At 66.0% G+C, this 57,671-nt stretch carries 45 protein-coding genes, 2 tRNA genes and 1 riboswitch (2 of these 48 cut by a window edge); of the genes, 29 read left to right on the top strand and 18 right to left on the bottom strand.

What is annotated here, in order from left to right; all coding sequences use genetic code 11:
* Positions 1-490: the final stretch of a Holliday junction branch migration DNA helicase RuvB gene (gene ruvB / locus DYI37_RS11250; protein WP_116683311.1), read on the top strand. The gene continues 557 nt to the left of window position 1, outside the view; only the last 490 of its 1,047 coding nucleotides appear in the window; its start codon lies beyond the left edge, outside the window; the stop codon is at positions 488-490.
* Between the two features lie 28 nt (positions 491-518).
* On the opposite strand, the gene DYI37_RS11245 is transcribed toward ruvB, so the two are convergent.
* The 4 genes from DYI37_RS11245 to thiB form a co-directional block, all read right to left on the bottom strand.
* Positions 519-2,036 carry a M48 family metalloprotease gene (locus DYI37_RS11245; RefSeq protein ID WP_116683310.1) on the bottom strand — a complete coding sequence of 506 codons (1,518 nt, stop codon included), beginning with the start codon at positions 2,034-2,036 and terminating at the stop codon, positions 519-521.
* Positions 2,037-2,292: 256 nt separating this feature from the next.
* Complete coding sequence (locus tag DYI37_RS11240) at positions 2,293-3,042, bottom strand: thiamine ABC transporter ATP-binding protein (RefSeq protein WP_116683309.1); 750 nt, start codon at positions 3,040-3,042, stop codon at positions 2,293-2,295.
* A complete protein-coding gene (thiP, locus tag DYI37_RS11235; protein WP_116683515.1) occupies positions 3,039-4,757 on the bottom strand; it encodes a thiamine/thiamine pyrophosphate ABC transporter permease in 1,719 nt (572 codons plus the stop codon). The genes DYI37_RS11240 and thiP overlap by 4 nt, the downstream gene beginning before the upstream one ends.
* A gap of 22 nt (positions 4,758-4,779) precedes the next feature.
* Positions 4,780-5,781: a thiamine ABC transporter substrate binding subunit gene (thiB, locus tag DYI37_RS11230; protein WP_116683514.1), complete on the bottom strand. Its 1,002-nt coding sequence runs from the start codon at positions 5,779-5,781 to the stop codon at positions 4,780-4,782.
* A gap of 78 nt (positions 5,782-5,859) precedes the next feature.
* A riboswitch (TPP riboswitch) is annotated at positions 5,860-5,971 on the bottom strand.
* A gap of 122 nt (positions 5,972-6,093) precedes the next feature.
* On the opposite strand from thiB, the gene DYI37_RS11225 reads away from it, so the two are divergent.
* Positions 6,094-6,735 carry a thiamine diphosphokinase gene (locus DYI37_RS11225; RefSeq protein WP_116683513.1) on the top strand — a complete coding sequence of 214 codons (642 nt, stop codon included), beginning with the start codon at positions 6,094-6,096 and terminating at the stop codon, positions 6,733-6,735.
* Positions 6,736-6,880: 145 nt separating this feature from the next.
* Positions 6,881-6,957: transfer RNA gene (locus DYI37_RS11220), tRNA-Arg, on the top strand.
* A 13-nt stretch (positions 6,958-6,970) separates the two neighbouring features.
* On the opposite strand, the gene DYI37_RS11215 is transcribed toward DYI37_RS11220, so the two are convergent.
* Positions 6,971-7,774 carry a class I SAM-dependent methyltransferase gene (locus tag DYI37_RS11215; RefSeq protein WP_116683308.1) on the bottom strand — a complete coding sequence of 268 codons (804 nt, stop codon included), beginning with the start codon at positions 7,772-7,774 and terminating at the stop codon, positions 6,971-6,973.
* 387 nt (positions 7,775-8,161) lie between these two features.
* On the opposite strand from DYI37_RS11215, the gene DYI37_RS11210 reads away from it, so the two are divergent.
* Positions 8,162-8,500, top strand: a complete 339-nt coding sequence (locus DYI37_RS11210; protein ID WP_116683307.1) for a hypothetical protein — start codon at positions 8,162-8,164, stop codon at positions 8,498-8,500.
* Positions 8,501-9,097: 597 nt separating this feature from the next.
* Here the strand turns inward: DYI37_RS11210 and DYI37_RS11205 are convergent.
* From DYI37_RS11205 to DYI37_RS11180, 6 genes are all read right to left on the bottom strand, one after another.
* Complete coding sequence (locus DYI37_RS11205) at positions 9,098-9,862, bottom strand: hypothetical protein (RefSeq protein ID WP_116683306.1); 765 nt, start codon at positions 9,860-9,862, stop codon at positions 9,098-9,100.
* A gap of 200 nt (positions 9,863-10,062) precedes the next feature.
* Complete coding sequence (locus DYI37_RS11200; RefSeq protein ID WP_116683305.1) at positions 10,063-11,412, bottom strand: porin; 1,350 nt, start codon at positions 11,410-11,412, stop codon at positions 10,063-10,065.
* Positions 11,413-11,849: 437 nt separating this feature from the next.
* On the bottom strand, positions 11,850-12,341 hold the full coding sequence (locus DYI37_RS11195) for a DUF3429 domain-containing protein (RefSeq protein WP_158555153.1): 492 nt from the start codon (positions 12,339-12,341) through the stop codon (positions 11,850-11,852).
* Between the two features lie 62 nt (positions 12,342-12,403).
* Positions 12,404-13,273, bottom strand: coding sequence for a TIGR02186 family protein (locus DYI37_RS11190; RefSeq protein WP_245413874.1), 870 nt, complete (start codon positions 13,271-13,273; stop codon positions 12,404-12,406).
* On the bottom strand, positions 13,270-14,148 hold the full coding sequence (locus DYI37_RS11185; RefSeq protein WP_425365044.1) for a sulfite exporter TauE/SafE family protein: 879 nt from the start codon (positions 14,146-14,148) through the stop codon (positions 13,270-13,272). Before DYI37_RS11185 ends, DYI37_RS11190 begins: the two co-directional genes overlap by 4 nt.
* 193 nt (positions 14,149-14,341) lie before the next feature.
* Positions 14,342-18,217 (bottom strand): peptidoglycan-binding protein, encoded by a 3,876-nt coding sequence (locus DYI37_RS11180; protein ID WP_147307911.1) that lies wholly within the window; start codon positions 18,215-18,217, stop codon positions 14,342-14,344.
* A 310-nt stretch (positions 18,218-18,527) separates the two neighbouring features.
* Between DYI37_RS11180 and DYI37_RS11175 the strand changes: the two genes are divergently transcribed.
* From DYI37_RS11175 to DYI37_RS11160, 4 genes are all read left to right on the top strand, one after another.
* Positions 18,528-18,998, top strand: a complete 471-nt coding sequence (locus DYI37_RS11175) for a MerR family transcriptional regulator (protein ID WP_116683302.1) — start codon at positions 18,528-18,530, stop codon at positions 18,996-18,998.
* A 193-nt stretch (positions 18,999-19,191) separates the two neighbouring features.
* A complete protein-coding gene (locus DYI37_RS11170; RefSeq protein WP_116683301.1) occupies positions 19,192-20,400 on the top strand; it encodes an acetyl-CoA C-acetyltransferase in 1,209 nt (402 codons plus the stop codon).
* Between the two features lie 11 nt (positions 20,401-20,411).
* Complete coding sequence (locus DYI37_RS11165) at positions 20,412-22,610, top strand: 3-hydroxyacyl-CoA dehydrogenase NAD-binding domain-containing protein (RefSeq protein WP_116683300.1); 2,199 nt, start codon at positions 20,412-20,414, stop codon at positions 22,608-22,610.
* Positions 22,611-23,105: 495 nt separating this feature from the next.
* Positions 23,106-24,290, top strand: coding sequence for an SH3 domain-containing protein (locus tag DYI37_RS11160; protein WP_116683299.1), 1,185 nt, complete (start codon positions 23,106-23,108; stop codon positions 24,288-24,290).
* 201 nt (positions 24,291-24,491) lie between these two features.
* Here DYI37_RS11160 and DYI37_RS11155 read toward each other — a convergent pair whose 3' ends face one another.
* Complete coding sequence (locus DYI37_RS11155) at positions 24,492-25,535, bottom strand: YihY/virulence factor BrkB family protein (RefSeq protein WP_116683298.1); 1,044 nt, start codon at positions 25,533-25,535, stop codon at positions 24,492-24,494.
* A gap of 384 nt (positions 25,536-25,919) precedes the next feature.
* Here DYI37_RS11155 and DYI37_RS11150 point away from each other — a divergent pair, with 384 nt between their 5' ends.
* The 10 genes from DYI37_RS11150 to DYI37_RS11105 all read left to right on the top strand — a co-directional run bounded on the left by DYI37_RS11150 (position 25,920) and on the right by DYI37_RS11105 (position 41,174).
* Positions 25,920-28,190 (top strand): acyl-CoA dehydrogenase, encoded by a 2,271-nt coding sequence (locus DYI37_RS11150; protein ID WP_116683297.1) that lies wholly within the window; start codon positions 25,920-25,922, stop codon positions 28,188-28,190.
* A complete protein-coding gene (locus DYI37_RS11145; RefSeq protein ID WP_116683296.1) occupies positions 28,190-29,473 on the top strand; it encodes an acetyl-CoA C-acetyltransferase in 1,284 nt (427 codons plus the stop codon). The genes DYI37_RS11150 and DYI37_RS11145 overlap by 1 nt, the downstream gene beginning before the upstream one ends.
* 128 nt (positions 29,474-29,601) lie before the next feature.
* Positions 29,602-31,701: a 3-hydroxyacyl-CoA dehydrogenase NAD-binding domain-containing protein gene (locus DYI37_RS11140; RefSeq protein ID WP_199520139.1), complete on the top strand. Its 2,100-nt coding sequence runs from the start codon at positions 29,602-29,604 to the stop codon at positions 31,699-31,701.
* 7 nt (positions 31,702-31,708) lie between these two features.
* Entirely contained in the window at positions 31,709-32,092 is a 384-nt protein-coding gene (locus DYI37_RS11135; protein WP_116683294.1) for a RidA family protein, read from the top strand.
* Positions 32,093-32,267: 175 nt separating this feature from the next.
* A complete protein-coding gene (locus DYI37_RS11130; RefSeq protein WP_116683510.1) occupies positions 32,268-33,902 on the top strand; it encodes a long-chain-fatty-acid--CoA ligase in 1,635 nt (544 codons plus the stop codon).
* 102 nt (positions 33,903-34,004) lie between these two features.
* Entirely contained in the window at positions 34,005-37,316 is a 3,312-nt protein-coding gene (locus tag DYI37_RS11125) for a helicase-related protein (RefSeq protein ID WP_116683293.1), read from the top strand.
* The gene (locus DYI37_RS11120; protein WP_116683292.1) at positions 37,306-37,782 is read left to right on the top strand and encodes an RNA-binding S4 domain-containing protein; all 477 of its coding nucleotides are present in this window, start codon (positions 37,306-37,308) and stop codon (positions 37,780-37,782) included. Before DYI37_RS11125 ends, DYI37_RS11120 begins: the two co-directional genes overlap by 11 nt.
* A gap of 192 nt (positions 37,783-37,974) precedes the next feature.
* On the top strand, positions 37,975-38,313 hold the full coding sequence (fdxA, locus tag DYI37_RS11115) for a ferredoxin FdxA (protein ID WP_116683291.1): 339 nt from the start codon (positions 37,975-37,977) through the stop codon (positions 38,311-38,313).
* Positions 38,314-38,700: 387 nt separating this feature from the next.
* On the top strand, positions 38,701-40,236 hold the full coding sequence (locus tag DYI37_RS11110) for a cryptochrome/photolyase family protein (RefSeq protein WP_116683290.1): 1,536 nt from the start codon (positions 38,701-38,703) through the stop codon (positions 40,234-40,236).
* A 53-nt stretch (positions 40,237-40,289) separates the two neighbouring features.
* Positions 40,290-41,174, top strand: a complete 885-nt coding sequence (locus tag DYI37_RS11105) for an alpha/beta fold hydrolase (RefSeq protein ID WP_116683289.1) — start codon at positions 40,290-40,292, stop codon at positions 41,172-41,174.
* Between the two features lie 12 nt (positions 41,175-41,186).
* On the opposite strand, the gene DYI37_RS11100 is transcribed toward DYI37_RS11105, so the two are convergent.
* The gene (locus DYI37_RS11100) at positions 41,187-41,717 is read right to left on the bottom strand and encodes a DUF1499 domain-containing protein (RefSeq protein ID WP_158555152.1); all 531 of its coding nucleotides are present in this window, start codon (positions 41,715-41,717) and stop codon (positions 41,187-41,189) included.
* Between the two features lie 221 nt (positions 41,718-41,938).
* Here DYI37_RS11100 and DYI37_RS11095 point away from each other — a divergent pair, with 221 nt between their 5' ends.
* Together DYI37_RS11095 and DYI37_RS11090 are read left to right on the top strand one after the other, a co-directional pair.
* Positions 41,939-42,490, top strand: coding sequence for a superoxide dismutase family protein (locus DYI37_RS11095; RefSeq protein ID WP_116683287.1), 552 nt, complete (start codon positions 41,939-41,941; stop codon positions 42,488-42,490).
* 108 nt (positions 42,491-42,598) lie between these two features.
* The gene (locus tag DYI37_RS11090; RefSeq protein ID WP_116683286.1) at positions 42,599-43,624 is read left to right on the top strand and encodes a mechanosensitive ion channel family protein; all 1,026 of its coding nucleotides are present in this window, start codon (positions 42,599-42,601) and stop codon (positions 43,622-43,624) included.
* A 103-nt stretch (positions 43,625-43,727) separates the two neighbouring features.
* Here DYI37_RS11090 and DYI37_RS20000 read toward each other — a convergent pair whose 3' ends face one another.
* A complete protein-coding gene (locus tag DYI37_RS20000; RefSeq protein WP_158555151.1) occupies positions 43,728-43,871 on the bottom strand; it encodes a hypothetical protein in 144 nt (47 codons plus the stop codon).
* Positions 43,872-44,729: 858 nt separating this feature from the next.
* Between DYI37_RS20000 and DYI37_RS11075 the strand changes: the two genes are divergently transcribed.
* The 4 genes from DYI37_RS11075 to DYI37_RS11060 all read left to right on the top strand — a co-directional run bounded on the left by DYI37_RS11075 (position 44,730) and on the right by DYI37_RS11060 (position 48,540).
* Positions 44,730-45,935: a pyridoxal phosphate-dependent aminotransferase gene (locus DYI37_RS11075; protein WP_116683283.1), complete on the top strand. Its 1,206-nt coding sequence runs from the start codon at positions 44,730-44,732 to the stop codon at positions 45,933-45,935.
* A gap of 210 nt (positions 45,936-46,145) precedes the next feature.
* A complete protein-coding gene (locus DYI37_RS11070; RefSeq protein WP_116683282.1) occupies positions 46,146-47,447 on the top strand; it encodes an RsmB/NOP family class I SAM-dependent RNA methyltransferase in 1,302 nt (433 codons plus the stop codon).
* Entirely contained in the window at positions 47,447-47,896 is a 450-nt protein-coding gene (locus DYI37_RS11065) for a TspO/MBR family protein (protein ID WP_116683281.1), read from the top strand. Before DYI37_RS11070 ends, DYI37_RS11065 begins: the two co-directional genes overlap by 1 nt.
* Positions 47,893-48,540, top strand: a complete 648-nt coding sequence (locus tag DYI37_RS11060) for a 5'-methylthioadenosine/S-adenosylhomocysteine nucleosidase (protein WP_116683280.1) — start codon at positions 47,893-47,895, stop codon at positions 48,538-48,540. The genes DYI37_RS11065 and DYI37_RS11060 overlap by 4 nt, the downstream gene beginning before the upstream one ends.
* Before the next feature lie 182 nt (positions 48,541-48,722).
* On the opposite strand, the gene DYI37_RS11055 is transcribed toward DYI37_RS11060, so the two are convergent.
* Complete coding sequence (locus tag DYI37_RS11055; protein WP_116683279.1) at positions 48,723-49,376, bottom strand: hypothetical protein; 654 nt, start codon at positions 49,374-49,376, stop codon at positions 48,723-48,725.
* 104 nt (positions 49,377-49,480) lie between these two features.
* Between DYI37_RS11055 and guaA the strand changes: the two genes are divergently transcribed.
* Positions 49,481-51,037, top strand: a complete 1,557-nt coding sequence (guaA, locus tag DYI37_RS11050) for a glutamine-hydrolyzing GMP synthase (protein WP_116683278.1) — start codon at positions 49,481-49,483, stop codon at positions 51,035-51,037.
* Positions 51,038-51,048: 11 nt separating this feature from the next.
* Here the strand turns inward: guaA and DYI37_RS11045 are convergent, their stop codons facing one another.
* From DYI37_RS11045 to purD, 3 genes are all read right to left on the bottom strand, one after another.
* A complete protein-coding gene (locus tag DYI37_RS11045) occupies positions 51,049-51,885 on the bottom strand; it encodes a mechanosensitive ion channel family protein (protein ID WP_116683277.1) in 837 nt (278 codons plus the stop codon).
* Between the two features lies 1 nt (position 51,886).
* Positions 51,887-53,059, bottom strand: coding sequence for a hypothetical protein (locus tag DYI37_RS11040; RefSeq protein ID WP_116683276.1), 1,173 nt, complete (start codon positions 53,057-53,059; stop codon positions 51,887-51,889).
* A 264-nt stretch (positions 53,060-53,323) separates the two neighbouring features.
* Positions 53,324-54,595: a phosphoribosylamine--glycine ligase gene (purD, locus tag DYI37_RS11035; protein WP_116683509.1), complete on the bottom strand. Its 1,272-nt coding sequence runs from the start codon at positions 54,593-54,595 to the stop codon at positions 53,324-53,326.
* A gap of 280 nt (positions 54,596-54,875) precedes the next feature.
* Between purD and ubiA the strand changes: the two genes are divergently transcribed.
* The 4 genes from ubiA to DYI37_RS11015 all read left to right on the top strand — a co-directional run.
* Entirely contained in the window at positions 54,876-55,868 is a 993-nt protein-coding gene (gene ubiA, locus DYI37_RS11030) for a 4-hydroxybenzoate octaprenyltransferase (protein WP_116683275.1), read from the top strand.
* A gap of 541 nt (positions 55,869-56,409) precedes the next feature.
* A tRNA-Gln gene (locus DYI37_RS11025) sits at positions 56,410-56,483 on the top strand.
* 402 nt (positions 56,484-56,885) lie between these two features.
* Positions 56,886-57,404, top strand: coding sequence for an RNA polymerase sigma factor (locus DYI37_RS11020; RefSeq protein ID WP_116683274.1), 519 nt, complete (start codon positions 56,886-56,888; stop codon positions 57,402-57,404).
* Between the two features lie 88 nt (positions 57,405-57,492).
* Positions 57,493-57,671: the 5' end (the start) of a FecR family protein gene (locus tag DYI37_RS11015; RefSeq protein WP_158555150.1), read on the top strand. Its footprint extends 757 nt past the window's final position; 179 of the gene's 936 nt are visible here — the first part of the coding sequence; its start codon is at positions 57,493-57,495; its stop codon lies beyond the right edge, outside the window.

Raw genomic sequence — 57,671 nt, 5'->3', positions numbered from 1 at the left:
ACTCGAACATATCGTGACGCGCGGGGCCCGGCTGATGGGGCTGTCGATGGACGAGGCGGGGGCGAAGGAGATCGCGCGACGCTCCCGCGGCACGCCGCGCATCGCCGGCCGGCTGCTTCGCCGGGTGCGCGATTTCGCCGAATTCGCCGAGGCCGGCACGGTGACGCGCAAGATCGCCGACGAGGCCCTCTCGCGCCTCGAGGTGGACAGCCTCGGCCTCGACCAGCTCGACCGGCGCTATCTCGATCTGATCGCCCTGAATTTCGGCGGCGGCCCGGTGGGGATCGAGACCATCGCCGCGGCCCTCTCCGAGCCGCGCGACGCGATCGAGGACATCGTCGAGCCCTATCTCCTGCAGCAGGGCTTCATCCAGCGCACGCCGCGCGGCCGGCTCCTGACCCAGACCGCCTTCCGCCATCTCGGCCTTGCCGTTCCGGCCGGCTATCAGGGCGTCCAGTCGAGCCTGTTCGAAGCGGACGAGGAGGATTGAGCGCAGGCGTCGCCGGCGCGCGTCACGGCTATTCGGCGACGATCTTGTAGCGCTCGCCGGCCCGCGTCTCGCCGCCCGCATCGATGCCGTTGAGGAGACGGAACAGGCCATCCGGACGATCGACGCCGACCATGCGCCGTGAAAGGCTCGCGACCGTGTCCCCGGCCGAGGCCTGGACGATGCGGATACGCAGCGGCTTCAGCGAATTGCGCTCGGCCGCGCTCAGCATGTGGAAGCTCGAGGCGACGGATCCTGCGATGGAGGCGACGCGCGAGGCGTTGACTGCGGGAACTGCGGTGAGGAAGCGGTAGACCTGATTGCCGACGCGAACGACCGTGACGTCGAAGGCGTAGTCGCCGCCCGCCGCCCGGGCCGAGACGGCTTCGAGGCCGCCCAGCTGCCGGCGCTGGATCGTCGACTTGTCGAGACCGCCGACCCAGCCGCTGGCGATGTAGTCCTCGAGGCGCGCCGAGGGCGACAGCGCCACGCCGTCGAACCGGATCGCCACGTCGTCGGGTCCCGTCGCCAGCACCGCCTCGGAGGTGTTGTCGATGACGAAGCCTTCGGGCACCATGAAGGCGATCCCGAGGCCCGGATGGAAGAACTGCCGGCCGCGCACATAGCCTTCCGACGCCGAATCCCCGAAAAGCATGCCGTCGATGCCGGCGAGATAGCGGTCGCGGTCGGTGGTCCCGACGCCCGGCGCGCCCTGTTCGCTCGCATGGTTCCGGGCAAGCTGGATGCGCTGGGGCGCCGACGGATGGGAGGCGAGGAAGTCGAGCCCCGGATTCTGCACCTGGAAGGCGTTGCGGAAATTCGTATAGGCGTCCATCGCCGACAGGAACCGGCTGGCCGCGTAGGGGTCGAAGCCGGCACGGCCGATATGGGCGATGCCGAGGGCATCGGCCTGAAGCTCCTGCTGGCGCGAGAACTGGGCGACGCTCAGCCGGTTACGGGCGAGCGCCATGCGTCCGGCCTGATCGCTGGCGAGGACCTCCGAGACGACGCGGCTCGCGATCTCGGCCTCGCGCTCGCGCTGCTGGCGCTCGATGCCGTGATTGGCGGCCACATGGCCCATTTCGTGGCCGATGACCGCCGCGACCTCGGCCGAATCGTTGGCGAGAGCCAGGAGGCCCCGGGTGATGTAGACATAGCCGCCGGGCAGGGCGAAGGCGTTCACATTGGGGGAATTGAGAACGGTGATGTTGTAGGCGCGGGTCGGATCGGAACTCGCCGCCTGGAGCTTGCCCACGACGCCGGCGAGCATCCGCTCGACCTTCGGATCGGAATAGGCGCCGCCATATGCGGCCAGGATCTTCGGATGCTGGGAGCGGCCGATGCGCGACTGGGGGTCCTGCGCCTGCGCGGTCTCGAAGGTGACCGGCGGACGGGATGCCGTGTAACCGGTTTTCAGGTCGCTTTCCGACAGGCCGAGGCCGTCCTCGATCGTCGTGCAGGAAGCGGAGGCGAGCAGAAGACCGGCCGAGACGAACAGACCCAACCGGCGTGCAATTCCCTTACCAGCGCTGGACGCTTTCACAACCATGCTCTTTCAATCGTGCCCCAAACTCTCGCCGTATCGCCCGGTCACCCGGTCGTCGATCGCTGCCACAGGATAAGCGTCGGCGGTTGTCCCCCATAGAGTGAACGCGCAACAGGACGTTCGAGAATCCGCACCGTCCCCACGACACGGACCGGTTCACCGCTAGGTTCGAAATGAGGTTTCAATGGGGCGTCGGACGCCTCCCGGCGCCCGCTCGAGCCCCGGTATCCGGTGCGTGGCGCTCCGCCGGCAACCGTTCTTAACCAATGTTGCGACCCGTCCGCCAGGCGCCGAGATAGCGGGCGACCTCTTCAGGCGCATCGGCACCCAGCATCCGCTCCACTGGTCCGATCTCGCCGATCCGCCCCTCGTCGAGAAAGGCGATCCGGTCGGCGAAGGCCCGCGCATCTTCCGGATGATGGGTCACCATAAGGATCGTCAGCGGCGTTTGCGTGAAGCTGCGGCGCAGCCGGTCGAGGGTCTCCAGCATTTCGAGCCTGAGGGCCGGCCCGAGCGAGGCGAACGGCTCGTCGAGGCACAGGAGCGGGCGCCGACGCAGAAAGGCCCGGGCGAGGGCCACCCGCTGGCGCTCACCGCCGGACAATTCGTGCGGCCGCCGCTCGCCCTTGCCGGCGAGCCCGACCGCTTCGAGGCCCTCGGTCACCGCCTGCCGCTCCTCGCGCGTCATCCGGCGGTTCGGCGCGATCCCGAGCGCGACGTTCTGCGCCGCCGTCAGATCGGGGAACAGATTGTTGTCCTGGAAGACGATCGACAGGGGCCGCGCGGCCGGCAGCGTTCGGGTGACGTCCTCGCCCGAGACGAGGATGCGCCCGCGATCGAGCGGAAGAAACCCCGCGACCATGTCGAGAAGGGTGGACTTGCCGGCCCCGCTCGGGCCGATCAGCGCCAGCCACTCGCCGGCTGCAACGCTGAGATCGATCGAGACCGACCACCCGGCTCGGGCAAAGCCCGCACCGTCGAGGAGGAGGGCTGGCGGGGTGTCGCTCATGATCGGGCCCCTAGACTGCTGGAGCGCTCGGCGAACCAGATGAGGGCGAGGCAGACCACGCCGAGAATGAGGGCGAGGCCCGCCGCATCCTCCGTGCGGTAGCTGCCCATGCGCTGATAGAGAAGATAGGGCAGGGTCGTGAACTCCCGATTGCCGAAGAGGGCGATGGCGCCGAGATCGCCGAGCGAGATCGCGACCGATAGCGCGAAGGCGAGGCCCATGGGGCGTCTGAGGGCCGGCCAGTCGAGAAGGCGGAACCGCGACAGGCCGGACATGCCGAGACTGTCGGCGAGCTTCTCGCTGCGCAGATGCGCGTCCTGGAGCGCAGGTCCGAGGATGCGGACCGCGAAGGGCACGGCCATCGCCATATTGGTCAGCACGACGACATAGGGCGCGGCGGCGAAGACATTGGTTACCTGCCGCAGACCGAGGAACCAGCCCGCCCCTAGGACGACCGGGGGCACGACGAGGACGAGGCTCGCCGTGATCTCCAGTCCGCGCCGCGGAATCGCGCTCGCGATCACCGCCCGGCGCTCGGCGCTCGCCAAAGCCTCGACGCCGAGAAGGATCGCGACGGAGAGGAAGATCGCGAGCGTTCCGGACGACAGCGAGACCCAGAGGCTCGTGACGAGTGCGTCGAGAACGGCGGGTTCCGTGAGGAGACGGACGAGATCGGCCTTGAGGCCCGCTACCAGAATGGCGACGAAGGGCGAGAGGATGAAGAGGAGGCCGGCGAAAAGAACCGCAAGATCGAACAGGCTGCGCCAGCGGCTCGGCGTGTCATGGCGCCGGGCGGTGCCGCCGAGGCCGAAATCGCCGGCTTCCGCGCTGCCGAGGCGCGTTGCGAGCGTCAGCACGAGGGCCGTCAGGGCGATCTGCAGAAGAGAGAGCGCGACCGCGCGGCCTGGATCGAACTCGTAGCGCAGGGTCTGGTAGATTGCGACTTCCAGCGTCGTCGCGCCCGGCCCGCCGCCGAGGACGAGGACGATGGTGAAGCTCGTCGCGCACAGCATGAAGACGAGGCTGGCGGCTGCCGGCAGGGCCCGCCGGATCGCCGGCCATTCGACGAGCCGGAAGGTGGTGAGGGGCGAGAAGGACAATTGCCCTGCGAGCCGCCAGCTTTCTCTCGGTACGGCGTCGAGGGCCGCGATCATCAGGCGCGCGGCAAGCGGGATGTTGAAGAAGGCATGGGCGAGGAGGATGCCTTCGAGGCCGTAGATCGAGAAGCGCGGCAGGCCGAGCGCCGCGCCGAGATCCGAGACGACGCCGTTGCGGCCCCAGACCGTGATGATCGCGAGCGCCCCGACGAGGACGGGAAGCGCCTGGGGCAGGAGGAAGATGCGCAGGACGCTCGTGCGTCCGCGAAAGCGGGCGCGGTGGAGGGCGGCTGCGAGCGGAATGGCGGCGAGGACCGAGATGAGTGTCGAGAGCGCGGCCTGTTCGAGCGTAAAGAACACGACGCCGCGAAGATAGCCGTCGCCGAGGATCGAGGCGACGGGAAGCTCGGCCCCGGTGCCGGCGAGGAGCAGCACGAACCCGCCCGCGACGAAGCCCGCAAGAGCCAAGGCCGCAAGAAGCCCCAGGGACAGGCGCCAGAGCCGGTCCGTGTCCGCCCCGAGCCGCAGCCCGCCGCCGGCATGCGTCTTAGCCCCGTCGCCGACCGATGTGGCGGAAGCGGCTGCGCGGATCCCGTCGCCGCCCTTGCGAGACCTCATGCCCATGTCGAGGCCGGGCGCGTCAGCGGCCGAGCGCTTCGAGCCATTCCTGCGTCCAGGCCTGGCGGTTCTTGGCGACGATCTCGGGGTCGATATAGATCGGGTTCTTCACCTCGATCAGGTCGTCGAAGGCGGGCGGCAGATCGATCCCCTCGATGACCGGATAGGCCCAGTTGCCGGTGGGGATGATCGACTGGAACTCCGGCGTCAGGATGAAGGCCAGGAACTGGCGGGCGAGATCGGGATTGTCGGAGCCCGCGAGCATGCCCGCGACCTCGATCTGCAGATAGAGACCTTCGGAAAAGTCGGCGGCACGGTAACGCTCGCTCTCCTCCTCGATCCGGTGATAGGCCTCGGAGGTGGAATAGCTCATGACGAGCGGCACCTCGCCGGAGGTGAAGAGACCATAGGCCTCGGACCAGCCGGGCGTCACGGTGAGGATGCGTTCCGCCAGTTCCTCCCATTTGGCCTTCGCGTCCTCGCCATAGACCGCCTTCATCCAGAGAAGGAAGCCGAGGCCGGGCGTGGAGGTGCGCGGGTCCTCGATGGCGATTGTCTGTTCGCGGTCGCCGGAGACGAGTTCGGCGAGGCTCTTCGGCCAGTTCTCTGCTGCCTCGGTGTCCACCATGACCGCGAGATAGGAATAGTCGAAGGGAACGAAGACGGGATCGGAATAGTCGATCGGCAAGGCGAGGGGGCTGAGATCGGTGCCGCTCTCGGCAAAGAGACCGGTGGCCTTCGCCTCGGGGACGAGATCGGTGGTGAGACCGATCACGATGTCGGCGGGGGAGGAGGCCCCTTCGAGCTTCAGCCGGTTGAGGATCGCGACGCCGTCCGCCAGCCCCTCGAAGCGCAGATCGCATTCGCAGCGGGCCTCAAACGCCTCTTCGATCTTCGGGCCCGGGCCCCATTCGGGCACGAAGCTCTCATAGGTATAGACCGTGAGGACGGGCTTGCCTGCATCCTGCGCGAGCGCTTCGCCACTGATCGCGAGGATACCGGTCAAGGTGAAGAGACCGGTCAGGGAGAGGGGGCCGGGAAGGGGGCTGGCGAGCGTCAAGTCGTTGTCTTTCGTTCGCGTCGGAAAGCGAAGGACGTGGTGCGACCGCCAAGCCCTCATTCCCTCCGCCGGCATGATCCGGATCAGGTTCGACGGGTCGGCCAAGGCCTCTCAGCCGATGAGGTTTCGCGCATCGGCGCCCCGTGTGAGCGTGTCCCCCAATCTAGACGGTTTGCCAGCGATTGGAACCGCCGGGATGCGATCGAAATGCGGGCGAGCGACATGCGGATGGCAAGGGACTTGGTCTTTCCGCCTCGCCGCCCCATTCTTCGCCCTATGAGCCAGTTCGCAGTTCTCCTTGCCGGCCCCATCGAGGCCAGCGCGCGCCTTCGGGCACGCCTTGCCTCATGCCGCGTCATTGCCGCCGATGCGGGCATTCGCCACGCGCGCGCGCTCGGCCTCGAGCCGGAACTCTGGCTAGGCGATTTCGATTCGGTGGACGAGCCGCCGGAGGAGACGGATGCGGCGGAGATCCGATCCTTTCCGGCGGGCAAGGACAAGACGGACGGCCAACTCGCGATTGAGGCCGCGATCGAGCGCGGCGCGACCTCGATCCTCCTCGTCGGTGCCCTCGGCGGTCCGCGCAGCGACCACGCCTTCAGCCATTACGTACTCGCGCTCGCGCTTGCGGAAGAGGGCCATGCGGTCGAGTTCGACGACGGGCGCGAGCGGGCATGGCCGCTCGGTCGAGGCGAGACGCGAGAAGTGGCGCTGGAGCCCGGAACCCAATTCTCGATCCTGAGGTTCTCCGACGTCACGGGGCTCACCATCGAAGGCGCGGTCTATCCTCTCGACGGCGTCGATCTTCCCTTCACCTCGATCCTGACCCAGTCGAACGAGGCCGACGGCCCGATCCGCGTCCGCATCGAGACGGGCCGCGCGATCCTTCTCGCCCAGGCCGACCCCTCCGCCCATTGAGGCCGACGCCCGCGCGGCTCATGGCGGGCACCCGCCATTGGGGACCTCACGATCGCCATCCCCGCGCCACCCCCCGCGCAAAGCCACCGGTCCCCGCACCAAAACGGTTTCGCTCGCCACCAAACTCCCCTATAAGAACCCCGACGGTCCCGTAGCTCAGCAGGATAGAGCATCAGATTCCTAATCTGAGGGTCACAGGTTCGAATCCTGTCGGGATCACCAGTTCTGCGAAGGCTCAGAGGCGCTCGAAAATCGTATTGATGTATTGGCCATCAACGATTTGGTCAGAGACCCGGAACCCTGTGGCTTGGGCTAGGACCTCGGGTGATCGTCCGAGAAGAAAAAGGGTATGAAAGCGCGTGAAGGCGTATTCATATCGGTAGCACGGTGAGGAGTGCGCCATCTTCCCACCTGGTTTCAGGAGATCGTGGAACTCGCGAAACTGCGCGAGTGGATCGCGGAAGTGCTCGATCACGTTGTTCGAGAAGATACCGTCGAAGCGGGCCGAGATCTGATCACGGCTGTTGACGACGAATTGACTGCTGACGTCGGCGCTCGGTTCGTAGCCCCAGACGTCGTATCCGCGGTCTCTTAGTGAACTGACAGTCGAACTCCATGCTCCTCCGCATCCCCAGTCGAGAAAGAGCCCGCCGGATTGCGGCCGAAGAGATTCGAACGTCCGGGTTTCGTTCTCGATCGAGTCGCTTTCCGAATAACGCGAGTAGAGAAGTTCGTAGTCGAGGGAGACGAAGGCCTCGTCGAGATCGAGATATTTCTGTGGGCCGAAGACGCAGTCGCAGTTCGGGCATTGATAGCGCTCGAGTTCGCCGCCCCCGAACATGCATTCGGAGGTCAGGACTTCGTAGTCTCTTCGAGATCCTTCGAACCCGCAGATGATGCACTGAAGCGATCGGGTCTGAAGAGCGATCGAATAGGACCTGTCGAGCGCTTTCCAGAACGACCTGATCGAGTATGTCTCGGCGATCTTCTGCTGCCGTTCCAGCAGTGCGAGACGCTGCTCCAGATCTCCGTTCGACATATGGTTTCCATCCGGTCAAGGGCCTATCTCGTCGTGAGCAGGCATCGTTCTATCCGTAAAGCCAGCCCGCTTCTCTGGATCGACCAGATCGCGACGTCAGCTGACGCCCTCAATTCTAGCCTCCGGATTCGAGCTTGTCGCGTCGGATCGGGTGCGCCGTGTCAGCTGGCGATCTCGCTGTTGAAGTCACGCATCTGGAGCGGAACCCGAATGGCACCGGATCGATGCGCGGGTCTCATTGCAGACGTTTCTGGTTTACCAGTCGATGCCGCTTTCCGAGATCCGGTCCGGGGGCTGGCTATCAAGGACGAGCAGCGATTATCGAAGCCCGCGCCCAATCGGTGAGCTCGCGGAACGGGCCAATCTCCGACAACGGGAGGTATCGCCATGGAAGCACTGAGACGCAAGGGCGTGCGGGCGCGGTTGGTTCTCGTGCTTGGGTTGACCGGCTTCGCGATCACGGGTGCCGGTGTGGCCGCGAATGCGCAGACGGGTGAGACGGCTCGGGGGTTGGCGGATCTTCTCGAATCCGCGCCGGTCGCGCCTTCCCGGCAGGGCGAGGCGCCGGAGGACCCACCGAGTGTCCGGCCGAGCCTGCCACCGGGTGCGGATATCCTCGTTCTGGGCGGCGGCGAGCTCGATCCGGGCAGTTCGGGCGTTCTGGAAGCGCTGGAGCGGTTGCGGACGGTGACCGAGCGCATCGATGCCCTCAAAAATGCGCGGTGAGCGCTGCTGACGTCTCGTCTGAGTGAGAAGCACATCATCAGCCTTCCTGGATTATGGGAGGCTGATCATATCGACTCTGCCGTGATTGCGGGGCCAAACGTAAGCTACACCACGCCCTGAGACACGGTCGCCTTTGCCGGGTATGCCATGCACATCGGAAGCGGTTTTGAGTGGTCCCTTGAGTCTCGTCTCGCATCCGTGACGGGAGAACCGCTGTTCGCGTCAGGGCATCCAGGCGAAGCGTGGGACCGGCTTTCGGAGAATTTGATGCGGCAGCATGAAACGGGAGCTTCGGAGCCACCTTGGAAACGGGAACGCGCGGCACTCGGCCGGCCGTTCATTCCTCGGTCAGGCTCAGGACGGGCTGGCCGAGAGGCCGGTCGCAAACCCGCCGATCACCTGCCGTTCCGATGCTCACCTGTCGTTCACAGCGACGTGGCAGGGCCCGGCAGGGCTGTTCGAAAACCGAAGGCCGCGTCCCGTCGAGCCGAGCCGGTGCGGGCGGGAGAGGGGAGCCTGAGGCCCTACCACTCGGGAGGGTTCGAGCCCGATCCCTCACCAATTCGATGCCGCCACCGTTTGCCGTGGTCGGCCGTCTCAGTCCCCGCGCAGGCGAATGGCTTGGCTCACCCAGGCCTGCTCGGCGATACGGCCCTTCTTGCAGGACAATGCGTGTTCGACCCAGTCGCACTGCTCGCGGGTCCAGCCTGCGATCTGATCGAAATGGAAGATGCCGAGATCGTAGAGAAGGCGCTCGAGCGCCGGGCCGATGCCGTCGATGGCGGCGAGCGAATCGGGATAGGCGCCCTCGCGCGGCGCCTTGAGGCGAGGCGGCTCCTGGCCGACGGCCATCGACCCCGAAAGTTGCGCATCGCTCAGTTGCGCCTGCGGAGAGCTTTGCGAAGGCGTCGGAGCGGGCTGGGATGCCGTATACTCGTCCGCCGACGCCTCGAGCTTCGATGATTTCGTCCGGCGGATCACGTCGACGCTGATCGTGCTGCCGCCGAAGCTCGCGAACCGGGCTTTCGTCGAGGGAGCCTTGGTTTTTCCCGGCTTGCCTGCAGACGGCGTCCAGGAGGAATGTTTGGCCTTGATCTGGGCGCGCTCGGCCGCTTTCTCGTCCTCGGTCTTGGACAGGCGGCGATAATCCACGGTGCGGAAATCGCGGCGATAGGCCTGCGCCTTGTGCTTCTCCTCCAGCGGATCCTCGCTGCGCTGATAGGACGGATCGATCGCCTTCGACTTCAGGCTGTTCATCAGCCTCTGGTCGGCGACGGGACCGGGATCCCAGTCGTTCGAGGCCGGCGAGGCGCCGATCCGCTTCGGCTTCCCGGGCTTCTTGTCGTCTTCGGAGGGAGGCATGATCGGTCCTTGCTGCTCTCGAACGTGGATGGCGCTCCAAGGAACATAGCGGGCGGGTCAAAGGACGGCAATCGAGCCTGCGGACCGTTTCAGGCATCGCCGGGCATGGCTTGGCCGCCGGCCGGGATGGCAACTGGCCTCCAAACGCGAAAAGGGCCCGGCCGAAGCCGAGCCCTTTCCGATCGAATTGAACGTTCCGATTAGAAGGAACGAACGAACTGGACGAAACCAGCGGTCTGGTCGATCGAGTCGCCACGGACGACATTGCTGCCGTTGAGGTCGAGGTTCACGTAGGAGACTTCGGCGAGCATGTCGAAGTTGTTCGTGATCTCGTAGCCGACGTTGCCGACGAACTTGTAGTAGTCGCCGCCGCCGTCGGACACGAGAGCCGTGCCCAGCTGGTTGAACTGGAAGTTCTCGAAGGCTTCGCCGTAGATACCAGCGACCGAGAGGCCGAGCTTGCCGAAGCGCTGAGCGTAACCGGCGCCAACCTGCCATTCCGAAGCGACGTCGCCGAGGAACGGGTTGATGCTGTTGTTGCCGAGGGTCTGAGCGTTGTCGAACAGGCCGACCGTGGAGTAGGTCGACGGATCGAACGCGTAGGAACCTTCGACGCGCAGCTCGGACTCAGGAGCGATCAGATCCTTGAGCGAGACGTTCGCCTTGAGGACGAAAGCGTCCGGGTCGTTCGAGGAGAGAACGCCGAGGGTCGAGGAAGCGGCGGTCGCTGCGGTGGTCGCGAAGACCGGCGTGTCGATACCGGCGTCGAAGCGGCCATTGCCGTTCAGGTCGATGAAGCCGGTGCGGGCCGTCGAAGCGGCGACGCCACGGGTGAAGGCCGGATCGTTGAGCGGGCCATTGCCCGAACCGACGGACTCTTCGTAGACACCGTAGAGGTTGAAGCCGCCGAAGCCGCCCGAATAGCCGAGCTTGGCGACGACGTTCGGAGCGAAGTCACCGCTGCCGTCTTCTTCGAGGCCGACCGTGGCCGAGAGGCCAGCTGCCGCGAAGGTGTAGGACACGCGGTTGGTCTGGATGTCGCCGATCGGGAGATCCGTGTCGGTGAGCAGGCCGTCGTCTTCGGTGAAGAGCGAGTCGAGGTAACCCATGGTCAGGCCGCCGAGCTGAATGAAGCCCTGGTCCATGCCGTACTGACGGTCGTTCGAATAGGCGGCGGTCAGGCTGTTGGTGGCCTGGACGCGAGCCTTTGCACGCAGGGTGCCGAGCTCGGTCTCTTCGCGGGCGTCGAAGTCGAGGCGGACGCGAACCTGCGTACCGGCCTGGTAGTCGTCGCCTTCGCTGTTGCGAAGGAAGTTGACGCCAGCGTCGTTCTCGACAGCACCGGCAACGGCGTACTTGAAGCGGACATAGCCGCCGACGCGCAGGCACGTCTCGGTGCCCGGGATGTAGTAGAAGCCTTCACCGTAGACGTCGCAGACGCGGACGTAGTCGGTGGGCTCTGCCATGGGAACGATAACGTCCGCAGCGCGGGCGCCGGTGACTGCGACGAGAGCCGCAGCGGAGCCGAGAAGAAGGCTCTTAATGTTCATGTCCTGACCTCCAGTCATATGTCTATGGGTTGGGGCATCGTTCGAGGTCCCCCTCACTTGCCCGTCCCTTTCGAAAGCCAGCGCGATTTGTCCCCGCGGTCTTTCTGAGGATGAACATATCGACCGGTGCGTTCGGCGCAATTACAGAAATGCCACACTACCGGCCAACCGGCAGGACGGTCACACCCGTGTTGCGCCGAGAACACGTTTTCGGCAACGAAGTGTTAAGCACGAGTTTGCGCGGAAATGTGCTTAGGTTTTGAAATAAAAGAGCTTTTGTCTGAACAGGGTCGTCCTGGCCGGCCGGGCGCATTCGCGAGGCTCAACCGCCTCCGCCTTGCTGGAAGGGCGCTCAAATGGCCCCGGAGATCAGGTTCGCGAAAGTTGAGGTCGCTCTTCGGCCCGGAGGCGCGCGCGTGACGCATCGTCGGGCCGGGTCAGAACGTGCGAACGAAGACCGCGATCTGGCACAGAACGACGACGAGGGTCAGCACGAGCCGCAGTCGTGCGAACCATGAGGGCAGCTTGCCCCGGCGCGCGGAATTGAGGTCCCAACCGCCCTGGAGGGCGAAGCAGACCGCGAACCCGGCGAAGGCGTAGGGGGCAGGGACGAGGACGAGCAGCCAGCCGGCGATCGAGGGCAGGACCGAAAGGATCAGTTCGTGCCTCTGGTGCGCGGCTGGACGAAGACCGACACCCCAGCGGATGCCGCCGAGAAAGGCGAGGATCGAGGCCGAATAGGCGCTGAAGGCGAGGGAGACCGTGTCGAAGCCGATGGTCTGGCGGCCGCCATAGGCCAGAAGCGCCGACAGGAGAACGAAGGGCACCAGACCGCCGAGCCCGAGCGTCCATGCGGTTTTCGCCGGAGCGTGGACCGGGGAGGTTGCGGATGGACCGGGCTTTTCGTCGGGCGTGTTCGTCTCTTGCATGGAGCGATAGTTCGGCCGCCCATCCCGCATTTCAAGGCCGCGGCATGGTGTCGGCAGACCGATCAGTCGCGCTTGAAGATGACGCGCCCGAGCCAGCCCGTGACGATCGCGAGGGCGACGGCGAAAACGCCGTAGAGAAAGGCATAGCGGGTGGCGAACTGATCGACCTGCGCCTGGAAGCCGACCTTTCTGACTGTGAGGATCTGGCGCTGCTGGCCGACGACGGCGCCTTCGCGGAAGAGATAGGCCCGCACGACATGCTCGCCGGTGGCAAGATCCGGCGGCAGGACGAGTTCGGCGCGAAACAGCGTCGATTCCGCCGCCTGATACCGGACGCTTCCTACCGCCTGGACGTAGAGGTCGTCTCCGGTCTTGATCTGCCGCAAGGCCTTGTCGAAGCGCGTGCGGTCGGCTTCGGTCATCTCGGTCTCGCCCAGCGTCGGCGTCGAGCCGTCGATGCGCAGATTGTCGATGCCGAGTTGCAGCCGTCTGAGGGTCGCGGCCGAGGTGATGTCGCGCAGTTCCCGGGTGCTTGCGACGGAATAGGTGTTGGGCGCGTCGCGGATGGTTTCCTGGGCGCGGTTCAGCCAGATGCCGAAGAAGCGCTCCTTCTCGCGCACCACCACCGGCGCGCGCGGGCCGAACAGCGCCACCACGATATCGTAGCGTTGCTGGCGCAGGATACGCATGTCCGCGTTCCCGATCGCGCCGAAGACCGTGAGGGTCGCGCCGTTGAAGTCGGAGGTGATGCCGATCCGGTTGGTGGAGAGCCCGATCTCGAAACTCTCCTGGGCGGTGCTCGCTCCGGTCTGGCCGGTCTGCGCGCGCGCGCCCATGCCGGCGACGAGGGCGACGAGGACGAAGCCCGCGATCGTGGCGAGGACCCGGCGCCAGATGGCGGGTGCGGATCGTGCGGACGGGGCCGGGCTCATTCCACTTCACCCGTCGGGCTCGCCAGCGAATAGAGCGCATCCGGCTCGACCACGAGTTCGAGACCGAGACGCACGCCGACGGCGAGAACGAGGATGGCGAGGAGGGCGCGCAACTGGTCGCCGCGAAGCTTGCGCCCTGCCGATACGCCGAACTGCGCTCCGATGACGCCGCCGATCATCAGAAGGAAGGCGAGCACCACATCGATCGTCTGGTTCGTCCAGGCCTGGAGAACGGTGGTGACGGCCGCCGTGAACATGATCTGGAAGAGGGAGGTGCCGATGACGACATTGGTCGGCACGCGCAGGAGATAGATCATGGCCGGGACCATGATGAACCCGCCGCCCACGCCCATGATGGCGGCGAGAATGCCGATGAAGAAGCCGAGCGCCAGAACCGGAATCACCGAGACGTAGAGGCGCGAGGCCGGAAACCGCATCTTCAGCGGAAGTCCGTGGACCCAGTTGTGGGTGCCGGGACGGCGCAGGCTCGCGGGCGCGCCGCCGGAGCGCCGGCTGGCGATGAGGGACCGGATGCTCTCGTTGAGCATCAGCCCCCCGGTCGTTCCAAGAAGCACCACGTAGAGGAGCGAGACGGCCAGATCGAGCTGGCCGAGGGTTCGCAAGAGCCCGAAGAGCCAGACCCCGATGAGCGATCCCCCCGTGCCTCCGATGAGCAGCATGGTTCCGAGCTTCAGGTCGATCGTTCGCCGTTTGTAGTGCGCGAGAGCGCCGGAAAAGGAGGAGGCGATGACCTGATTGGCGCCGGTGGCGACCGCGATGGCCGGCGAGATGTTGTAGAAGATGAGAAGCGGGGTGATGAGAAAGCCGCCGCCGACGCCGAACAGGCCCGACAGGAACCCGACGGCCGCACCCATGCCGATGATGACGAAGATGTTGACCGAGATTTCCGCGATCGGCAGGTGAAGGAACACGAGACGCAGCTTTGCTCTGGAGCCCAAGGACCAAGGGTCCAGAACCTCTTCGCGCGAAGGCGGCGCAAAAGTCAAATGCCGCGCGGACCTGAAGGGTCCACGCGGCATTCGCCAATCTGTGCGGGCTGCGGAAGGTCTAGCTGTCCTTGCGCTCGAGCAGTGCCCGGATGAGCGCCTCGTCGATCCGCCCGTTCGCGTCGAGCCCGGCATCCTTCTGGAATTCGACGATGGCCTTCGTCGTGCGATCGCCGACGATCCCGTCCGGCATGCCGGCATCGTAGCCGAGTTTGCCGAGGATCGCCTGGATGTTGCGGATGGCCCGGCTCATGTCGACCGAGGCGGTGGTGGTCGGCTTGTCGGGCGATGCCGCCCAGGCCTCGGGGATGTCCACCGTGTTGGCGCTCGGATCGCGCTCGGCCACCTTGAAGGTCGCGACCGAGGTCTTGGCCGCTTCCAGCTGCTCGGGCGTCAGGGACTTGGCGATCTCGTCGCGCTTGGCGATGGCGTCCTGGTCGCCGCTCGCACCGACGATCGAGAACCACTTGTAGGAGGCGACGAGGTTCTGGTCGACGCCGGCGCCCCGGGCGAACAGGATGCCGAGATTGTACTGGCTGTCCGTCATGCCGTGCTCGGCGGCCTTGATGAACCAGTCGGCCGCGAGCTTCGGTTCCGACTTGCCGTCGACGCCCGTCGCATAGAGCACCGCGAGATTGTGCATCGCGCGGACGTTGCCGGCCTCAGCGGCCTTCAGATACCAGTCGCGCGAGGCGATCGGATTGCGCTCGACGCCGTTGCCCTTCTCGTAGAGCGTTCCCATGCTGTACTGGGCCGGAACGAAACCGAGCTCGGCAGACCGCTGGAACCAGGTCGCGGCTTCCGCCGGATTGGCGGTGACCGCGCGCCCTTCCATCAGGCGGAGGCCGATCTCGAAGAGCGCCTTCGGATCGCCGGCCTTGGCGGCGTCGAGAAGCGCTGCCGGCGCGATGCCCTCGGGCAGCGCGGCGACCTGATCGTCGAAGTTCTGGCCGGCGGCCTCGACGGTCGGCCCTGCCTGGCGGACCGGTGCCTCCGGCGTGAAGGCGACGGTGCTCATGGGCGAGGCGGCGGCGGCGTCGCTCGAGGACGGCTGGATCGACGGCGCGGTGGCCGCAACCTGGCGCTCGGCCTCGTTCGAGACGCCGATCTGCGCGTTATCTCTGGCCTTCGACATTGCCGCGCCGGCAGCCGAAGCGGTTTCGGCCGCGACGGGCCGCGGATCGGCGGCCGCGACGACCGGTGCCGCGCTCGGCTCGGATGCCGTAGCCGTAGCCGTGGCGGCGGGGGCCGGATCGGTGGCTGCTGCCGCGACTTCGGTTCCGTTCGTCTGCTTATCGGCGGTCTCGACGACGGGCTGCTCGGGGAAGAGCTCGACCCGCTCGGCGATGATCTTTCCGACCGGCAGCGCGAGGAGGGTCAGGAGGACCGCACCGGCCGCGAGCATGACGGGCTTGCGACGCCGGGAGATGGTCTCGGCGAGACCCCGCTTGCTGCGATCCTCGACTTCGTTGGTGTTGAAGCCTTCGGCTTCCTCTGCGGCGGCGAGAGCTGCGCGGCGCGCGGCGGCGATGAAATCGGCCTTGGTGTTCTCGCCGCTCTGGGTCTTGGCTTCGGCCTTCTGGTTGCGCACCCGCGCCAGAAGCGCGGCGATGTCCGGTGCGCCCGAGCCGATCGCCAGCGGCCGGTTGGCTTCGTCGCTGTCGAGGAGATCGGCCGGATCGATAGCGCCGTTCTCGTCCTGCGTGTCCTTCTGCGAGGCATCGGCGGTGCGCGAGACGGCTTCGTCCTCTTCCGCCTCGAAGGCGGGCTCGCTCGCCTGGCGCTTGGGGAAGCTGCGCTGGATCAGGGCGTGAAGGCCCGTCGCGCCGCTGACGCCCGCTGCTGCGAGCTTTACGTTCATCGCCCCGTCCGTCTCACCGGCGGCGTCCGCGACGATCCGGTCGTCGGTGCTCGGGCCTGCCACGACGTCGCTGTCGCCGAGGTCTTCGGCCGCCGGTGCGTCGTCTTTCAGAGAGGTGTCGAAATCGCGCTCGATGGCGTCGATGCGCTGGATCAGCCGGTTGAGGGCGGCGTTCACGGCTTCGTAGAAGTCGGTCGAGCGCACATGGCTGTCGGTGGAGAGCTTCTGCAGGCGGTCGAGTTCCTCCGTCAGCTTGGCGACGTGCTCGCTCTGCTGAAGGTCGCCCTGCTGCAGCATCTGCCGCACGGCCTCGTCGGCTGCGCTCTTGGCTGCGACGAAGATCTGCTCGGCGTTCTCCTCGACCCGCTTCTCGACCTCGCTGAGGCGATATTCGATATCGGCGGAGACGCTGAAGCTGGTCGAGTTCAGGATCTGGGTCAGTCGCCCGACCTGGCTCTCGAGGCTGGAGATGGCCGCGCCATCCTCGACCGGCGTCGCGATCTGCTTCTCGATGCGCTCGGCGAGCGAGGACAGGCGGGCTTCGATCGCCTCCATGTCCTCGTGACGGATGCCGTTCTGCTCGACGAGTTCGTCGAGACGCGAGTTGAGCCGGCCGAACTGCTCGGTGAAGAGCGCGCCGGGTTCGCTCGCCTCGAAGCTGTCGAAGCGCCCGTTGAGTTCGGCGATCTTCTCGGCGAGGAGGGCGACGGAGCCGTCGGAAGCGATCTCGTCCACGCGCTCGGCAAGCGCCTGCATGCGTTCCTCGATGCGCTGGACCGGAGCCGGATCGATCTCGGCGGCCTTTTCGGACAGCGTCGCGATCGACTGGATGACCTCGTCGAGGCGCTGGTCGATCTGGGCGAAGCGCGCCTCGCCCCGATCGTCGGTCTTCAGCTGGGAGGAGATCGCCTCGATGGCGCTCGACAAAGTCTCGACGCGCCGGTCGATGCCGTCGAGGGACAGGGTCTCGGGAAGCAGGGAGAGCGTCTCCTCCAGCTTGCCGATCCGCTCCGCGATGCGCTCGAAGCTCGCATCCATCTCGTCGCGCGGCGCAAAGCGGCTGTCGACGCCCTTGAGAAGGTCGTTCGACACGCGGGCCGACTGTTCGGAGGCGATATCGCGCATCTGGTCGCGAAGATTGCCGATCTCGGCCATCATCCGCTCGGTGAGCTCGGCGGTGCGGTCCTGCGACCCGACCTCGGAGACGAATCGCTCCTCGAAATCGATCCAGCGCTGCTCGATCGCCCTCAGGTGATCCTCGCTGGCCAGATGGGACATGGAGGCGCGCAGGCGCTCGATCTCGGCCTTGAGGCCCGCCCTGTCGTCACCGCCGCCGAGGCGCATCTCCCGCCGGCCTTCGAGGCGCGGGGCCGAGATGCCGGCAAGGCTGCGCCGGTCGAGATAATCGTCGATGTCGTCGAGCTGGGTGCGCATGTCGGCGATGACCGAGGAATCGATGCCGCTGCGCTCCATCTGGTCGAGACGCCCGTGCAGCCGTGCGATCTCGTCGTGGAGAACCGAGGGGCGGGTGTTCTGGGAGACCGCGGCCTGGAGATCGATGAGCGCGTCGCGCATGTCCTCGATCTGGAAGCCCACATCGGACGACATGTTGCGCGTGAGTTCCTCGCGCAGAAGGTCGAGTTCGGCGCGAAGATCGCCGACCGTGCGGTCCTGCTTGCGGGCCGGGCGGCGCGTGGGGCGCGGGGCGAAGGCGCCTTCCGTGCGGGCGTTTCCGTAGGCGCGCAGCGCCACCTGGGAGCTGGAGCCGCTTCGCGAGACCTGGCTCGGCCGCGGCGCCTCGTCGAGAAGTTTCTGGCGCATGACGATCTGCGAGACTGCGTCCGCAAGGTCCGGCCGCCGGTTCGCGGGGCGGCCCTGCGAGATGGCGCGACGTTCGCTCTGGACACCGATATCCGGCGCCTGGGCGCGCGGGGCGGGAGCGCTTGCCGGTCGCGGCTGCGAGACCCGGCTCAGGCGATTTTCGAGGGCCTCGAGGGTCCGGGTGAGATCGGCAAGGGCGTTCTGGCCCTTTCCGTTCGTCGCCGGACTTTGCTTCACACCCAGAGGTTCGGCCATCGTCTTGTCCCAATCGCTCTTTGCGAGGCCCAGACCGTCCTGAGCCCATCGTGCGGCGTGCGGGCCGTCGCATCACCCTTTCGGCTGGATGAAACCGGCATTTCGCCTTCGCTGTCAGTGAGAAGTACGATCTCAGTCAGGTCCGAAGCTTGCGCTTCTCATGGCGAGGTCACTCTTCGTTCACTATATGGAGGGAACGAGTCGCGTTGATGAGGCTTGTCTTCGTACGTATCGCAACGATATGCGGTGCATCCCCATCACGCATGAACAATCATGGCGTGTGGATGTTTTGATTCTTACGGAAATTGGCATGGCTCAGGTTCGGGAAAACGCTCTTCGTCGCGAAGACGAGGAGACCCCGCTCGACATCGACTTCCTTTTGGGACTGAAGGAAAACGGATTCGGCGAGCGCGAGGTCTATCGCATCGGCGATCTCGCGCGCGAATTCGGCGTGACGCTGCGCACCCTGCGCTTCTACGAGGATCGCGGGCTCCTGAGCCCGGAGCGACGCGGCACGACGCGCTATTACAACCGGCAGGATCGGGCGCGGCTCCGCCTCGTGCTCCTGGCCAAGGTGCTGGGCTTCTCCCTCACCGAGGCCCGCCAGCTGATCGACCTCTATCACCAGCCCGACGGCAAGCGGAAACAGCTCGAACTCGCGCTCGAACGGTTCGAGGAACAGCAGGTCATCCTCGACGAGCAGAAGCGGGAGATCGAGGAATCGATCGACGCCATGAACCGGACGATGAAGATCGTGCGGGAGCGGCTCGACAAGTTGTGATCGCGGCCGCCGGTCGGCCGAATCCCGGCCTTTCGTGCCGACGGACCGGCCTCCTGCGCCGGAAATTAGGGTTCTCTTGCAATTGACGTAAACGTCAATCGGGTCTATCTGGCGGGAACGCGGTTCGAGGGGGAGGCGGAGCCTTCTTTCTCTCGGTCCGTTCCAGACACGAAGCCTGCGGGAGGCCCTGCCGATGACCGAAGCCTATATTTTCGATCATGTTCGAACGCCGCGCGGACGCGGCAAGAAGGATGGCGCGCTGCACGAGGTGCCGGCCGTCCGGCTCGGCGCAAGGGTGCTCGAAGCGCTGCGCGATCGCAACGGCATCGACACGGCGAAGGTCGACGACGTGATCTTCGGCTGCGTCGATCCGGTCGGCGAGGCCGGCGCCGTGATACCCAAGGCCTCCGCCTTCGAGGCCGGCTACGATTTCGCCGCCCCCGGCATGCAGATCTCGCGCTTCTGCGCTTCCGGCCTCGACGCGGTGAACCTTGCGGCCGCCAAGGTCGCCCAGGGCGCCGACGATCTGGTGATCGCGGGCGGCGTCGAATCCATGTCGCGCGTCGGCATGGGCATGTCGGGCGGGGCCTGGTTCATGGACCCCTCGGTCGGCATTCCCGCCTATTTCATGCCCCAGGGCGTTTCGGCCGACCTCATCGCCACGAAATACGGCTTTAGCCGCGACGACTGCGACGCCTATGCCGTCGAGAGCCAGAAGCGTGCCTGCCGCGCCTGGCAGGAAGGACGCTTCGCGAAGTCCGTCGTTCCGGTCAAGGACGCCAATGGACTGACGATCCTCGATCGTGACGAGCATATGCGGCCCGGGACGGACATGCAGTCCCTCGGAAGCCTCAACGCCTCCTTCGCGATGCCCGGCGAGATGGGCGGCTACAATGCCGTCGCCATCCAGGCCCATCCGGAGATCGAGGCCGTCGATCACGTCCACCATGCCGGCAATTCCTCCGGGATCGTCGACGGGGCGGGCGCGGTTCTCGTCGGATCGAAGGCGGCCGGCGACATGCTCGGCACCCGCCCGCGCGCCCGCATCCGCTCCTTCGCCAATATCGGCTCCGATCCGGCCCTGATGCTGACCGGGCCGGTGGACGTGACCGAGAAGCTCCTGAAGCGCTCCGGCATGGCCCTCGGCGATATCGATCTCTTCGAGCTGAACGAGGCCTTCGCCGCCGTCGTCCTGCGCTACCGCCAGGCCTTCGACATCGACCCGGACGTCCTCAACGTGAACGGCGGCGCGATCGCCATGGGCCACCCGCTGGGCGCCACCGGGGCGATGATCCTCGGCACGGTGCTCGACGAACTGGAGCGCCAGGACAAGACGACCGCGCTCGTGACCCTTTGCATCGGAGCGGGCATGGGCACGGCGACGATCATCGAGCGCGTCTGAGGGAGGACGACATGACCGAATTCAAGAACTTCACCCTCCAGACCGATTCGGACGGCATCGCGGTCCTCACCTGGGACATGCCCGACCGGTCCATGAACGTCTTCACCGAAGAGGTGATGGACGAGATCGAAAAGGCCTTCGACGGCCTCGTCGCGGACGCGGCGGTGAAGGGCGTCGTCTTCACCTCCGGCAAGGAGGGCTCGTTCACGGGCGGCGCCGATCTCAACATGCTGCGGCGCATGAACGAGGCTTATGAAAGCGAGCGCAAGAGCGACGAAGAGGGGGCGATGCGCGCGCTCTTCGATCGCGCCGGCCGGATGACCTGGCTGTGGCGCAAGATCGAGACCTGCGGCAAGCCGGTGGTCGCCGCGATCAACGGCACCTGCATGGGCGGCGGTTTCGAACTCGCGCTCGCCTGCCATGGCCGCGTCGCCTCGCCCAAGGCCAAGCTCGCTCTTCCCGAGGTGAAGGTCGGCATCTTCCCCGGCGCCGGCGGCACCCAGCGCGTCGCCCGCATGACCGACATCCAGTCGGCGCTCCAGATGCTGCTGAAGGGCTCGACCCTTTCGGCGGACAAGGCCAAGGGCATGGGGCTCGTCGACGAGGTCGTCGCCGGCGATCTGGTCGAGGCCGCCAAGGCGATGATCGCGAACGGCCTGTCGCCGGAAAAGCCGTGGGACAGGAAGGGCTTCAAGCTTCCGTCCGGACCGGTCTACTCGCCCCAGGGCGCCCAGGTCTGGCCGGCCGTCTCCTCGCTCTACCGCAAGGAGACCTATGACAATTATCCCGGGGCGCGCGCCATCATCAAATGCGTCTACGAAGGCCTCCTCGTTCCGATGGATACGGCGCTTCGCATCGAGCAGCGCTATTTCACCGAAGTGATCCGCACGACGGAAGCTGCGATGATGATCCGCTCGCTCTTCGTCTCCATGCAGGCGCTCAACAAGGGCGCGCGGCGACCCAAGGACGTGGCGCCGACGGACCTGAAGACGATCGGCGTGATCGGTGCGGGCTTCATGGGGGCGGGCGTCGCCTTCGTGACAGCGCAGGCCGGCCTCGACGTCGTTCTCGTCGATCGCGACGAGGAGACCGCCGCCAGGGGCAAGGCCCATTCGGAAAAGCTCGTGAAGGGCCTCGTCGAAAAGAAGCGGCTCAGCGAAGACAAGGCCGAGGCGCTTCTCGGCCGCATCACGGCGACCGCCGACTACGAGGCGCTGCGCAAGGCCGACCTCATCATCGAAGCGGTGTTCGAGGACCGGGACGTCAAGGCGGAGGTCTCGAAGAAGGTCGCTGCCGTTCTCGGCGAGCATGCGATCTACGCCTCGAACACCTCGACCATCCCGATCTCGACCCTTGCCGAGAACGCACCCGACGAGAGCCGTTTCATCGGCATCCACTTCTTCTCGCCCGTCGACAAGATGATGCTGACCGAGGTGATCCTCGGCGAGAAGACCGGGGACAAGGCGCTCGCCGTCGCGCTCGACTATGTGCGCGCGATCAAAAAGACGCCGATCGTCGTCAACGACACTCGCGGCTTCTTCGCCAATCGCTGCGTGCTCCGCTACATGAACGAGTCCTACGACATGCTGATCGAGGGCGTTCCGCCGGCGATGATCGAGAACGCGGCGAAGGCCGCCGGCATGCCGGTGGGTCCGCTCGCGCTCAACGACGAGGTCGCCGTCGACCTGTCGGAAAAGATCATGAAGGCGACCATGCGCGACATGGGCGAGGATGCCGTGGATCCGCGCCATTTCGAACTCGTCACCTCGATGACGGCGAGCGGTCGGCTCGGCCGAAAGGCGGGCAAGGGCTTCTACGACTACCCGGACAAGCCCGCCAAGAAGCGCCTCTGGCCGGATCTCAAGGCCCGCTACGACCAGAAGCCGGCGTCCGAGGTCGATTTCGAGGAACTGAAGCACCGCTTCCTCGCCACCATGGCGCTCGAGGCCGCGCGCACCATGGAAGAGGGCGTCGTCGTCGATCCGCGTGAGGCCGATATCGGCTCGATCCTCGGCTTCGGCTACGCGCCCTATACCGGTGGCGCGATCAGCTATATCGACGGGATGGGCACGCCGGCCTTCGTCGAACTGTGCGAGAGGCTCGCCGCCAAATATGGCGAGCGGTTCGAGCCGACGCCTCTTCTGAGGGAAATGGCTGCGTCGAACGACACGTTCTACGCCCGGTTCGGCGGGGCGAAACGCGCGGCCTGACACGGATAACGGCGAGCGCTTCGCTGATGCAGCGTGGCGCGGTCGCAAAGGCAGGAACAGACCCGGCCGATCCGTGCCCGAGGCTCGGGCGATCTCGTTCGCTCCGGGCCTCCGGGCGGCCTTGTGCCCACCTTGTCGCGACCATGATTTTAGGGCGGTCGCCTGCGGCGCGAGAGCGCGGCAGGCGGCCGCCTTTTTGCTGTCCAACCCCTCCCGGCCGGGCCTTTGCGGCAGGAGAAGACGGCGAGCCTGACGCGTGGCTCACCCCCAGGTCAGGTTGAGGGGAGCTTCTATCCCCATTGTCGCGACAAGATCCGCCGAATGGTGGAACCATGTTCCATTTTGGATCAAGACGACGACGATGACGGCCGGACGCGGATGCTTCCGGCGACGGGCAGGGATTGCCCGAACCACGGATGGCTCCTCGACTGACGCCCTCAGCGGTGCCGTCGGCGAGGGCTGCGGCGCAGACACGAAGATGAGCGGAACGACACGATGAACAAGCCGGGTTTGACGGCATCGGCTCGACCGAGCGAGGAGGCCATTCGGGACCGCCTGAAGAACCGCCGGAGCCTTTACGAGCTCGATCGGGCGTCGGATTCGATGTTCAGGCGTGTGCGGCGCGGTCTCTTCGAGGCCCGCGAGGACGTCTCTATGGCGGCCCCGATCTGGCAGCGCTATCCGGTGCAGGCCTTCACCTCGGTCTCGGTTCTGACGATCGGCATCTTCGCGGCCGGCGCCTTCCTCGCCAATGCCTATTTCCTCGACGACGACGCCGCATCAGCCCCTCGTCAGACGGCTGCGCTCGCGCAGACCTTGCCGGAGGTGACGCCCGGCACAGCGACGTCGCAGGCGGATGATGCGGACGTGACCCCTGAGCCCGCCTCCGCTCGGCCTTCGGTGCCGTCGCATGAGAGGCGGCAAGCGCCGACGATCGCTGAGACCGAAGATCGGCAGCAGGCGTCCTCGATGGCCGAGCCCGCCCGTGAACCGCTGAACGCCGTCACCGAAGTCGAACGTCTCGCGCCCCGGATCGAAGCGCCCCGTATCGAAGCGATGGCGGCGCCGGAGCCCGAGAAACAGGCGGGCCGGGTCGAGGCGACGAGCGTCGAGGAGCAGCCTGCCCCGGTTGATCGATCCCTCCAGACCGGCAGCACGCAACCGGCAACGCGGCAAACAGAAATCGCCTCGATGCTGGACGAGGCGCGGCGCGTCGAGAGCATGCAAAGTGCGGTTTGGCCGGACATGATCGGCGCGGCACATTCCGCGAGCGAGACCGCGCAGCCTGCGGCGCGAACGGCGGCCGAGCCGATCGCGATCGAAGAGCCGGCGAAGGATCCGGCGGCGACGCTCGTTCCGGTTCCCGACAGAAAGCCGGAGACGCTCACGGCGTCGCTTGCGGGCGAAGAACCATCCATGACGACGGGCGAGGGGCCGGCCGCGACGGGATCCGCCCCGGCCGCCGGTCGTACCGGCTTTGCGCGGACCTTCGTCAATATGCGCCGCGATGCGAACATGGATGCGGAGGTCATGACCGTGATCGCCGAGGGCGCACCTCTGACGGTCTTCGACTGCGGCGACTGGTGCCATGTGCGCTACCAGAACACCGAAGGCTATGTCTTCAACACCTTCGTCACCAGCGACCGGTCGGCCTCGCGGGAGGCGGGCGGCGAGGGCTGACCCGACCGCCGCGAGCGGCGAACCCCAAGAGCTTCGCCTCGATCGCGGGACCGAGCGGGCGATCCGACCTTCGGATCACCCGAGACGGACATCAGATCGCAACCGCGCCGAAGCGTCCTGCCGAGGGAAGGTCCGGCGCGATAGACGTTCCCGGACCGGGTTCGAACCCGCTTCCGGCGCGCCGGCTTCGAACTGAAATCCTCAGCCGAACAGCCCCTTCTTTTCGGCCGTCGGTTCACGGCCGCCGCGAACGCTCTGGCCGAGGGTGTCGGCGACCCGCGCGCCGCGCTCGCCGATCGGCTTGTGCGGCTCGCCGGTCGTGTCGTGGGCCGTCTGGTGTTCCATCTCGGCATTGATCTCCGCGCCGATGATGAAGATGACGGAGGACACCCACACCCACATCATGAAACCGATGACGGCGCCGAGCGAGCCGTAAGTCGCGTTATAGTTGGCGAAATTCTGGAGATACCAGGAAAAGCTGATCGAGGCTGCGAGCCAGACGAGGGCGGTCAGGAAGGCGCCGCCGATCACCCATTTCCACTGCGCCCGGCTGCGGCTCGGGCCGTAGCGATAGATCGAGGCGATCGCCGCGACGATCACCAGGAAGACGATGGGCCAGCGAAGGGCGGCGACCGTGAGTTCCGTCAGGGTCTGCAGGCCGAGGATCGCCATGATGGCCGGCACGATGCCGATTGCCGTGATGAGGATGATGCCGACGATGATCATGCCGATGGTAAAGCAGAAGGCGACCGCATTCAGCTTCAGGAAGCTGCGCTGCTCGGTCTCGCCGTAAGCGACGTTCATCGCCTCGAACAGCGTCTTGATGCCGTTGTTCGCGCTCCACATGGCGAAGAGGAAGCCGGAGATGAAGCCGACGGACAGCGAAGCGGGGTTCTGGCTCGCAAGGGTCGCGAGCTGCGATTCGAGAAGTTCGGTGCCGGCCTGGGGCAGGAACTGGCCGATAAAGGCAATGTGATCGGAGATCGTCGAGGGGTCGCTGACGAAGCCGTAGAGCGACACGAAGACGGCGAAGGCCGGGAAGAGAGCGAGCAGAAGATAGAAGGTCGCGCCGGCCGCGATCAGCATCACCCGGTCTTCGAAGAACGAATTATAGAGCCTGAGGCCGATGTCCTTCCACCCCTTGGCGGGAATTCCGAGCGGGCTCACGGCGTCGCGTCCGCGCCCGGGCTCGCTCGCGCGGCGCTTGGTTTCCTCGCTCGTATAGGGGCTGAACCGTCCGACCATCTATCCGCCAATATCCCCTGTGAATGTATCGCGGACGCGTTGCCGCCGAAGTCATGCCCAAAGTCATGCAATGTCCCATGGCAGGGCTGGTTCCCGTCTGGCCGCCGGCTGGAGGACTGGGGGCGGCTCTGAGCCCCGAAAGTCACAGTATTCCACTGCTGGATCGAGACGGCTGCACCGGGGCGAACACCCGTTTGCCGAAGCGCGACAAAGAATCCGCTTCCCATTTTTCTTCCGTTTACGTAAGATGCCTTCATCGATCGGCCGCGAAGGTCGAGACGGACGAAGCGGCATGCGCAAGCATTCCGTCACTGGTCTGGAAACTTATGGGAATCGCCTACGTTAAGAGTTGGAGCGTGGGGCGACGAATCGAGGAGCGCATCTATGTCCTGGCGAGCCGAAAAACTGAGCCGCCCCATCTACAAGTGGGCCAAGGGCGTCATGCCCGCGATTTCGAAGACCGAACGTGAGGCGATCGACGCCGGCACGGTCTGGTTCGACGGCGAACTGTTCACGGGAAATCCCGACTGGCAGAGCCTCGTCGACATGCCGCCGGCCACGCTGACCGCCGAGGAGCAGGCCTTCCTCGACGGCCCAGTATCCGAACTCTGCGCGATGATCGACGACTGGCAGATCATCAGCAAGGATCATGACCTGCCGCCCGAGGCCTGGGCCTTCATGCGCGAGAACAAGTTCTTCGGCATGATCATCCCGAAGGAATATGGCGGTCTCGGCTTCTCCAACACCGCCCATTCGGAAGTGGTGCGCAAGGTCTCGTCGTGCTCGGTCGCGGCCGGCGTCACCGTCATGGTGCCCAACTCGCTCGGACCCGGCGAACTCATGCTGCATTTCGGCACGCAGGAGCAGCGCGACTACTGGATGCCGCGTCTTGCCGATGGGCGCGAGATTCCCTGCTTCGGTCTGACCTCGCCGGATGCCGGATCCGACGCGGCGGCCATGACCGATACCGGCGTCGTCGAATATGGCGAGCACGAGGGCAAGCAGGTTCTCGGCATTCGTCTCAATTTCGAGAAGCGCTACATCACGCTCGCGCCGGTCGCGACCGTCATGGGTCTCGCCTTCAAGATGCGCGACCCCGAAAATCACCTCGGACGCGGCGAGAATCTCGGCATCACCGTCGCCCTGATTCCGACCTCGACGCCCGGCGTCGATCAGAGCGAGCGCCACATTCCGCTCAACACCTATTTCCAGAACGGTCCGCTCTACGGCCGGGACGTGTTCATTCCGATGGACTGGATCCTTGGCGGCGAGAGGCAGATCGGTCAGGGCTGGACCATGCTGATGACGGCGCTGGCCGCCGGTCGCGGCATTTCTCTGCCCTCCCAGTCCGCGGCCTCGGCGGCCCAGTGCGCCCGTCTTTCGGGTGCCTATTCGCGGGTCCGCACCCAGTTCGGCGTGCCGATCGGCATGTTCGAGGGTATCCAGGAGCCGCTCGCCGAGCTTGCGGCGAACGCCTATCAGGTGGATGCGGCGCGCCGTCTCACGGTCGCTGCTCTCGACGAGGGGCACAAGCCCTCCGTCATCTCGGCCATCATGAAGTCGAACGCCACCTATCGCATGCGCGAGTCGATCGAGCGCGCGATGGATATCCACGGCGGCAAGGGCATCATCGAGGGTCCGAAGAACTACCTCGCGGCCGCCTTCCGCGGCGTGCCCATCGGCATCACCGTCGAGGGCGCGAACATCCTGACGCGCAGCCTGATGATCTTCGGGCAGGGTGCGATCCGTGCCCACCCCTATATGCTGAAGGAGCTTCTCGCGCTCTCCAACGAGAACGAGAAGGAAGGCCTGCGCGAATTCGACAAGGCGTTCTGGGCCCATGCCGGCCATTCCGTGAAGAACGCGTTCCGAGCCTTCGTGCGCGGTTGGACAGGCGGCCTCGCGGCTCCCGCGCCGAAGGCTGCGATGACCAGCCACTGGCGCCAGCTTTCGCGTCTCTCCTCGGCCTTCGCGCTCCTATCCGACTTGTCGCTCCTGACGCTCGGCGGAAGCCTCAAGCGCCGCGAGATGATCTCCGGCCGCCTCGGCGACATTCTGTCCGAACTCTATCTGCTTGCGGCGACCCTCAAGCGTTTCGAGGTCGAGGGGCGTCCCGAAGCCGACAAGCCGATCGTCGAATACGTCATGCAGCGCGGCTACAACCGGATCGCGCACGCCTTCAACGGCGTCCTCGACAATCTGCCGGCTCGTTGGGCGGCCGGTCTCACGCGCTTCATCGCCTTCCCGCTCGGCGTGCCGTTCCAGCACCCGTCGGACGATCTCGTCCGCGAGATCGCCGACATCCTCATGCGGCCGTCTTCGCAGCTCGATCGCCTGACGCCGAACCTCTATCTCGGCGAGGGCCGCGAGGGGCATCCGGTGCAGGATCTCGAAAAGGCGTTCGCGCTCGCCCATGAATGCGACCCGATCGAGCGCAAGATGCGCAAGGCCAAGGTCAAGAGCGCGGAAGCCGCTCGCGAAGCCGGCGTAATCACGAGCGACGAGTTCGACACGTTGTCGGCCTTCGCCGCCGCCAAGCGCAAGGTCGTCGAAGTCGACGCCTTCGAGATGTCCGAGATCTCCCGCTTCACGGCGGAAGATGCTCGCGGCACCAATCGTTCATCCCAGGAAACTCATCGCGAGGCTGCTGAGTAATGCCGAAGTCGGTCTTCATCGTAGACGGTGCCCGCACGCCTTTCATCAAGGCGCGCGGGAAGCCGGGACCTTTCACGCCCGTGGACCTCGCGGTCCAGTGCGGCCGCCCGCTTCTCATGCGCCAGTCCTTTCCGGAGACCGCCATCGACCTCGTGATCCTCGGCTGCGTGAATGTCGTGGCCGACGAGATGAACCCGGCGCGCGTCGCGTCCCTGAGGCTCGGGATTTCGGAAGAGACCCCGGCCTTCACCGTGCAGATCAATTGCGGCTCCGGCATGCAGTCGATCGACACGGCGTTCCGCTATATCGAGCGCGGCACCGCCGACATCGTGATGGCCGGCGGGGCCGAGGCGCTCAGCCATTCGCCTCTCGTCCTGCGCCGCGGGGCGGTCGACTGGTTCGCAAGGCTCAACGGCGCGAAGACGGCCGGTGACCGACTGAAGGTCATGACCGGCCTCAAGGCCGATTACCTGAAGCCGGTGATCGGCCTCGAGCGCGGGCTCACCGATCCGATCACCGATCTCAACATGGGCCAGACGGCCGAGATCCTCGCCCACCTCTTCAACATCTCCCGGCGCGATGCCGACACCTATGCGGTGGAGAGCCATCATCGCCTTGCGAAAGCGACGAGCGAAGGCTGGCTTGCCCACGAGATGCTGTCCACCGTCGCCCGCGACGGCTCGGTCTACGATCACGACGACGGCGTTCGCCCGCAATCGGACGTGCGCTCGCTCGGCAAGCTGAAGCCGGTCTTCGAGCGCCCCTACGGCAAGGTGACGCCGGGCAACGCCTCGCAGATCACCGACGGCGCATCCTGGGTGCTGCTCGCCTCCGAGGAGGCGGTCGCCCGCTACGACCTGAAGCCGATCGCCCGCATCGTCGATTCCGAATGGGGCGCGCTCGATCCCTCGATCATGGGGCTCGGCCCCGTGGTCTCGTCCGCGCCGATCCTGCGGCGCCAGGAGATGGCGGTCGCGGATGTGGATCTGTGGGAGATCAACGAAGCGTTCGCGGCCCAGGTTCTCGCCTGCGTCGAGGCACTCGACGAGCCGGACATCGCCGATGGCGTCCTGAAGCTCGAGGGCGCCGGCGGCCGGATCGCCCGCGATCAGCTGAACGTGGACGGCGGGGCGATCTCGCTCGGTCATCCCGTGGGCACCAGCGGCAATCGCATCACGCTGCACCTTGCCAATGCCATGAAGCGGCTCGGCAAGAAGCGTGGCATCGCCACCGAGTGCATCGGCGGCGGCCAGGGCGGCGCGATGCTGCTCGAGGCGGCTTGACGATCCAAGGTGCGAACCGGCTCGCGGCCCGATCTGCGCGCCAGTTTCGATCCCCTTCAAGCCCTCATGAAGCGGCCCGCAATGCCGGTGGCCGGAGCGGCGAACGAATAGGACGAGAGAGAACTTCCATGGGCAGAATGCTTTCCGCGCTTTCAGACCGTTCACGCGAGCTCGGTCCCGCGCGCCTTGCCGAACAGGACGGCAACTGGCGGTCCGGAATGGACGAGGACTACGTCTACTGGCTCGTTCTCGACTGTCCCGGCAAATCGGTGAACACCATCGGCCGCGACGTGCTGACGGAACTCTCGCGCCATATCGATCACATCGTCGACCAGAAGCCCGCGGCCGTCGTCATCCGCTCGGGCAAACCCGCCGGCTTTGCCGCCGGCGCGGACATCAACCAGTTCAAGGACGCGTCCACCGGCGACATCCGGGGCATGCTGAAGGAGGGCCATCTCGTCCTCGACCGGCTTGCCGACCTGAACTGCAAGACGATCGCGATCGTCCACGGGCACTGCCTCGGCGGCGGTCTCGAACTCGCGCTCGCCTGCGATATGCGGATCGCCGTTTCGGACGCCACTCTCGGCTTTCCCGAAGTCATGCTCGGCCTCCATCCGGGCCTCGGCGGAACCTATCGCTCGACCATGATCGCCGATCCGGTCGAAGCCATGACGATGATGCTCACCGGCAAGTCGATGCGCGCCAAGAAGGCGAAGTCGATCGGTCTCGTCGACGCGGTGGTCGAGGAGCGGCATGTGGCGTCCGCCGTGACGGCGGCGCTGCGCGGCGAACTCGGCTCCAAGTCGGGCGGCATCAAGAGCCAGGCCTTCGGGTTCAAGCCCGCCCGCTCGCTCGCCGCCCGCCAGATGCGCAAGAAGACCGCCGAGAAGGCGCCGAAATCGACCTATCCCGCGCCCTACAAGCTGATCGATCTGTGGGAGGAGCATGGCGGCTCGCCGCGTTCGATGCAGGAGGCCGAACTCCAGAGCTTCGCCGAACTCATCGAGTCGGAGACCTCGCGCAATCTCGTCCGCGTATTCTTCCTTCGCGAGAAGATGCGTGGGCTGCGCACCGGCAAGTCTGGCGTGAAGCATGTCCATGTCATCGGCGCGGGCGCCATGGGCGGCGAAATCGCGGCCTGGGCCGCCAAGCAGGGCTTCCGGGTCACGCTGGGCGACGTCGCGCTGAAGCCGATGGGCAAGGCGATCAAGTCGGCCGCGCGGATGCTAGAAAAGGTGCTGAAGGACCCGATCAAGGTTCGCGATGCCCTCGACCGGCTGATGCCGGACGTCGACAATCTCGGCGTCTCGCGCGCCGATATCGTCATCGAGGCGGTGCCCGAAAAGCTCGATCTGAAGCGCAGGATCTACGCCGATGTGGAGCCGCGGCTGAAGGAGGGTGCGATCCTTGCGACCAACACCTCCGCCCTGCCGCTGCCCGATCTCGCCGAAGGGCTTGCCGACCCCTCCCGCTTCGTCGGCCTGCACTTCTTCAATCCGGTCTCGCGCATGCAGCTGATCGAGATCGTCAGCCACGACAAGGTGAGCGACGAGACGCGGGACATGGCGACGAATTTCGCGGTGGAGCTGTCGCGCCTGCCGGCGCCCGTCGCCTCCGCTCCCGGCTTCCTCGTCAATCGCGCGCTTCTTCCCTACATGGCCGAAGCCCTGATCATGGTGGACGAGGGCATCCCGAAGGAGCGCATCGACGCGCGGGCCGAGGCCTTCGGCATGCCCATGGGCCCGGTCGAACTCAACGATCAGGTGGGTCTCGACGTCGCGCTCGACGTCGCCACCTCCCTGCGCGAGCGGCTGGGGGGTAGTTTCCCAGAGACGCCCGCTTGGCTTCGCCAGATGGTGGAAAAGGGTCAGCTCGGGCGCAAGAGCGGCGAGGGGCTCTACGAATACGACGAGAAGTCGAAGCCGAAGAAGCGGCCTGTCGACGCGTTGAAGGACGATTCCAAGGACGATCCGAACCTGACGGACCGCCTGATCCTGCCGATGCTGAACGCGATCGTCGCCTCCATGCGCGAGGGTGTCATCACCGACGAGGAGATCATCGACGGCGCGATGATCTTCGGCACGGGCTTCGCGCCCTTCCGGGGCGGCCCGCTCCACTATGCGCGCAAGCGCGGCGTCGACGACATCGTTGCCAAGCTCGACGCCCTGAAGGAAAAGCATGGCGCGCGCTTCACGCCCGATGCGGGCTGGGATCTTCTGAGGAACTGAACCGGATATGTCGAACCGAACGCTGATCTCCTCGGGCTCACCCTTCGAAAAACAGGCCGGCTATTCAAGGGCGGTCGTCCAGGGAAACATGGCCTTCGTATCCGGGACCACCGGCTACGACTACGAGACAATGACCATGCCGGACGGCGCCCGCGAACAGGCCGCCAATGCGCTTGCGACCATCGGCAAGGCGCTGGCCGAAGGCGGATTTGCCATGAGCGACGTGGTGCGGATGACCTATTATGTCACCGATGCCGCATTCGCCTCCGACGTGTTCGAGGAGACGGGCCGCGTGTTCTCCGAGATCCGGCCGGCCGCGACCATCATCGTCTGCGGGCTGCTGAAGCCGGAGATGAAGGTCGAGATCGAGGCGACGGCCCTCAAGGGCTGATCCCGAGGGGCGACCCTCAAGAAATCGATCGAAGGGCCGATCCGAGGGGAGGGACTGATCCGGGAGTGGACCGGACCCTCTTCATTTCCCGCCACGGCACCAATATTTGCCGCAGTGCAGCATTCCGCGCTAGATCCGTCTTTTGAAACGGACGGTGTCGAAAGGGATGCACGCGATGATCGGCCTGATGCAGACCCGGCAGCTCTCGATCGCGGCCCTGATCGAGCATGCCGCGCGAACCCATGGCGCAACCGAGGTCGTCTCGCGGCAGGTGGACGGATCGATCCACCGCTCGAACTATCGCGAAATCGCCGCCCGGTCGCGCAAGGCGGCCAATGCCCTGTCGCGGCTCGGGATCTCGACCGGCGACCGCGTCGCGACCCTTGCCTGGAACACCCACCGCCATCTCGAACTCTATTATGCGATCTCGGGCTCGGGCGCGGTCTGCCATACGATCAATCCGCGCCTGTTCCTGGAGCAGGTGCGCTACATCGTGGACCATGCCGAGGACAAGGTCCTCTTCTTCGACCTGACCTTTGCCGATCTCGTCGAGGAGATCGCGGCGAACTGCCCCTCGGTGACCGGTTTCGTCGCCCTGTGCGAGCGGGCGGACATGCCGAGCGGCCTGAAAGTCGAGCGCCTCTTCTGCTACGAGGATCTTCTAGCGGCCGAGGACGACCGGTTCGAATGGCCGGACCTTCCCGAGGAAACGGCCGCCGCGCTCTGCTACACCTCCGGGACCACGGGCAATCCCAAGGGCGTTCTCTATACCCACCGCTCCACCGTGCTTCACGCCTATGCCTCCGTGATGCCCGATGCGTTCGGCATCTCGGCGCGCGACTGCGTGATGCCGGCATCCTCCATGTATCACGCCAATGCCTGGGGCCTGCCCTATGCGGCGACGCTTGCGGGCGCCAAGCTCGTCCTGCCTTGCAACCAGCTGGACGGTCCGCATCTCAGCGAACTGATCACAGGCGAGGGCGTGACGATCTCCTGCGGCGTGCCGACCATCTGGCTCGGTGTCCTCCAATATCTCGCGAGCCATGGCGGCGCGTTGGAGAGCCTGCGCACCCTCGTCGTCAGCGGATCGGCCTGCCCGGTCTCGCTCATCACCCGGTACCGGGAGGATTACGGGGTGACCGTCGTCCATTTCTGGGGGATGACCGAACTGAGCCCGCTCGGCACGATCGCCCGCATTCCGTTCGAGCTCGCCAGCGAGCCGGAGGAGGCGCTCGATCTCGTCCGTTCGCGCCAGGGCCGGCCGCTCTTCGGGGTGGAGATCGAGATCCGGGGCGATGACGGGACCCCGCTTCCCCATGATGGCGAGACCTTCGGCGATCTGATGGTGCGCGGCTGGTGGGTGGCGAGCGGCTATTTCCGGCAGGAGGCCTCGAGCCTCGACGACGACGGCTGGTTTCGGACCGGCGACGTCGCGACCATCGATCCGGGCGGGGTGATGCGGATCACCGACCGCTCCAAGGACGTGATCAAGTCCGGCGGCGAGTGGATCTCCTCGATCGATCTCGAAAATGCGGCCGTCGGCCACCCGGATGTCGCGGAGGCGGCGGTGATCGGCGTGCCTCATCCCAAATGGGACGAGCGACCGCTCCTCGTCGTCGTTCTGAAGGAGGGGGCCCGCCCCCATGCGGGAGCGATCCGCGACCATCTGGCGAGCCATGTGGCGAAGTGGCAGCTCCCCGACGATACGGTGTTCGTGGACGAGATCCCCCACACGGCGACCGGCAAGATCCTCAAGACCCGGCTGCGGGAGATCTATGCCGACCATTTCCTCGGCTATGGCAGTCGTTAGCCGGGCGGCTGGTTCGAGGCCGAAGGTCCGGCACGCCACCCACGGCCTTTCGTGCGGGGGGGGGCGGTGCGCATCACGGGATGACTTGCTATATCTCGGGCCATGAGCCTGTCAGTCCTTTCCGCCCGTCAGCCCGTCCAGCCCGTGAACGGACGGGTGACCGCCGTGCTGGGACCCACCAATACAGGCAAGACCTTTCTTGCGATCGAACGCATGGTCGCCCATTCGAGCGGCACGATCGGCCTGCCGCTTCGGCTCCTGGCGCGTGAGGTCTATCAGAGGGTCTGCGACCGGGTCGGCGCTGCCCATGTCTCGCTCATCACGGGCGAGGAGAAGATCAAGCCGCCCCATGCGCGCTATTCGGTCTGTACCGTCGAGGCGATGCCGCGCAATCCGGGAACCGCCTTCGTCGCCATCGACGAGGTCCAGCTCGCCTCCGATCTCGAACGGGGCCACGTCTTTACCGATCGCATCCTGAATTGCCGGGGCTACGAGGAGACACTGCTTCTCGGTGCCTCGACCATGGCCGGCGTTCTCAACCGGCTCCTGCCGGGGGTGACCACCACCACCCGGCCGCGTCTGTCCAATCTCGTCTATGCCGGACAGAAGAAGATCACCCGCCTGCCGCGCCGCTCGGCCATCGTGGCCTTCTCGGCGGCCGAGGTCTATGCGATCGCGGAACTGATCCGGCGCCAGCGCGGCGGGGCGGCGGTGGTGCTCGGCGCGCTCTCGCCGCGCACCCGCAACGCCCAGGTCGAACTCTACCAGAATGGCGAGGTGGATTTTCTCGTCGCGACCGACGCCATCGGCATGGGTCTCAATCTCGATGTCGACCACGTGGCCTTCGCCCAGGACTGGAAATATGACGGGTTCCAGTACCGCCAGCTGACGCCCGCCGAATATGGCCAGATCGCCGGGCGCGCCGGGCGCCACCTGCGCGACGGGACCTTCGGCGTCACCGGCCATGTGGACCCGATGGCGGACGAACTGGTGGACGCGCTGCAGGGCCACAGCTTCCAGCCGGTGCCCGTGCTGCAATGGCGCTCCTCGAAGATCGATTTCTCCTCGGTCGAGGCCCTGAAGGACAGTCTCGACGTGACGCCCGAGGAGAAGGGGCTGGTGAAGGCCCTGCCGGCGGTGGACCGGCGGGCACTCGAATTTCTCTCGCGCGACGACGAGGTGATGCAGCTTGCGAACGGCGCGAAGGCGGTGGAGCTTCTCTGGGAAGCCTGCAAGCTTCCCGACTACCGGCGCATCGCGCCCGCCCAGCATGCCGAGATCATCGCCTCGGTCTACCGCGATCTCGCAACGCGCGGGCGGGTCGCGGAAGACTACATGGCCAAGCAGGTGGCCCGGGCCGATCGCACCGACGGCGAGATCGACACCCTGTCCCAGCGCATCGCGGAAATCCGCACCTGGACCTATATTTCCCACCGCCCGGGCTGGTTGGCCGATCCGACACACTGGCGTGAAAAGACGCGGAGCATCGAGGACCGGCTTTCCGACGCCCTGCATGACAGGTTGACGAAACGCTTCGTAGACCGCAGGACAAGCGTGTTGATGAAGCGCCTAAGAGAGAACGCATTCATGGAAGCAGAGATCGCGAACGACGGCACCGTCATGGTCGAGGGACATGCCGTCGGCGAACTCCAGGGGTTCCGGTTCTCCATCGATACGAGCGCCGAGGGCCAGGACGGCAAGGCCGTGCGCGCCGCATCGCAGAAGGCGCTCGCCGGCGAGTTCGAGAAGCGTGCCGAACGGTTCGCCAACGCGCCGAACGGCGATTTCGCCATCGGCTCGGACGCCATCGTGCGATGGCTCGGCGCCCCGATCGCTGCCCTGTCTTCGAGCGAAGACCCGCTGAAGCCGAAATTCGTGCTTCTGGCCGACGATCAGCTGACCGGTCCCGCGCGGGACAAGGTGTCCGCGCGCATCGACCGTTTCCTCGGCTATCAGGTCACCACCACCTTGAAGCCGCTGATCGATCTGAGGGACGGCGAGGGCCTCGAAGGCACCGCCAAGGGTCTCGCCTTCCGCCTCTACGAGGGCTTTGGACTTCTCCAGCGCCGTGACGTCTCGGACGAGGTGCGCGGGCTCGATCAGGCTTCGCGTGCCGCCCTGAGGCGCGTCGGGGTGCGCTTCGGTGCCTATCATATCTTCGTGCCCGCCCTCGTGAAGCCGGCGCCCGCCAACCTCATCACGCTGCTCTGGGCGATCCACAACGATGCGCGCGAGCGGCCGGGCTATGGCGATGTTCCCCAGCTTCTCGCAACGGGCCGCACCTCGGCCGTCGCCGACACGACTTACGATCCGAAGTTCTACGCGCTCGCGGGCTATCGCCTGCTCGGGCGGCGCGCGGTGCGCGTCGATATCCTCGAGCGCCTTGCCGATCTGATCCGCCCGGCGCTCTCATGGAAGCCCGGCGAGGGACGCCGGCCGGACGGCGCCTATGCCGGCAACCAGTTCCTGATCACGCCCGGAATGCTGTCGATCCTCGGCGCGACCGCCGACGATATGGAAGAGATCCTGAAGGGCCTCGGCTACCGTGCCGACACCAAGGATGCGAACGCGGTGGAGGCCGAACTCGACCAGTTCGACGCCGAGGCCGAAGCGAGGATCGCCGAAGCCAAGGACGCCGCCCGCCGGGCCGAAGCCGAAAAGGCCGCGGAGGCCGCCAAAGCGGCGGATGCGGACGGCGCGTCCGCCGAGGGCGAGGCTTCCGGGAGCGAAGCTACGAGCGCCGGTGGCGCAGGTGACGCGCCAGCCGAGCCCGAAACTGAGGCGTCTGTCGCCGAGACGAGCGACGCAGGCGAAGAGGCCGAGCCGGTCGATGCCGCAGAGGCATCGGTCGAAGCTGAGACCGAGGCCGGCAACAACACGGCCGAGCCCGTTTCAGAGCAGGAGACCGTGACGGACGACGCTGCGGGCGAAGAGGGTGCATCCGAGACGGCAGCGCAGCCCCAGGATCCGGCATCCGCCGGCTCGTCCCACGATCTCGTCGCGGCGTCGTCCAGCGAGCCGGAGGAGCCGCGCACGGTCCTCGTCTGGCGTCAGCATCGCGGCGAGCGCAACCAGCGCGGCGGCGCGCGCCGTCCGGGCGGCCAGCAGCGCCGGCGCGAAGGCGGGCCGGCCGAGGGTCGCGGCGAGGGTGAGCGTTCGCAGACCGCCGGACGTGGTGGTGAGGAACGGCGCGAGCGCGGCGGCCAGGGCAAGCCGCAGGGCAAGGGCGCAAAGCGGCGGTTCGACAGGCATGAAGGCGACGGCCCGAAGGGCGATCGTCCCGAACGGGGCGAGCGCAAGCCGGGTGGCGGCAAGTCCTTCGGCGCGCGTCCGCAGGAGAACCGGCCCCAGCGCATCGATCCGGACTCGCCCTTCGCCAAACTCGCCGCCTTGAAGGACAAGCTTGGCAAGTAAGCGCGGAAAATCGGACGGACCGCCGGACGAGGCGCCGGCCGAAACCGCGTCCCAGCGCGTCGACAAATGGCTGGTCTTCGCGCGCATCGTGAAGACCCGCTCCATCGCCCAGGATCTCGTCGAGACGAAGAAGGTTCGCCTCAACCGGGAGAAGATCGACAATCCGGCCCGCAACATCCGGCGGGGCGACGTCCTGACGATCACCTATTCCAGCCGCGTCCATGTGCTGAAGGTTCTGGGTTTTGCCGAGCGGCGGGGCTCGCCCGCCGAGGCGCAGATCCTCTACGAGGACCTCGGCGAGCCGAAACCGGAGGCGGCGGGTAGCCCGGATGTGTCCGAAGAGGCGGCGACGGCGCCTGAGGCAGACATCGCACCGATGATCGAGCCGGCCGGCCGCGAACGCAGGGACCCGGTCCAGCGCGACAAGGACCGGCGTGCGGCGCGACGGGAACGGGCGCGGCGCTGATGGATCGGGCCGGCTCAGGCGCCGGCAACCGGCGAGTGCGACGAACACGGCGGAACGTCTTTGTCGCCGGAGCCCGTCTGCGGCATTGTTTTTCCTTGCCAGCGTCCCCGGCAGTAGCTAGTTCGCGGCCATGAGACGTCGCGCGGCCGATTGTGCCCGGGACGCCGTTCGAGACGACCGCAAGGATTTGAGATGACCTATCTGGTGACCGACAATTGCATCAAGTGCAAATACACCGACTGCGTCGAGGTCTGTCCGGTCGACTGCTTCTACGAAGGCGAGAACATGCTCGTCATCCATCCCGACGAGTGCATCGACTGCGGCGTGTGCGAGCCCGAATGCCCGGCGGAGGCCATCAAGCCGGATACCGAGCCGGGGCTCGACCACTGGCTGAAGGTCAACACCGAATATGCTGAGAAGTGGCCGAACATCACGATCGCCAAGGAAAAACCCGCAGATGCGGAGGAATTCGACGGCGTGGAAGGCAAGTTCGAGAAATACTTCTCGGCCGAGCCGGGCTCCGGCGACTGAGTTTCTCGGCAGGCGTTCACGCCCGTCATAGCGGACCGCCTGCAAGGCGGAGCGCGCGAGCATCGTCCATTCACGGCCGGCCTTCCGACGATCGGAAGGCCGGCCGTTGGCGTTTCAGGCAGCGACATGCTTATGGCTGGAGGGGCGTCTCCCGCTACTGGACACGGGGACAGGCTGGAGGGTCGATGCCATCGGTCGCACCCGCCCCCGGCGCGGACACCTGTCGCACGGACGATCCTGACCCAAGTCGTTTCGACGGGCGCAGTGCGCGCCGGCGAAGATGGTTGTGCGGGGCTCCGCGGAAGGGACGACAGATGAGACGTGATCCGGTTTGCGACGGCTGGGAAGAGACGGTCCCCGCCGACCGGGCGAGGAAAGGCTGACGGGGTGGGGGTGCTTCGTTTCGTCCTCGGCGACCAGCTCAGCCGCGAACTCTCCTCCCTTCGCGACCTCGAGGACGGCGATGTCGTCTTCATGTGCGAGGTCGCCGACGAGGCCAATTACGTGCGCCATCACCAGCGCAAGATCGCCTTCCTGTTCTCGGCCATGCGCCATTTCGCCGAGGATCTGCGTAGCCGTGACGTGGTGGTGGACTATGTCGCACTCAACGACGACAAGAATGCCGGCTCCTTCACCGAAGAGCTGAAGCGGGCCGTCAGGCGCCACGAGCCGGAGCGCGTCGTCGTCACGGAGCCCGGCGAATGGCGCGTTCTCCAGATGATGAAGGACTGGCGGGAGGAACTCGGCTGCGAGGTCGAGATCCGCCCCGACGACCGCTTTCTCTGCGATCACGAGACCTTCGACGAATGGGCCGAGGGCAGCAGGGAACTGCGTCAGGAATATTTCTATCGCGAAATGCGCAGGCGCACCGGCTTCCTGATGGATGGCGACGAGCCGGCCGGCGGCAAGTGGAACTACGATCACTCGAACCGCGAGCCGCTGAAGAAAGCGATCACCGCACCGGAGCGGCCGAACTATTCCGTGGACGAGACGACCGAGGCGGTTCTCGATCTCGTGGCGAAGCGGTTCGGCAATCACTTCGGCAGTCTCGAGAATTTCGATTATCCGGTGACGCGGCGCCAGGCGCTGCATTATCTGCGCTGGTTCGTGGACGAGGCCCTGCCTGATTTCGGCACCTATCAAGACGCGATGCGGCAAGGCTCGCCGCTGCTCTTCCACTCTCACATCTCGGCGCTTCTCAATTGCGGGCTTCTCGACCCGAAGGAGATCTGCGACCGGGCCGAGGACGCCTATCGCGAAGGTCACGCGCCCATCAACGCGGTCGAGGGCTTCATCCGCCAGATCATCGGCTGGCGCGAATTCATCCGAGGCGTCTACTGGCGCGAAATGCCGGACTATGCCTCCTCCAACAAGCTTCTGGCCCAACGCAAGCTGCCGGATTTCTTCTGGACCGGCGAGACCGATCTCAACTGCCTGCGCCAGTCCTTCAAGGAGGTGCGCGAGAGCGCCTACAACCACCACATCCAGCGGCTGATGGTGATCGGCAATTTCTGCCTCCTGTGCGGCTTCGATCCGCGCGAGGTGCAGGAGTGGTATCTCGTCGTCTATCACGACGCCTATGAATGGGTGGAGATGCCGAACGTGGTCGGCATGATCCTCTATGCCGATGGCGGCCTCTTCGCCTCCAAGCCCTATGCGGCGTCGGCGAACTATATCGACAAGATGAGCGATTACTGCGGCGACTGCACCTTTTCGCCGAAGAAGAAGACGGGCGAGGGCGCCTGTCCGTTCAACGTGCTCTATTGGGATTTCATCGCACGCAACAAGGAGCGGCTGAAGGGCAATCCGCGTCTCAACCGCACCTATGCCACCCTCGAGCGGATGAACGAGGAGAAGGTGAAGACCTCGCGAAAGGAGGCCCGGGCCTTTCTCGACGGGCTGGTCGCGACGGGCGACTACTGAACGAAGACCGGCTAACCTTGCGATCTGAACGGCATCACTGAGGAGGCGACACGGTGTTCGAAGGGTTCGAGACGAGACTGATCGAGGGCGCGGGCGCCGAGATCTTCGTCAGGCGCAAGGGTGAGGGGCCGCCGCTGCTCCTCCTTCATGGCTATCCCCAGACCGGCGCGATGTGGGCCGGCCTCGCCCCGCGTCTCGCCGAGTGCTTCGAGGTGATCGTCCCGGATCTGCGTGGCTACGGCGCATCCTCGGCCCCGCCCAACGATCCTCGGAACCACGCCTATTCCAAACGGGTGATGGCCGAGGACATGGTGGCGATGATGAGGACGCTCGGTCACGAGCGGTTTCAGGTCGCCGGGCACGACCGGGGCGGCCGCGTCGCCTATCGCATGGCTCTCGATCACCCGGAGGTGGTCGAAAGGCTCGCCGTCCTCGACATCGTGCCGGTCGCCGAAGTCTGGGAGCGGATGAATGCCAAGGAGGCGCTGAAGACCTATCACTGGCCGTTTCTCGCCCAGCCCGAACCGATCCCCGAAACGCTCATCATGGCCGACCCGGTCTTCTATCTCGATGCGACGATGGCGAGCTGGACCAAGGCGCGCGATCTCTCGGCCTTCGCGCCGGAGGCGCTGGCCGATTATCGCGCAAGCTTCCGGCGCCGCGAGCGGGTGCATGCGGCCTGCTGCGACTACCGGGCCGGGGCGACGATCGACTGGGAACTCGATCGCGCCGACCGCGCGGCCGGGCGTCTCATCGAATGTCCCACCCTGGTGCTCTGGGGGGAGGACGGAATTCCGTCTACCGGCGAGGATCTTCTATCGATCTGGTCCCACTGGTGCGAGCGGGTCGAGGGCGAGGCGCTCGTTGCCGGGCACTTCATCGTCGAGGAGAATCCCGGGGAGACCTGGCGCGCGCTGAGCACCTTCTTCGAGGCCTGAGCCGGAAACGCTCTATCGCTGCGAGGCGATGGGACGCGACCGCACGGCGTCGACGATCGAAAGGATCCGCTTGCGATTGGCGCCGAGATCGGATTTCCCGACAAGCGAGCGCGAGTAGAGAAGCAGGCCCGTTCGGTCGCCGACCCGCCGGGCGGCGACGTTCAGCGTGTCGGGAAAGCCCATCATGGGCGTACGCGCGACATAGCGACGGTAGAGTGGATCGCGCCCGTCGTCGACGCGCTCGAAGGTTTCCGGCAGGGCGTTGCTGCGAAGATAGGCGTCGACCTTCCGGACGAGTTCGGATGGCTCCCCGTCGAAGGGGTCGAGGGTGATGTCGGCGGGCGTTGCCGAGGCGCCGAGGCTCGCGGCGAAGGCGTCGTTCGGGTTCGCACTGCGTTGGAGCCGGTCCCAGTCCACCGAGCCCTGGTCGGCCTCGCCGGCAATGCGCCAGACGCGCTTGGGGCCGAGGGTCACGAACCCGATCGCGGCGAGCACACCGAGAAGCCCGAGGCTGGCTGCGAGCGTCCTGAAAAGTCTGGCCATGATCCTGTTCTTTCGTTCTCGCTTGGATATCCGCACCGGCAAGGCCAGGAGCTTAGAGGCGCGCATCGCGCCGATTGCACGCACCCGTCCGTCCCCGGTTCTGGAACAAACGTCTCGGGCATGCCGTTCCCGACCGAGAACGCGCTTTTTGCACGCCTCCGAGACGGCGGCGCGAATGGCGTAACGATCGATCCGAACCGACGAACCGACCGGGAGTTCCCATGAGACTGACGACCCTTGCCGCGCTCGCCTCCGCAACGCTTTTCACCGCGCCTGCCTTTGCGCAGGACAGCCAGCCTGCCGGGGGCGACGCCGCCTCGATGCAGCCGATGGAAGTGACAATGAAGGCGCCGGATGGCTCCGATCGCGGAACGGTGACCGTGACCCCGACGCCGAACGGCCTCCTGTTCGACGCCGATCTCAGCGGTCTGGAGCCCGGCGAACACGGCTTTCACGTTCACGAGACCGGCCAGTGCGAAGGCGATTTCTCCTCGGCGGGCGGTCACTACAACCCGACCGACAAGCAGCACGGCTTCAAGGTCGAGGGCGGCCCCCATGCCGGCGACATGGAGAACTTCACCGCCGGCGACGACGGGTCCGCGACCTTCGAGGCCTTCAACAGCTATCTGACGCTGTCGGACGGCGATGCGCCGGTGCTGGATTCCGACGGCTCGGCGATCATCGTCCATGGCGGTCCCGACGACTACGAATCCCAGCCGGCCGGTGATGCGGGCGACCGTGTCGCCTGCGGGGTGATCGGCCAGGGTTCCTGATCGGACGGGCTGCCGATGACGACGGATCGATAACTCGACTGGTGGATGAGGCGTCGGACGGAATGTCCGGCGCCTTTTCAATGCGAACAGGACAAAGGGCGGGACGCGATGCAGGCATTTGCGCAGGAGGCGGCTCAACAGGCTGATGCTCCCCAGACACTCGATCAGGCGGTCAATCTCGACCCGTCGATCGCGCTCGGACGGGTGGAAAGCTGGGTCATCGGCGCCCAGAAGCTCCTGCCCAACATCATCGTCGGCCTCGTCGTCGTGGTGATCTTCTATGCCATCGGCTGGATGGTCAATTACTCCTTCAATCGATGGGCCAGGCGCCACAGCCGGGAAAACCTCGGCTCGGTGCTCGGCTCCTTCATGAAGTGGCTGATCATCCTGTTCGGCATTCTTCTCGGCCTCACCATCGTCATTCCCTCGCTCAATCCCGCCGATCTTCTCGCAGGTCTCGGCATCGGATCGGTGGCGATCGGCTTCGCCTTCAAGGACATCCTGCAGAACTGGCTGGCCGGCCTTCTCCTCCTCATCCGCCGTCCGTTCCGTGTCGGCGACCAGATCGTCGTCAACGGCTATGAGGGGACCGTGGACTGGATCGAGACCCGGGCGACGATCCTCACCACATACGACAATCGCCAGGTGATCATTCCCAATGCCGACGTCTATTCCAACGCGGTGACCGTCAACACGGCCAACAAGATGGTCCGGTCGCAATACGATGTGGGCATCGGCTATGGCGACGACATCGAGCGGGCGAGCGAGGTCATTCTTGCCGCGATCGATCGGACGGAGGGTGTCGAGAAGGACCCCAAGCCCGCCGTTCTCGTCTGGGATCTGGCGGCGAGCTGGGTGACGCTGCGCGTGCGCTGGTGGACGGCGTCGAGGCGCGCGGATGTGGTCCGCGCCCAGTCGGCGGTTCTGAGGGATATCAAACGCGCCCTCGACGAGGCGGGCATCGACATGCCGTTCGAGACGCAGGTCACGCTGTTCCACGACCAGACCGAGGAGGTCGACGGCCTTCGCGGGAGGCAGCGCGAGGGCTGGCCGGTTCCGCAAGGCTCGCAGGCGCCGAAACCTGCGCGCCTCGTCGACCGGGCGAGGGCGGCGCCGGAGACGACCCGGGACTGAGAGTGCCATCGGCTGTTTGAAACACGAAGAAGGGCGCGGCGTATCGGCACGCCGCGCCCTTCTTCGTATCTTCCGTTTCGGTGCCGCAAGCGGGCCGCGAGGATCAGTTCTGGGAGCCCCCGACGCGCATATTGATGCCGGCGCGCGAGCATTCGTCGATGATCAGGCGCTGGAGCATGATTTCGGCCGTGGAACTGCGGCCGTCGATTTCCTGCGCCATGTGGGAGGCGAGCTGTCGGACGTCCACGATCGCCTCGCGCGAGCGCCGATTTTCGATTTCGGTCCGTATACGATCTCGCAAAGGATAACTCATCCGTTTCTCTCTCCCCGTTGTGGCGCCGGGCCGGAGCCGTTGCTCGGCCCGGCAGCCTGTGTTCCGACCGGCTTCGCCGCCGCTTCTCGCCGCGACGCTTCTGCCGGATATCGGTGCCGCTTTCAGTGCCCGGCTCGTTACGCTCTTCGAACCGGGCTGAATTGTGAGTGACTAAATGTGCTGGCTTGCCTCGGAATGAACCTGCTTCATCCCTCAATTCGCCTTCACGCATTTATTTCCAGTTGGTTAGCCGGACTGCGATCACCATGTCGCGATCCTCTTCGCTGGCGACCGGCTAACCCTTCAACATGACGGTCGGATGAAACCCACCGCCCGCGCCTGCCGCCTGAGAGAGGCTCCCGACCGCCCGGCTCGAAGCGCCAGACATGGGCGGTGGAAACCCGAAGGCAAGCGCGCGCTGCATCTCTCGTCTGGAGGTGTGACCGCCGCGACGACGGTCCTCCTCGCACATAACCGCGCGTCGTGCGGTCGGCACCTCGAAGCTGTCGCCGCTGGCCGCGATCGGTGCAATCGTCCGCAATACGGGCATCGTCCGGATCCTCCCATCCTCCTCAACGCCTGCGTGCACTGCCGGCACGATGAGAAGATGGGATCGGGAGGTTTCCGGTTCAAATCAATTCCGGTGGTCCGCCCATCGCGAATTGTCATGGGATTGCGTTATCATCGGTGCTTGCGCCCCATGGCGGGGGCGATTAGGGTCCGCCCGCCTTTCGCGGCGGTTACAGGCCCCGCCGCCCGGCAAACCGACCTTTCGAAACCGGAGCAACTCCCATGGCATTCCTTGCCGACGTCCTCGATCGCGTAAAGCCGTCCGCCACCATCGCCGTCACCCAGAAGGCGCGGGAGCTGAAGGCCAAAGGCATGGACGTGATCGGCCTCGGGGCCGGCGAGCCGGATTTCGACACGCCCGACAACATCAAGGAGGCGGCCGTCGCCGCCATCGCGCGCGGCGAGACGAAGTACACGCCCGTCGCCGGCATTCCGCAGCTTCGCGAGGCCATCTCCAACAAGTTCAAGCGCGAGAACGGGCTCGACTACAAGCCGGAAGAGACCATCGTCGGCACCGGCGGCAAGCAGATCCTGTTCAACGCCTTCATGGCCACGCTCAATCCCGGCGACGAGGTGATCATCCCGGCGCCCTATTGGGTGAGCTATCCGGAAATGGTGGCGATCTGCGGCGGAACGCCGGTCTTCGTCGAGGCGGGACTTGAGACCGATTTCAAGCTGACCGCCGAGGCGCTGGAAGCTGCGATCACGCCGAAGACCAAGTGGTTCCTGTTCAACTCGCCCTCCAATCCCTCCGGCGCTGCCTATTCGAAGGAGGAGATCAAGGCGCTCACCGACGTTCTCCTGCGCCATGAGCAGGTCTGGGTGCTGAGCGACGACATCTACGAGCACCTCGTCTATGGCGACTTCACCTTCCACACGCCGGCCCAGGTGGAGCCGCGCCTGAAGGAGCGGACGCTGACGATGAACGGCGTCTCCAAGGCCTATTCGATGACCGGCTGGCGCATCGGCTATGCCGGCGGTCCGCTGCATCTCATCAAGGCGATGGACATGATCCAGGGCCAGCAGACCTCGGGCGCGGCCTCGATCTCCCAATGGGCGGCCGTCGAGGCCCTCAACGGGCCGCAGGATTTCATCGCGACCAATCGCGAGGTCTTCCAGGGCCGCCGCGATCTCGTGGTCGGAATGCTGAACCAGGCCAAGGGCCTCGAATGCCCGACCCCCCAGGGCGCGTTCTACGTCTATCCGTCCTGCAAGGGCCTGATCGGCAAGACGACGCCCGAGGGCAAGCGGATCGAGAGCGACGAGGATTTCGTCAGCGCGCTTCTCGAGGCGGAAGGCGTCGCGGTGGTGCATGGCTCGGCCTTCGGCCTCGGCCCGAACTTCCGCATCTCCTATGCGACCTCCGAGGCGCTGCTGGAAGAGGCCTGCTCGCGCATCCAGCGCTTCTGCGGCTCGCTGCGGGACTGATCTGACCCGCAGGCGCTGCTTCCTTGCGTCGAAAGAAGAGGAGCCGTTCGGTCCGAAGGGGTCGGGCGGCTCTTTCATGTTTGAAGGCGTCGGCCGACGAGACCCCCGCGGCAGGACTTGACCTTGCCGTGCCGACGCGGCACGCCCTTGCCATCGGCGCGCGCCGACAAGCGGCCTTGCGCGCCCATCCAATGACGAAGCGAGCTTATCATGCGCCTTGGCGGCCGGCTGTCCGCAGCCATCGAGATCCTGTCCGACATCGAGACGCGCCATCGCCCGGTCGCGCAGGCCCTGAAGGACTGGGGCACGTCCCATCGTTTCGCAGGATCGAAAGACCGTTCGGCGATCGGCAATCTCGTCTACGATGCGCTGCGCCGCAAACGCTCCTATGCCCACCGGATGGAGAGCGACGAACTGAACGCGATCGTCGCCGCCGCAGCGATCGAGGCCATGGGGCTCGATCCGCAGGCGCTGGCCGATGCGCTCGAAGGCGATAAATTCGCCCCCGAGCTTCCCGACGCCGCGCGGATGGCCGCGTTTCTTCATAAGGATGTATCGGACGCACCCGGTGCCGTCGGCGCCGATATCCCCGATTGGCTCGCCCCGAAATTCGAGGCGGTTCTCGGTGAGAACTGGGTTGCGGAAGCAGCCGCGCTGTCGGACCGCCCGCCGCTCGATCTGCGGGTCAACACGCTGAAATCCGACCGCGAGAAGGTTCTCGAGGCGCTGAAACCCTTCGACGCCACCGCATGCGAACTCTCGCCGGTCGGCATCCGTATCGCGCCCATCGAGGCCGATGGCCGTCATCCCAACGTCCAGATCGAGGCCGGCTTCCAGAAGGGCTGGTTCGAGGTGCAGGACGAGGGCTCGCAGCTTGCAGCTCTCCTCGCCTCGACCGCGCCCGGCATGCAGGTTCTCGACTATTGCGCGGGGGCCGGCGGCAAGACACTCGCGCTCTCGGCGGCGATGGAGAACAGCGGCCAGATCCATGCCCATGACAGCGATCGCCAGCGCCTCGCCCCGATCTACGACCGGCTGAAGCGCGCCGGCTGCCGCAATGTCCAGGTTCACGATCCCCGCGACGATCTCGCCGGCCTCGAAGGCGCGATGGACGTGGTGCTGGTCGATGCGCCGTGCACGGGCACGGGCACCTGGCGGCGGCGTCCCGATGCCAAATGGCGGCTTTCGGAGGGCGCGCTGGAAAAGCGCCTCGCCGAGCAGGACGCGGTCCTCGACGAGGCGGCGCGCTACGTGAAGCCGGGCGGACGGCTCGTCTACGTCACCTGCTCGATCCTCGGCGAGGAGAACCGGGAGCGCATCGAGGCCTTCCTGCCGCGCCGGGCCGGCTTTGGGGTGGAGAACCTCGCAGCGTCCTTCGAGACCCTCGTGCGGCAAGGCGAGGGGACCCGCGCCTTTCATGTGCCGGTCGCCGGCGGCACGGCGCTGATGCTGACGCCGCTCACCTCGGGAACCGACGGGTTCTTCGTCTCGACGCTGCGAAGGGCCGGCTGATGCGCAAGGCCGCGCTGCCCCTCTTCATCCTGCTCAGCCTCGGCGGCGGCATCCTGATCGGGACGCTGACGGCCCCCGGCGACTGGTATGCCGCGCTTCAAAAGCCTGCGTTCAATCCGCCGAACTGGGTGTTCGGGCCGGTCTGGACCATCCTCTACATCGCGATCGGCTTCGTCGGCTGGCGGGTCTGGCGCTTGGGGGAGAGCCGGCTTTCGGCCCTGTGGTGGACGCAGCTCCTCCTCAACTTCCTCTGGTCGCCGGTCTTCTTCACGGCTCAGGCCTTGCTGGTCGCGCTCAGCGTGGTTCTCGCGCTCGATGCGGCCATTCTTCTCTTCATCGCGAAGGCCTGGCGGGCGGACCGGCTTTCGGCGATCCTCTTCATTCCCTATGCGGCCTGGACCCTGTTCGCGACGCTCCTCAACGGGACCCTCTGGTGGATGAATTCATGACAAGCAAAGACGTGCCGATCAACGATCTCGCCGGGCGGGCCGTGCTGTTCCTGATGGCGGCCGACCAAGAATATGGCGAACACCTGAAGAAGCGCATCACGCCGCTGATGACCGGCGTCGGCCCCATCGAAGCGGGCGTCTCCACCGCCATCGCCATGGAGAGGCTCCATGCGGCGGGCCGTCTTCCCGATCTCGTCGTCTCGCTCGGCTCGGCCGGCTCGCGACTGCTCGAACAGGGCGAAGTCTATCAGGCCTCCTCGATCGCCTGGCGCGACATCGATGCCTCGCCGCTGGGTTTTGCCAAGGGCGTGACGCCGTTTCTCGACCATCCGGTCCACACCGCGCTGCCGACGCCGATCCCGGGAATCGCGACCGCGCGCATGTCGACCGGCGGCAACATCGTCTCGGGCGCGGCCTATGATGGGATCGACGCGGAGATGGTGGAGATGGAGACCTTCGCGATCCTCAGGGTCTGCCAGCGCTACGACGTGCCCCTGATCGGCCTTCGCGGCATTTCCGACGGGGCGAGCGACCTTCACCATTTCGACGACTGGACGGTGCTTCTCCACGTCATCGACGAAAAGCTGGCAGCGGCGGTCGACCGCCTCGAGGACGTGATCGCACGCGGCGGTTTCCTGTCCTGAGGGGCCGGCGAGGTCTGGTTCCCGCTCGCACGACCCGACCGACACGGCCATCCATGGGCAGGCAGGCCTGTCCCGCAGCCGCGAACTTGATCTAGGAAACGGGTTCGAGGCTGCGGTTTCCTGCCGACGCATCGGGCGGTCCGAAAACCGGGGCCGCCTTTCGGCCTAATGCTGTGAAACGGTTACTGGTAGTTGTCGGCCGACATCATCGAGAGCGGCAGCGGGCCGTTCGTGTTGGAGATCGGCATCATCGTGTCGCGGACGGGGCCCGTGGAGGCGGGCGGAAGCGGCGCGAGATTCTGCGAGCCGCCGCCATAGCCGCCCTGCATCTGGCCAGAGCCGGAAGCGCTGGCCATCGCCCCGCCACCCGCCATCGCTCCGCCGTAAGCGGGCGGGAAAGCGGGAGCCGTGTCGCAATAGACGATCGCGCCCCATTTCTGGACGCGCTCGTTGAGATAGACGTCGTGGCCGTACTGTTTCTGGAATTGGGGCACGGTGCCCGGCTGGCACAGCCTTTCGCTGGCCGCTTCCACGACGACAGCGCGCGCCACGGCCTCGTGCTTCGGGCTGCCGATCGAGATGCCGGGGGAGGAGACGCGAACGAAGGATTTCGCCGGCCCGCCTCCGCTGGCCGTCGGCCGCGTCATGTCGACGGTGAAGGGATTGTACTGGGTCTGGCTGGCCGAGACATACTGGAACTGCTCGGGCGGCACGGCGGGCTGGATGGTGTTGGCGGCCTCGGCCAGGGCATCGCCGGAGCCGCTGGTCTCGCAGGCGGTCAGCATGATCGGCAGGAGAGCAGACAGCGCGAGGCTGGCGGTGATGCGCGGCGACAAGGGTCGTGTCCTCGTAGAAGAGAAGATATTTTCCACCGCAGGCACGGCCCGCCGGGTCATCGCCGTGTTGCACAGTATTCGTGGAAACACTATGGCATCGAACCATGATCGCGCTTCCCGATACCATCCTCATCGTCGATTTTGGCTCCCAGGTCACACAGCTGATCGCGCGCCGCGTGCGCGAAGCGGGGGTCTATTCGGAAATCGTCCCCTTCCAGCTGGCCGAGGACGGTTTCGCACGGCTGAAACCCAAGGCCGTGATCCTGTCGGGATCGCCCGCCTCGGTCACCGACGAGAACGCGCCGGACATTCCGCGCGTGATTCTCGAATCGGGTCTGCCGATCTTCGGCATCTGCTACGGCCAGCAGGCGCTCTGCCAGCAGCTGGGCGGGCGCATCGAGGGCGGATTGACGCGCGAATTCGGACGCGCCTTCCTCGAGGTCCAGAAGGCGTCCCCGCTCTTCGAGGGGATCTGGGCCGAGGGAACCCGCCATCAGGTCTGGATGAGCCATGGCGACCGGGTCACCGCGCTGCCCGAAGGCTTCGAGATCATCGCCGCATCGCCCGGTGCCCCCTATGCGGCGATCGCCGACGAGGAGCGCCGGATCTACGGGGTCCAGTTCCACCCGGAAGTGGTGCATACGCCTGACGGCGCGAAACTCCTTTCCAACTTCGTCCACAAGATCGCCGGCCTCAAGAACGAGTGGACCATGGCGGCCTTCCGCGAGAAGGCGATCGCCGAGATCCGCGAAAAGGTCGGCGACGGCAAGGTGATCTGCGGCCTGTCCGGCGGCGTCGATTCCTCCGTCGCGGCCGTCCTCATCCACGAGGCGATCGGCGACCAGCTCACCTGCATCTTCGTCGATCATGGCCTGTTGCGCATGAACGAGGCGGAGGAGGTCGTGACGATGTTCCGCGACCACTACAACATCCCGCTCGTCCATGTTCAGGCCGAGGACACCTTCATCGACGCCCTCGAGGGCGAGATGGACCCGGAGGTGAAGCGCAAGACGATCGGCCGCCTCTTCATCGAGACCTTCGAGGCCGAGGCCAAGAAGCTGGGCGGCGCCGATTTCCTCGCGCAAGGCACCCTCTATCCGGACGTCATCGAGAGCGTCTCCTTTACCGGCGGCCCCTCGGTCACGATCAAGTCGCACCACAATGTGGGCGGCCTTCCCGAGCGCATGAACATGCAGCTGGTCGAGCCCCTGCGCGAGCTCTTCAAGGACGAGGTCCGCGTGCTCGGCAAGGAACTCGGCCTGCCGGCTCACTTCGTCGGCCGCCAGCCCTTCCCGGGGCCGGGCCTTGCCATCCGCTGCCCGGGCGGCGTGACCCGCGACAAGCTCCGCATCCTGCGCGAGGCCGATGCGATCTATCTCGACGAGATCCGCAAGGCCGGCCTCTACGACGCCATCTGGCAGGCATTCGCCGTGCTTCTGCCCGTGCAGACCGTCGGCGTCATGGGCGACGGGCGCACCTACGAATTCGTCTGCGCGCTTCGCGCCGTCACCTCGGTCGACGGCATGACTGCCGACTTCTACCATTTCGACATGGAGTTCCTCGGCCAGGCCGCGACGCGGATCATCAACGAGGTCAAGGGCATCAACCGCGTGGTCTACGACGTGACCTCCAAGCCCCCCGGCACCATCGAGTGGGAATGAGCACCGCCATCTCAGCCCGATGACGCACCGGAGGGGCTCGCGACGGCTGCGGCGGTGATCTCGGTACCACCGGCCGCTGCGAGGGCGAGTTTTCCGCGCACGGTCATGTCGCTGATGAAGCTGAACTGGTCGCGCTGGTCGAACGGATAGGCCCTCAGCTTGTAATGCGTGCCGAACGGCGTCTCGCTGAGGACGATCATCACCGGCTTGGAATAATCGAGATAGGCGCTGGTCAGCGCCACGTCCTGCAGCACGGAGCGGATGCGGGCGGCGTCATGGCGCGGGGCGAGATAGAAATCCGCAACGCACTGCAGCGTGTGCGCGCCGTCGTTCGAATTGGTGATGTTGTCCGTCCATATGCGCGAATGGGGGATGGTGATCACGTTGTCGTCCGGCGTCTGCATGCTGACCGCCCTCAAGCCGACGCTCTTCACCTCGCCATAGTCGTCGCCGATCTTCACCCAGTCGCCCGGCCGGTAGGGACGCTCGAAGATCGCGACGATCCCCGCGATCAGGCTCGACACGTAATCCTTGAAGGCAAAGCCCACCGCCACGCTCGCCGCGCCCGCGATGACGAGGAAGTTCTGGAAGGTGATGTCGAAGACGATGGGGACGATCCAAAGGATCGCCGCGACGAGGGCGACGAGGCGGATGATCGGGACCGCGCCGAGGAAGTAGAGACGAAACTGGCTCGGTCCCCGGTCGGCCAGGAAGGGAAGGATGCGCCGGGCAAGGACGATCACGAGCCAGGTCGCAAGGACGATCAGGCCGATCTCCCAGAACCGGATATCGCTCATGTCGTTGAGCAGCTTGGCCGTGTTCTGCGGTACGCTGTCCGATCCGTCCATGTCAGAGACTATCCATCGAGAAGCCGGCCGAGGACAATCCTTCCCGGATGGAGGGATAGGCGGCTGGCTCGCATTTGAGGAGGGACCCGTCGCGATAGACGAGCCCGGCGGTCATGAGGGCGGACAGGACATTGCTCTCGCCAACGGTCGGCAGCACCAGCCGCAGTTCCGAGATCGTGAGCCCGCCATGCAGAAGCAGGGCATGGAGCGAGAGGAGAACCGCCGGATCGCCGCTGCCGGGCAAGAGGAAATCTTCGAGCATCGCCACCCAGAGGGTGTGCGCGTCGTCCGCGCCGCGCTCGTCGACGGACGCTTCTTCCCCGGTTTCGCCACCGGCCCGCAGGCAGCGCCGCCACAGATGCCAGGCGACCCAGGGAATGCCGAGACTGCGCCCGGCCAGCGACTTGAAGAAGTCGCTGACGAGGTTGCCGTCCTCGTCGACCGTCATCACGTCCTTGCCGCTCTGGGAGAGCTTGAACGAGAACTCGCGGCGCTCCTGCGTCGCGGTGAGATGCGAGATCCAGGCATGGAGGCGTTTCTCGTCGAAGGGCCTGAAGGTCTGTGGTGCGGGCAGGATGAGATTGGCGCCCACGGCCTTGGAGACGAACTCCCAGGCCCAGCTGTTGCAGCCCACGACGACGCGGCGATCGACGAGATCGATCGCCGCGAGCAGGCGGCGCAGGGTCCCGAGCCCGTCGTGATGGCGCAGGAACCAGTGTTCGAGCCTCGGAATGACGAGGACGCCATCGCCCGAGAGGTCCTTCAGGACCGGCTCGTGGACGAGCGAGATCAGGGACGGGCGCTCGGGGGCGGACAGGATCTCGTGCCCGTGCCGCTCGGCCCATTCCTCCAGAAGGCCGTCCGCTTCGCAAGGAGGCAGCACGATCGTCATAATATGCGAGCGGGGCTGCCTCTCCTCGATCCATGGCTGGAGCGTTGCCTGCAACTCCTCGACGAGCGGGCCGTAGGCGGGACGCGGAGCGACCTTGTCGAGGATCGCGTGATCGGCGCGCGTCAGCTTCTCGTTGGCGATGTAGGGTTCGTCGGAATCCCGGCTGAACAGCGCGCGGATCTTCGAGAGGGCGCGCTTGAGGAATTCATCGGTCGGAAGCGAGGGTTTGGTGTAGGAGGCGGTCGGCTCGAAGGGGGTCGGTTGCTGTTCCTCGTCGGCCATGCTCGTTCGTCTCCGCAGCGGTTCGGCGCTCGGGGGACGCTTGTCCGCTTCACGTCCTTCGCATTACCCGTCACCGGCCCCGACCGTCGGTGAGGCCGGTTCGTTGCATCCTGTCCGTCGCGCCATACGCGAAGCCGAAAGGGAAGGGGCGTTGCGCCCTCTTCGCATCCCAAGACATACGCCGCGCGCGGTGTTCGTCCAGTCTTCCGCCGCCGGCCTCTGCGTTGCCGGGACTGGACGAGCGTGTCGTTCTCTTCCGGAAACTCAGCCGTCTTCGCGCATGATGGCGCGATGGCCGATATCGGAGCGCCAGAAGCCGTTCTCCCATTCGACCCGGTCCACGAGGTCGTAGGCGATGCGTGCCGCTTCGCGAACCGTCTCGCCACTCGCCGTGACGTTGAGGACGCGTCCGCCGGTCGCCACCAGACGGCCGTCGCGAAGTCCCGTGCCGGCATGGAAGATGCGCGCCTTCGCGCCGGCCTCGGGCAGATGGGCGATCTCGGTCGCCTTGTCGTAGGCACCGGGATAGCCCTTCGACGCCATCACCACCGTCAAAGCCCGCTCGGACGACCATTCGGGTTCGATGCCCGAAAGATCGCCCTTGGCGGCCGCAATCAGGATCGGCAGGAGGTCCGATTTCAGGCGCATCATCAGCACTTGGCATTCCGGATCGCCGAAGCGCACATTGTATTCGATGAGCTTCGGCCCGTCTTCGGTGAGGATGAGCCCGGCATAGAGGACGCCCTTGAAGGGGGAGCCCGCCTCGGCCATGCCGCGCATGGTCGGCTCGACGATCTCGCGCATGGCACGTTTCACCTGCGCTTCGCTCAGGCCGATGGCCGGCGAATAGGCCCCCATGCCGCCGGTGTTCGGGCCGCGATCGCCGTCGAAGACACGCTTGTGGTCCTGCGCCGTGCCGAACAGGAGCGCGCGGCTGCCGTCGCAGACGCAGAAGAGGCTCGCCTCCTCGCCTTCCAGAAATTCCTCGATCACGAGTTCGGCGCCGGCCCCGCCGAATTCGCCTGCGAAACAGGCGTCGATCGCGGCGATCGCATCCTCCTTCGTCTCGGCGATGGTGACGCCCTTGCCGGCGGCAAGACCGTCGGCCTTGACCACGATGGGGCAGCCGCGGTCCTCGATATAGGATCGCGCGTCCGGGGCATTGTTGAACCGCTTGTAGCGCGCGGTCGGGATGTCGTGGAGCGAGCAGAGATCCTTCGTGAAGCCCTTCGAGCCCTCGAGCCTTGCGGCGAGGGCGGAGGGGCCGAAGACGAGGACGCCGTCCGCTTCCAGCCGGTCGGCAAGGCCCGCCACCAGCGGCGCCTCCGGGCCGATCACGACGAGGCCGATCGCCCTGTCGCGGCAGAAGGCTGCGACCGCGTCGATATCGTCCATGTCGAGGGGCACGATCTCGGCGTGCTCGGCAATGCCGGGATTGCCCGGTGCGGCATGAAGCGTGCCGAGGTCCGGCGACTGGGCGAGCTTCCAGGCCAGCGCATGTTCGCGGCCGCCCGAACCCAGAAGAAGTACGTCGATCGCCATGCCTTGCCGCTCCGTTCGTCAGGGGCCGATGCCGGCCGCCTCCGGAGCGCGATGGCATTCGATCTCATCGAACACCGCGCTCCGGACTCTGTGTTGCGCAGGATGCGAGCGGAAAACCGGTGACCACGTTTCCTCTCCCTGCTCTGGAGCCCGCGTTATCCATGGCGCTGCCCGGGGGTCAAGTCGGCCGGCGTGTTTTCGAGATCGGAGCTCCAGCCGAAGGGCTTCGGAAAAAGGCTTGACTGGCGCGGTTCGAACACGCTTTTTCCCTTGCATGGCGAATCCCGATCCGACGACGACCACCCAGACCGACCGCGTCGCCGACGCGCCTTCGCAGAACTGGGTCTATCGCTTTCTGCCGCAGGCGCTCTGGCCCTATGCGCAGCTCGCGCGCTGGGACCGGCCGATCGGCTGGCAGCTTCTGATGTGGCCTTGCTGGTGGTCCGCGGCTCTTGCGCCGCTCGCAGCGCCCACGAGCGCCGTCCACACCGGGCTTCCCAGCCTCTGGCACCTGTTCCTCTTCCTCGTCGGCTCGATCGCCATGCGCGGGGCGGGCTGCACCTATAACGACCTCGTCGACGAGCGTATCGACGCTTCCGTCGCCCGCACGCGCTCGCGCCCGCTTCCCTCCGGGCGCGTCTCGCGGCGCGATGCCAAGCTCTTCATGGTCGCCCAGGCGCTGACCGGCTTCGTCGTGCTGATCCAGTTCAACGCCTTCGCCATCCTCCTCGGCATCGCCTCGCTCGGCACCGTCGCCATCTACCCCTTCCTGAAGCGCGTGACCGACTGGCCGCAACTCGGCCTCGGCCTCGCCTTTTCCTGGGGCGCCCTGATGGGATGGGCCTGCTACTGGGGCTCCCTCTCCATCGCCGCCGTGCTGCTCTATCTCGGCTCGCTTCTCTGGGTGATCGGCTACGACACGATCTATGCCCATCAGGACAAGGAGGACGATGCGCTGGTCGGCGTGCGCTCCACCGCCCAGCTTTTCGGAAAGAACACGAAGCAGGCGATCGTCGCGCTCTATGGCGGCGCCCTGTTCCTCTTTCTCTGCGCCTTCGCGGCCACCGGGACGGGGACGGCGGGCGTCGCCTGGCCGGCCTATGCGGGGCTTGCCATCGGCGCGGCGCAGATGGGCTGGCAGATCCGCAGTCTCGACATCGACGATCCGGCCCAGTGCCTGCGCCTGTTCCGATCGAACGGCGCCTTCGGCTGGATCCTGTTCTTCGGTCTGGTCTTCTCCGCCCTGTGGTCGATCACGCTTCCATAAGGCGCAGCGGGGGTCGGCTGGGGCGAGGTGAGTCTGAATCTCAGCTTAGCTCTGCGCGGCACTGCGAAGCGGTGCGAGGCCAGGTCGGGGCCGGGGTTGGCTGGGCACGGCCAAGCCAAACGAGGTGACGCAAGCCAAGGCGATGAGAGGTGCACGGCCAAGTCAGGGCGGGCTGGTGAAGGAAAGAAGAGGCGCGGCCATACCGGCATTCCCGTCCTGCGCGGGCGCCCGGTCTCGACACACACATTCCGCTTCAGGATGCCGGCGACCGAAGCCTGCGCGCTCCGCTGACAACGGCATTTCTTTGATCCGAAGGCGATCCCGCTTCGAAACGGAGCGAACCGGCCGCTCCCCGATCGCGGAGCAGGTCGCCGCCGCCATATCCTTCCGCCCCTCTGCCCGCCGCCCACCGCGAAGCATCCGCGCCCGGCGAACGCCGGAAGCGCACCTCCACACCCAGCTCAAATTTTCTGCCGGACAGGGTTTCCTTTCGCGCCGCGAACCGTTATACGAGCGCCAGTCCGCACGATCCGGACCCTGCTGGGGAATAGGTTAACGGTAGACCCACGGACTCTGACTCCGTTAGTCCTGGTTCGAATCCAGGTTCCCCAGCCAGCACTCTCCAAGTCATTGTAATCCTGTATGTTTCTCGCGGCTGAGAATCCCTCTGCCGTCGTTTCTCGCACTCGGGCCCAAACCTGTAGCCCAGAGGTGATGGCCATCCCCCAGTGCTGGATCATTGGGTGGCGCTGCCTCTAGCGAGATCTCGGGTTCGGCCCGATGCGTCAGGCTTCGGTCTCCGGAAAGGTGCATATGCTCGTGCGGGGGGGGGGGCTTCTCGTCAGCGTGCGAGCCTGAATGTCGGTGTCGGCACGGCCGGCGCTCCCCACCCGCCCGACGACTTACCGCTTGATGATCGGTGATAACTGGCTCATCGCTAGAAACATGATGACTATAGTCAGGTTTTGAGATAGGCACGACCGGACCGTTTGGAATCGGAAGGCCCGTGGGACCGTGATGGCTGCCTCTTTGAAGGCTGACGAGCTTGCCAGCATTTATTTGAGGGAATGGCGCTCGCTGCTTGCCATTCTCAAACGCCGGACCGGTTCGGTCGATGTGGCGGAAGAGGCCGTGCAGGAGACGTGGCTGCGCATCGCCGGTGCGTCGGAAACGGCGCCCGCTATCCTCGATCGCCACGCCTATCTCCTGCGCGTCGCCGGCAACATCGCGATCGACCTTCTTCGCCGCGACCGCCGGCGCGCGGCGCTGCCGCTGACCGACGCCGTCCTGGAGCGGCTGGTTGACGCGGCGCCCTCGCCGGAAACGCAGGCGATCGACCGCGACGAATTGCGGGCTCTGGTCGAGGCTCTCGCCCTTCTTCCCGACAAGCCGCGCCGGGCGCTTCTGATGGCGCGCTGCGACCAGCTCACCCATGCCGAGATCGCCGAACGGCTCGGCGTATCGGCCAGCATGGTCGCCAAGTATCTGGTGCAGGCCCTTCGCCACTGCCGCGACCATCTTCCCCGCGAGAATTGAGGGTGTTGGAACTGCAAGAACGCTTGGCCCGCCTCGTCATGGACTATGGGGCCTCCAAGCTTTCTCATTTGTGGATGATGACGCGCGCATGGCGGACGAGGGCGACAGCGACGATGGCGAGGAAAGCCGGCTTCTGGCCTTGAGCGACGAGGCGATCGCCTGGGTCATCGCGCTTCGTTCCGGGAACGCGACGCTTGCCGACCACGAGGCCTTCGCGCTCTGGCGCCTGCAAAGCCCCGACCACGAGAGGGCGGCGGGAGAGGCCGA

The organism is Fulvimarina endophytica (assembly GCF_003403015.1).
Lineage (GTDB): Bacteria > Pseudomonadota > Alphaproteobacteria > Rhizobiales > Rhizobiaceae > Fulvimarina > Fulvimarina endophytica.
Note: the sequence above shows the minus strand (reverse complement) of the source record. Positions and strands in the feature narration are given on the sequence as shown.

What these genes read in the sequence shown, in the direction of transcription:
- DYI37_RS11245 (WP_116683310.1), bottom strand. Translation starts at nt 2,036, where the DNA reads ATGGTTGTGAAAGCGTCCAGCGCTGGTAAGGGAATTGCACGCCGGTTG.
- DYI37_RS11240 (WP_116683309.1), bottom strand. Translation starts at nt 3,042, where the DNA reads ATGAGCGACACCCCGCCAGCCCTCCTCCTCGACGGTGCGGGCTTTGCC.
- thiP (WP_116683515.1), bottom strand. Translation starts at nt 4,757, where the DNA reads ATGAGGTCTCGCAAGGGCGGCGACGGGATCCGCGCAGCCGCTTCCGCC.
- DYI37_RS11225 (WP_116683513.1), top strand. Translation starts at nt 6,094, where the DNA reads ATGAGCCAGTTCGCAGTTCTCCTTGCCGGCCCCATCGAGGCCAGCGCG.
- DYI37_RS11215 (WP_116683308.1), bottom strand. Translation starts at nt 7,774, where the DNA reads ATGTCGAACGGAGATCTGGAGCAGCGTCTCGCACTGCTGGAACGGCAG.
- DYI37_RS11210 (WP_116683307.1), top strand. Translation starts at nt 8,162, where the DNA reads ATGGAAGCACTGAGACGCAAGGGCGTGCGGGCGCGGTTGGTTCTCGTG.
- DYI37_RS11205 (WP_116683306.1), bottom strand. Translation starts at nt 9,862, where the DNA reads ATGCCTCCCTCCGAAGACGACAAGAAGCCCGGGAAGCCGAAGCGGATC.
- DYI37_RS11200 (WP_116683305.1), bottom strand. Translation starts at nt 11,412, where the DNA reads ATGAACATTAAGAGCCTTCTTCTCGGCTCCGCTGCGGCTCTCGTCGCA.
- DYI37_RS11195 (WP_158555153.1), bottom strand. Translation starts at nt 12,341, where the DNA reads ATGCAAGAGACGAACACGCCCGACGAAAAGCCCGGTCCATCCGCAACC.
- DYI37_RS11190 (WP_245413874.1), bottom strand. Translation starts at nt 13,273, where the DNA reads ATGAGCCCGGCCCCGTCCGCACGATCCGCACCCGCCATCTGGCGCCGG.
- DYI37_RS11185 (WP_425365044.1), bottom strand. Translation starts at nt 14,148, where the DNA reads ATGGGTGCGGCCGTCGGGTTCCTGTCGGGCCTGTTCGGCGTCGGCGGC.
- DYI37_RS11180 (WP_147307911.1), bottom strand. Translation starts at nt 18,217, where the DNA reads ATGGCCGAACCTCTGGGTGTGAAGCAAAGTCCGGCGACGAACGGAAAG.
- DYI37_RS11175 (WP_116683302.1), top strand. Translation starts at nt 18,528, where the DNA reads ATGGCTCAGGTTCGGGAAAACGCTCTTCGTCGCGAAGACGAGGAGACC.
- DYI37_RS11170 (WP_116683301.1), top strand. Translation starts at nt 19,192, where the DNA reads ATGACCGAAGCCTATATTTTCGATCATGTTCGAACGCCGCGCGGACGC.
- DYI37_RS11165 (WP_116683300.1), top strand. Translation starts at nt 20,412, where the DNA reads ATGACCGAATTCAAGAACTTCACCCTCCAGACCGATTCGGACGGCATC.
- DYI37_RS11160 (WP_116683299.1), top strand. Translation starts at nt 23,106, where the DNA reads ATGAACAAGCCGGGTTTGACGGCATCGGCTCGACCGAGCGAGGAGGCC.
- DYI37_RS11155 (WP_116683298.1), bottom strand. Translation starts at nt 25,535, where the DNA reads ATGGTCGGACGGTTCAGCCCCTATACGAGCGAGGAAACCAAGCGCCGC.
- DYI37_RS11150 (WP_116683297.1), top strand. Translation starts at nt 25,920, where the DNA reads ATGTCCTGGCGAGCCGAAAAACTGAGCCGCCCCATCTACAAGTGGGCC.
- DYI37_RS11145 (WP_116683296.1), top strand. Translation starts at nt 28,190, where the DNA reads ATGCCGAAGTCGGTCTTCATCGTAGACGGTGCCCGCACGCCTTTCATC.
- DYI37_RS11140 (WP_199520139.1), top strand. Translation starts at nt 29,602, where the DNA reads ATGGGCAGAATGCTTTCCGCGCTTTCAGACCGTTCACGCGAGCTCGGT.
- DYI37_RS11135 (WP_116683294.1), top strand. Translation starts at nt 31,709, where the DNA reads ATGTCGAACCGAACGCTGATCTCCTCGGGCTCACCCTTCGAAAAACAG.
- DYI37_RS11130 (WP_116683510.1), top strand. Translation starts at nt 32,268, where the DNA reads ATGATCGGCCTGATGCAGACCCGGCAGCTCTCGATCGCGGCCCTGATC.
- DYI37_RS11125 (WP_116683293.1), top strand. Translation starts at nt 34,005, where the DNA reads ATGAGCCTGTCAGTCCTTTCCGCCCGTCAGCCCGTCCAGCCCGTGAAC.
- fdxA (WP_116683291.1), top strand. Translation starts at nt 37,975, where the DNA reads ATGACCTATCTGGTGACCGACAATTGCATCAAGTGCAAATACACCGAC.
- DYI37_RS11100 (WP_158555152.1), bottom strand. Translation starts at nt 41,717, where the DNA reads ATGGCCAGACTTTTCAGGACGCTCGCAGCCAGCCTCGGGCTTCTCGGT.
- DYI37_RS11095 (WP_116683287.1), top strand. Translation starts at nt 41,939, where the DNA reads ATGAGACTGACGACCCTTGCCGCGCTCGCCTCCGCAACGCTTTTCACC.
- DYI37_RS11090 (WP_116683286.1), top strand. Translation starts at nt 42,599, where the DNA reads ATGCAGGCATTTGCGCAGGAGGCGGCTCAACAGGCTGATGCTCCCCAG.
- DYI37_RS11075 (WP_116683283.1), top strand. Translation starts at nt 44,730, where the DNA reads ATGGCATTCCTTGCCGACGTCCTCGATCGCGTAAAGCCGTCCGCCACC.
- DYI37_RS11070 (WP_116683282.1), top strand. Translation starts at nt 46,146, where the DNA reads ATGCGCCTTGGCGGCCGGCTGTCCGCAGCCATCGAGATCCTGTCCGAC.
- DYI37_RS11065 (WP_116683281.1), top strand. Translation starts at nt 47,447, where the DNA reads ATGCGCAAGGCCGCGCTGCCCCTCTTCATCCTGCTCAGCCTCGGCGGC.
- DYI37_RS11060 (WP_116683280.1), top strand. Translation starts at nt 47,893, where the DNA reads ATGACAAGCAAAGACGTGCCGATCAACGATCTCGCCGGGCGGGCCGTG.
- guaA (WP_116683278.1), top strand. Translation starts at nt 49,481, where the DNA reads ATGATCGCGCTTCCCGATACCATCCTCATCGTCGATTTTGGCTCCCAG.
- DYI37_RS11045 (WP_116683277.1), bottom strand. Translation starts at nt 51,885, where the DNA reads ATGGACGGATCGGACAGCGTACCGCAGAACACGGCCAAGCTGCTCAAC.
- DYI37_RS11040 (WP_116683276.1), bottom strand. Translation starts at nt 53,059, where the DNA reads ATGGCCGACGAGGAACAGCAACCGACCCCCTTCGAGCCGACCGCCTCC.
- ubiA (WP_116683275.1), top strand. Translation starts at nt 54,876, where the DNA reads ATGGCGAATCCCGATCCGACGACGACCACCCAGACCGACCGCGTCGCC.
- DYI37_RS11020 (WP_116683274.1), top strand. Translation starts at nt 56,886, where the DNA reads ATGGCTGCCTCTTTGAAGGCTGACGAGCTTGCCAGCATTTATTTGAGG.